Source organism: Nostoc sp. CCY 9925, assembly GCF_963920935.1.
GTDB lineage: Bacteria > Cyanobacteriota > Cyanobacteriia > Cyanobacteriales > Nostocaceae > Nostoc.
Genome location: NZ_CAWUDO010000027.1, coordinates 1 through 57,671, shown reverse-complemented (window position 1 = coordinate 57,671; position 57,671 = coordinate 1). Strand labels below are relative to the sequence as shown.

43 protein-coding genes and 1 pseudogene (1 of these 44 running past the window's edge) are annotated in these 57,671 nt (G+C 41.0%); 23 read left to right on the top strand and 21 right to left on the bottom strand.

The genetic code is table 11. The features are described 5' to 3' along the window. The 9 genes from ACM0OY_RS16135 to ACM0OY_RS16095 all read right to left on the bottom strand — a co-directional run. Positions 1–1,601, bottom strand: partial view of an iron uptake porin gene (locus tag ACM0OY_RS16135; protein ID WP_414569856.1) — the 5' portion only. The gene continues 307 nt to the left of window position 1, outside the view; 1,601 of the gene's 1,908 nt are visible here — the first part of the coding sequence; the start codon lies at positions 1,599–1,601; its stop codon lies beyond the left edge, outside the window. Positions 1,602–1,784: 183 nt separating this feature from the next. Then, entirely contained in the window at positions 1,785–2,261 is a 477-nt protein-coding gene (locus ACM0OY_RS16130) for a hypothetical protein (RefSeq protein WP_414569855.1), read from the bottom strand. A 285-nt stretch (positions 2,262–2,546) separates the two neighbouring features. Next, the gene (locus ACM0OY_RS16125; RefSeq protein WP_414569854.1) at positions 2,547–2,861 is read right to left on the bottom strand and encodes a hypothetical protein; all 315 of its coding nucleotides are present in this window, start codon (positions 2,859–2,861) and stop codon (positions 2,547–2,549) included. Positions 2,862–2,870: 9 nt separating this feature from the next. Continuing rightward, positions 2,871–3,227: a hypothetical protein gene (locus ACM0OY_RS16120; protein ID WP_414569853.1), complete on the bottom strand. Its 357-nt coding sequence runs from the start codon at positions 3,225–3,227 to the stop codon at positions 2,871–2,873. 8 nt (positions 3,228–3,235) lie between these two features. Then, positions 3,236–4,846: a protein kinase domain-containing protein gene (locus ACM0OY_RS16115; RefSeq protein WP_414569852.1), complete on the bottom strand. Its 1,611-nt coding sequence runs from the start codon at positions 4,844–4,846 to the stop codon at positions 3,236–3,238. Continuing rightward, positions 4,839–7,061 carry an FHA domain-containing protein gene (locus ACM0OY_RS16110; protein ID WP_414569851.1) on the bottom strand — a complete coding sequence of 741 codons (2,223 nt, stop codon included), beginning with the start codon at positions 7,059–7,061 and terminating at the stop codon, positions 4,839–4,841. Before ACM0OY_RS16110 ends, ACM0OY_RS16115 begins: the two co-directional genes overlap by 8 nt. Positions 7,062–7,570: 509 nt before the next feature. Continuing rightward, a complete protein-coding gene (locus ACM0OY_RS16105; RefSeq protein WP_414569850.1) occupies positions 7,571–8,335 on the bottom strand; it encodes an energy-coupling factor ABC transporter ATP-binding protein in 765 nt (254 codons plus the stop codon). A 59-nt stretch (positions 8,336–8,394) separates the two neighbouring features. After that, positions 8,395–9,048, bottom strand: a complete 654-nt coding sequence (locus tag ACM0OY_RS16100) for an energy-coupling factor transporter transmembrane component T family protein (RefSeq protein WP_414569849.1) — start codon at positions 9,046–9,048, stop codon at positions 8,395–8,397. Continuing rightward, a complete protein-coding gene (locus ACM0OY_RS16095; RefSeq protein ID WP_414569848.1) occupies positions 9,041–9,964 on the bottom strand; it encodes an energy-coupling factor ABC transporter permease in 924 nt (307 codons plus the stop codon). The genes ACM0OY_RS16100 and ACM0OY_RS16095 overlap by 8 nt, the downstream gene beginning before the upstream one ends. Positions 9,965–11,348: 1,384 nt before the next feature. On the opposite strand from ACM0OY_RS16095, the gene ACM0OY_RS16090 reads away from it, so the two are divergent. The 3 genes from ACM0OY_RS16090 (at position 11,349) to ACM0OY_RS16080 (ending at position 17,273) form a co-directional block, all read left to right on the top strand. After that, positions 11,349–12,593 carry a glycosyltransferase gene (locus ACM0OY_RS16090; protein WP_414569847.1) on the top strand — a complete coding sequence of 415 codons (1,245 nt, stop codon included), beginning with the start codon at positions 11,349–11,351 and terminating at the stop codon, positions 12,591–12,593. Between the two features lie 270 nt (positions 12,594–12,863). After that, the gene (locus tag ACM0OY_RS16085; RefSeq protein ID WP_414569888.1) at positions 12,864–14,531 is read left to right on the top strand and encodes a glycosyltransferase; all 1,668 of its coding nucleotides are present in this window, start codon (positions 12,864–12,866) and stop codon (positions 14,529–14,531) included. A 213-nt stretch (positions 14,532–14,744) separates the two neighbouring features. Next, positions 14,745–17,273 carry a sugar phosphate nucleotidyltransferase gene (locus ACM0OY_RS16080; protein ID WP_414569846.1) on the top strand — a complete coding sequence of 843 codons (2,529 nt, stop codon included), beginning with the start codon at positions 14,745–14,747 and terminating at the stop codon, positions 17,271–17,273. A gap of 231 nt (positions 17,274–17,504) precedes the next feature. Here ACM0OY_RS16080 and ACM0OY_RS16075 read toward each other — a convergent pair whose 3' ends face one another. Both ACM0OY_RS16075 and ACM0OY_RS16070 read right to left on the bottom strand, forming a co-directional pair. Then, complete coding sequence (locus ACM0OY_RS16075; protein WP_414569845.1) at positions 17,505–18,677, bottom strand: MbnH family di-heme enzyme; 1,173 nt, start codon at positions 18,675–18,677, stop codon at positions 17,505–17,507. 5 nt (positions 18,678–18,682) lie between these two features. After that, a complete protein-coding gene (locus ACM0OY_RS16070; protein ID WP_414569844.1) occupies positions 18,683–19,597 on the bottom strand; it encodes an MbnP family copper-binding protein in 915 nt (304 codons plus the stop codon). 231 nt (positions 19,598–19,828) lie between these two features. On the opposite strand from ACM0OY_RS16070, the gene ACM0OY_RS16065 reads away from it, so the two are divergent. From ACM0OY_RS16065 to ACM0OY_RS16040, 6 genes are all read left to right on the top strand, one after another. Further along, positions 19,829–21,043 (top strand): TonB-dependent receptor plug domain-containing protein, encoded by a 1,215-nt coding sequence (locus ACM0OY_RS16065; RefSeq protein WP_414569843.1) that lies wholly within the window; start codon positions 19,829–19,831, stop codon positions 21,041–21,043. Positions 21,044–21,070: 27 nt separating this feature from the next. Further along, positions 21,071–22,438 carry a TonB-dependent receptor gene (locus ACM0OY_RS16060; protein ID WP_414569842.1) on the top strand — a complete coding sequence of 456 codons (1,368 nt, stop codon included), beginning with the start codon at positions 21,071–21,073 and terminating at the stop codon, positions 22,436–22,438. A 1,223-nt stretch (positions 22,439–23,661) separates the two neighbouring features. After that, positions 23,662–24,174: a flavodoxin FldA gene (fldA, locus tag ACM0OY_RS16055; RefSeq protein WP_414569841.1), complete on the top strand. Its 513-nt coding sequence runs from the start codon at positions 23,662–23,664 to the stop codon at positions 24,172–24,174. Between the two features lie 178 nt (positions 24,175–24,352). After that, positions 24,353–25,105, top strand: coding sequence for an alpha/beta fold hydrolase (locus tag ACM0OY_RS16050; RefSeq protein WP_414569840.1), 753 nt, complete (start codon positions 24,353–24,355; stop codon positions 25,103–25,105). Positions 25,106–25,710: 605 nt separating this feature from the next. Continuing rightward, positions 25,711–26,745, top strand: coding sequence for a chlorophyll a/b binding light-harvesting protein (locus tag ACM0OY_RS16045; RefSeq protein ID WP_414569839.1), 1,035 nt, complete (start codon positions 25,711–25,713; stop codon positions 26,743–26,745). Positions 26,746–26,944: 199 nt separating this feature from the next. After that, positions 26,945–27,220: a hypothetical protein gene (locus ACM0OY_RS16040; RefSeq protein ID WP_414569838.1), complete on the top strand. Its 276-nt coding sequence runs from the start codon at positions 26,945–26,947 to the stop codon at positions 27,218–27,220. Between the two features lie 103 nt (positions 27,221–27,323). Here ACM0OY_RS16040 and ACM0OY_RS16035 read toward each other — a convergent pair whose 3' ends face one another. Beyond that, entirely contained in the window at positions 27,324–27,602 is a 279-nt protein-coding gene (locus ACM0OY_RS16035; RefSeq protein WP_414569837.1) for a DUF2442 domain-containing protein, read from the bottom strand. A 9-nt stretch (positions 27,603–27,611) separates the two neighbouring features. Continuing rightward, on the bottom strand, positions 27,612–28,949 hold the full coding sequence (locus ACM0OY_RS16030; protein ID WP_414569836.1) for an ABC transporter ATP-binding protein: 1,338 nt from the start codon (positions 28,947–28,949) through the stop codon (positions 27,612–27,614). Positions 28,950–29,148: 199 nt separating this feature from the next. On the opposite strand from ACM0OY_RS16030, the gene ACM0OY_RS16025 reads away from it, so the two are divergent. The 8 genes from ACM0OY_RS16025 to ACM0OY_RS15990 all read left to right on the top strand — a co-directional run bounded on the left by ACM0OY_RS16025 (position 29,149) and on the right by ACM0OY_RS15990 (position 40,008). Beyond that, positions 29,149–30,405 carry an FAD-dependent oxidoreductase gene (locus tag ACM0OY_RS16025; RefSeq protein ID WP_414569835.1) on the top strand — a complete coding sequence of 419 codons (1,257 nt, stop codon included), beginning with the start codon at positions 29,149–29,151 and terminating at the stop codon, positions 30,403–30,405. A 370-nt stretch (positions 30,406–30,775) separates the two neighbouring features. After that, positions 30,776–31,345, top strand: a complete 570-nt coding sequence (locus tag ACM0OY_RS16020; RefSeq protein WP_414569834.1) for a single-stranded DNA-binding protein — start codon at positions 30,776–30,778, stop codon at positions 31,343–31,345. Between the two features lie 538 nt (positions 31,346–31,883). Continuing rightward, positions 31,884–34,010 (top strand): glycogen debranching protein GlgX, encoded by a 2,127-nt coding sequence (gene glgX, locus ACM0OY_RS16015; protein ID WP_414569833.1) that lies wholly within the window; start codon positions 31,884–31,886, stop codon positions 34,008–34,010. A 566-nt stretch (positions 34,011–34,576) separates the two neighbouring features. Then, positions 34,577–36,463, top strand: a complete 1,887-nt coding sequence (locus ACM0OY_RS16010; protein WP_414569832.1) for an ABC transporter ATP-binding protein — start codon at positions 34,577–34,579, stop codon at positions 36,461–36,463. Positions 36,464–37,479: 1,016 nt separating this feature from the next. Then, positions 37,480–37,668 carry a hypothetical protein gene (locus tag ACM0OY_RS16005; RefSeq protein WP_414569831.1) on the top strand — a complete coding sequence of 63 codons (189 nt, stop codon included), beginning with the start codon at positions 37,480–37,482 and terminating at the stop codon, positions 37,666–37,668. A gap of 370 nt (positions 37,669–38,038) precedes the next feature. Further along, the gene (locus ACM0OY_RS16000) at positions 38,039–38,551 is read left to right on the top strand and encodes an inorganic diphosphatase (protein WP_414569830.1); all 513 of its coding nucleotides are present in this window, start codon (positions 38,039–38,041) and stop codon (positions 38,549–38,551) included. Positions 38,552–38,710: 159 nt separating this feature from the next. Next, a complete protein-coding gene (gene panD / locus ACM0OY_RS15995; RefSeq protein ID WP_414569829.1) occupies positions 38,711–39,094 on the top strand; it encodes an aspartate 1-decarboxylase in 384 nt (127 codons plus the stop codon). Positions 39,095–39,105: 11 nt separating this feature from the next. Next, on the top strand, positions 39,106–40,008 hold the full coding sequence (locus tag ACM0OY_RS15990; protein ID WP_414569828.1) for an MBL fold metallo-hydrolase: 903 nt from the start codon (positions 39,106–39,108) through the stop codon (positions 40,006–40,008). 97 nt (positions 40,009–40,105) lie between these two features. Here the strand turns inward: ACM0OY_RS15990 and ACM0OY_RS15985 are convergent, their stop codons facing one another. From ACM0OY_RS15985 to ACM0OY_RS15975, 3 genes are all read right to left on the bottom strand, one after another. Then, entirely contained in the window at positions 40,106–40,900 is a 795-nt protein-coding gene (locus tag ACM0OY_RS15985) for a class I SAM-dependent methyltransferase (RefSeq protein WP_414569827.1), read from the bottom strand. A 231-nt stretch (positions 40,901–41,131) separates the two neighbouring features. Beyond that, positions 41,132–42,349, bottom strand: a complete 1,218-nt coding sequence (locus ACM0OY_RS15980; protein ID WP_414569826.1) for an HhoA/HhoB/HtrA family serine endopeptidase — start codon at positions 42,347–42,349, stop codon at positions 41,132–41,134. Between the two features lie 282 nt (positions 42,350–42,631). Beyond that, positions 42,632–43,954 carry a D-alanyl-D-alanine carboxypeptidase gene (locus ACM0OY_RS15975; RefSeq protein ID WP_414569825.1) on the bottom strand — a complete coding sequence of 441 codons (1,323 nt, stop codon included), beginning with the start codon at positions 43,952–43,954 and terminating at the stop codon, positions 42,632–42,634. A 642-nt stretch (positions 43,955–44,596) separates the two neighbouring features. On the opposite strand from ACM0OY_RS15975, the gene ACM0OY_RS15970 reads away from it, so the two are divergent. Continuing rightward, the gene (locus tag ACM0OY_RS15970; RefSeq protein WP_414569824.1) at positions 44,597–45,211 is read left to right on the top strand and encodes a Uma2 family endonuclease; all 615 of its coding nucleotides are present in this window, start codon (positions 44,597–44,599) and stop codon (positions 45,209–45,211) included. Between the two features lie 77 nt (positions 45,212–45,288). On the opposite strand, the gene ACM0OY_RS15965 is transcribed toward ACM0OY_RS15970, so the two are convergent. Both ACM0OY_RS15965 and ACM0OY_RS15960 read right to left on the bottom strand, forming a co-directional pair. Beyond that, complete coding sequence (locus tag ACM0OY_RS15965) at positions 45,289–46,359, bottom strand: LOG family protein (RefSeq protein ID WP_414569823.1); 1,071 nt, start codon at positions 46,357–46,359, stop codon at positions 45,289–45,291. Between the two features lie 271 nt (positions 46,360–46,630). Next, positions 46,631–48,400, bottom strand: coding sequence for a pentapeptide repeat-containing protein (locus ACM0OY_RS15960; RefSeq protein ID WP_414569822.1), 1,770 nt, complete (start codon positions 48,398–48,400; stop codon positions 46,631–46,633). 500 nt (positions 48,401–48,900) lie between these two features. Between ACM0OY_RS15960 and ACM0OY_RS15955 the strand changes: the two genes are divergently transcribed. The 3 genes and pseudogenes from ACM0OY_RS15955 (at position 48,901) to ACM0OY_RS15945 (ending at position 52,737) form a co-directional block, all read left to right on the top strand. Then, positions 48,901–51,912 (top strand): zinc-dependent metalloprotease, encoded by a 3,012-nt coding sequence (locus ACM0OY_RS15955; RefSeq protein ID WP_414569821.1) that lies wholly within the window; start codon positions 48,901–48,903, stop codon positions 51,910–51,912. A 132-nt stretch (positions 51,913–52,044) separates the two neighbouring features. Further along, positions 52,045–52,131: pseudogene (locus ACM0OY_RS15950) on the top strand (element excision factor XisH family protein); the annotation flags it as partial. A 165-nt stretch (positions 52,132–52,296) separates the two neighbouring features. Further along, positions 52,297–52,737 (top strand): hypothetical protein, encoded by a 441-nt coding sequence (locus tag ACM0OY_RS15945; protein WP_414569820.1) that lies wholly within the window; start codon positions 52,297–52,299, stop codon positions 52,735–52,737. Positions 52,738–52,800: 63 nt separating this feature from the next. Here ACM0OY_RS15945 and ACM0OY_RS15940 read toward each other — a convergent pair whose 3' ends face one another. After that, positions 52,801–53,535 (bottom strand): DUF1995 family protein, encoded by a 735-nt coding sequence (locus ACM0OY_RS15940; RefSeq protein WP_414569819.1) that lies wholly within the window; start codon positions 53,533–53,535, stop codon positions 52,801–52,803. A gap of 136 nt (positions 53,536–53,671) precedes the next feature. Here ACM0OY_RS15940 and ACM0OY_RS15935 point away from each other — a divergent pair, with 136 nt between their 5' ends. Then, entirely contained in the window at positions 53,672–54,346 is a 675-nt protein-coding gene (locus ACM0OY_RS15935; protein WP_414569818.1) for a DUF1294 domain-containing protein, read from the top strand. 18 nt (positions 54,347–54,364) lie between these two features. Here the strand turns inward: ACM0OY_RS15935 and ACM0OY_RS15930 are convergent, their stop codons facing one another. Further along, positions 54,365–54,643 carry a hypothetical protein gene (locus ACM0OY_RS15930; RefSeq protein ID WP_414569817.1) on the bottom strand — a complete coding sequence of 93 codons (279 nt, stop codon included), beginning with the start codon at positions 54,641–54,643 and terminating at the stop codon, positions 54,365–54,367. Positions 54,644–54,807: 164 nt separating this feature from the next. Further along, positions 54,808–55,998: a cysteine desulfurase family protein gene (locus tag ACM0OY_RS15925; protein WP_414569816.1), complete on the bottom strand. Its 1,191-nt coding sequence runs from the start codon at positions 55,996–55,998 to the stop codon at positions 54,808–54,810. A 213-nt stretch (positions 55,999–56,211) separates the two neighbouring features. Between ACM0OY_RS15925 and ACM0OY_RS15920 the strand changes: the two genes are divergently transcribed. Beyond that, positions 56,212–57,642: a phospholipase D-like domain-containing protein gene (locus tag ACM0OY_RS15920; RefSeq protein ID WP_414569815.1), complete on the top strand. Its 1,431-nt coding sequence runs from the start codon at positions 56,212–56,214 to the stop codon at positions 57,640–57,642. The last annotated feature ends 29 nt before the right edge of the window (positions 57,643–57,671 follow it).

The following is a 57,671-nucleotide window of genomic DNA, read 5'->3' as shown; positions in this document are numbered from 1 at the left end:
TTAGTAGTTTCTACACTTCCAGAAAGATTGGATGGTTTGGAGGAAGTGAAGCCACCCCAACCACCCAACTGCAAGTTAGGGTTAATTCGCCAAGCAACAGTAGCGCCAACTGCTTGGGTATCGAAAGCTGTAGCATCCGCAAAAGGGGAAATCAGTTGAGCATCGCCGATACCAGTTCCCAGTAAGCCATCTGGAGAGTGGGAATAAAGATAATGTATGCCGACATCGATGTTATCGCTAGGTGCTAAACTTAACTGAGCGCCAGCCGTAAATCTACCACCAAATAATCCGCCTTGGTTGCTATTGACAGGAAAACTGGGAATTTCTGCACTATAAACGCCTTGCAAACTAATGCGATCGCTAATTTGCCAGTCAAAACCTATACCACCAGTGCCGTTACCAATCCCTAAAATCGGGTTACGCTGACCAAATAGAGAAATTGCACCGTCGCTAGAACCTTCTAATGGGCTAATACCGCGAAAGGTGTTGATGGGGTTGACTCCCGCCGTACCGACGACAATTCCCAAGTTCTTCGAGGCCAGAAATCGATAAGATAAGTCACTAATAACTAGATTGTTGGCTGTACTGGACTCAAAACCCAACCGCCCCATATTGGTAGATAGCAACGATGCATTAGAACCCAAATTACCAGCAGACAATCCTGTTAACAGCAAATCTCGTCCGGTAAATGAAGTTGCTAAGGTTAGTTGAGCGCTACTTGTGAAAGTCAGATTTGTTTTTCCCTGGCGTTCAGGTATTCCATCTCTGGGAAACAAATCTGCATCGGTGGTATTGGTTCCCTGAACGCTAAAAACGGCTTGACCAAATAATCTCGTAGTTGTGGAAAACTGATTGTTTTGTAATTCACTAGTCCGGTTTTCTAGAACCTCGATACGCTGCTGTAATTGTTGCAACTCTGTTTGGAATTCACCTTGTAACCTTTGCAGCAGGATTAAATCTTCATCATTAACAGTGTTAAGTTTATTATTAGCGTAGGCGTAGCCCGCCGCAGGCATCGCTTCGTTAATCTTCTCTAAACAAGCATTTAAACCAGCCGCAAATTCATAACGAGTAATACTACGATTGCCCAGATAAGTACCATCAGCATATCCCGCAATGCAACCGTAGCGTTCCACCAAAGACTGCAAAGCACCAAAAGCCCAATCAGAAGGTTGCACATCCTCAAGCTGTGATACCGAGTTGACTTGAGACATTGGGTTGTCTGAGTCTGGGGAATCAGAAGATGGGGAGAGGGGGAGAGGGGGAGATGGGGGGATGGGGGGATGGGGATAATTTTTGTCAGGTTCCTTTGTTAGAGGTTGGGTATTTTTTGATTCAGGCGAGTTAGAAGAATTGATAAATTGAATTTTTTCTCTACTTTTTTTCAGTATATTTTCGTATTTATTTTTTACAGATGCTGAGGTAGACATATCTGGCTGTACAAATTCAGGCGGTGTAATTTCAGCAGCTGGGATTACTTGAGATAAGTTTTCTTGTGCTGACTCCTGCACCAGATTATCTGCCTCAATTACAGGCTGTTCTGGTAAATTGAGCGCAGATATTGGCGCTGTTGCTAGCACACTCGCCATCAGTAGACTCATATCACTCCTGGTATTTCATTTGACTTGCACCAATATTTCTTTTGACAGACAAAGTTGGTGTGCATCAGGAATATTTATAAAAAAGAGTGATAAAAGTTACTCTAATGGGGGTGAATTAGGGAGGGGAGATGAGCGAGAATAACTCCTAACTCAGCACTCAGTATTCCCATGCTCCAAATTAGATTATTCTGGCTGGTTACAGTACTTATTCATTTCATCGACTAACTTATCTGACTGCTTGCCAATAGCTTCAGCGGCTGTCAGTGATGAATCAATTTCGGTTCTGGCTTTTTGAATTCTTTCCCTACCACTAGCCGAGGCTTCTGCTATTTTAGTCGAACCTAGCGCCCTACCTGCTTTGGCGATCGCTTGACTGAGATTCTGAAAAATCTTCACAAAACCGCTTTGATATTCTTTCAGCTTGGGGTCTGCTAAATTCAGTTCCTGAATTGATTTAGTAATAAACTCTAAATCTTTAGACAGCTGGATGCTGGTTATGACTTGCGTTCCTTTATTTTTATCAATCAGTGATGTTCCCTCATCGACAAGTTTAATCAATCGCTGGCATTGGGAGACTTTAGTTTCGCTGCAACTAGTAATGAACAAAGCAATGCTCAGGCTCACAGGAGCAAGAACAGTATATTTACGTAAAATAGACATTAACACCCCAAGAGTAATAAAACCGAGAATATAGTATCCAATATTACGAGTAAAGATAATAGCTCAGGTAGAGGGTATGGGGCAAAAGTTTAACAAATTAGTTAATCTGGTTGTCTTAGAACTTTATAAACTCAGATCTTGTACCAGTTGCAAAAATCGCTATGGGTCAGGGACTTCCAAATAAAAAAACATCCAATTTTTCTTGTAGAGTGGATATCTTCTTTGCCCGTAGGTAAGGGCGAGTGAAATCTGAGAATGGCTCTAAATAGCAGACTTACAAACAAATTAGCGCATTGTTGTATCATCGCTAATGGTGTAATCTGAGATAGGTGAACTTCCTTCTCTTCGAGCAAATGTGTTATTAAAAAGTTCAGCTTTTAGTAAAAGCATTTCTTTTTCTCGCTTTTCTTCTATGCTTCTATTAGGTAGTGCGGTAAGTAAATATAAAGAAGCTAAAGGTGCATACAAGAAAGAGGTAAAAAACCATAGTAAACCCGAATAGCCCATCTCTCTAGCACGTATGCCAATAAATATACAAATTATAATAGTCTGAAAAATCTGTAAATACATTTTATTAACAATTCCATCTATATTGAACAACTTAAATAATTAGTTACCAGAGAAACTACTAATAACTGTAAGGTACTCCTCTAATTTATTAGTAAAATAAATATCTTCTTCATCTCTTCCAGTAATATGAAATACAATCTCACCTTTTTTTCCATTTGGTAATCTATATATAATTTTATGAGAACCATTATACGGATATCTTGGCTTTTTGTACTTTAGGATAGTTGAATACGGAACTGTTCTAATTGTTTTAATCAAGAGTAATTGGTAAAAACTTTGTATAAAAGGTATAGTAAATTTTGTTTGACTTCCTTCAAAAACTAATGCTGTATCATACATGAAGACTGAGCCTTCACCAGAAAAAAACTTATTATCATAAATAACTTGGAATCGCATATTTCTGTTTATCCTTCAAGAAATTTTTCACACTTTTCTTTCATATCAGAAAATTCAAAACTGTAATTTGATACAGAAAGATAGCCATTACATACTTCTATACACTTCTCATATAAACCCACCTCAAAGTATCCATTGGCTAAAAAGAGAGTGGCAGCAAAATTATAAGGATCTACGTAAAGTGCAAGTTTTGATTCAACAATTGCTTCCTCAAATCGCTTATCTAAAAAAAGTAACTCAATATACTTTTGATGGACATTCATATTTCCCCAATGTATATCTACAAAATTTTTAATAAGATTAATTATTTTTTCTCTATTTTGTGAAAATTCTCGCAGCATTTTATGAAGAAGTAAATCTTCCTTTAAACGCCTTATCTTTATGAAATGATGTGTACTAGCAAGCGTAAATGGAAGACTTACGAGTAATTGAATCAATTGAATCATGCTATAGAGAGAAGCATTTTCCGCCTGATTAACATCAAGAATAATATTAAATATTTTTTCTTGCACATTAATAGATACTAATAAACCAGAAAATATGACAATTACACTACTTAAAGTGTAAAATTTTTTACGCTTTTCTTGCCCTATAAAAAAAAGGAATAATCCGCTAATAGAAATAATATCTCCTACTATAAAGTAAGGTACAGTAGCTAAAAAGACAAGTATCCAGAATTTCACCCAGTTTATTTGAATTTCTTTTAGGTTCTTTTGCTCCCACGTGTTAATATGAGTTACTGAATTTGGTTCATTAATTTTTTTCTTTGGAATTTTATGTTTAGTCGATAATCTAAATAATCTTTTTAACTCATTCAAAAGCTCGTTTGCACAAGTTATACGGTTAATCAATTGTTTTTCTAAGAGATGAAAAATAATATTTTCCAGTTCAGGCTCTATTGTTTCTATAATTTCACTAGGCGCTTGTGGAATGCTAAATAATATTTTATGAGAAAGTTCTTCTTCCAGCTTAGCTTCAAATGGCTTAATACCTGTAAGAAGAGTATAAGCACAAACACCCAAAGCCCACAAATCTGATTGTTCACAAGGGCGACCTCTGAGTTGTTCAGGCGCCATATAATAATAAGTACCAGCAATGCGCTTAACGGTTTGGATTCCCTCAGCCATACGACTGATACCAAAGTCTACTAATACAAATCTTAGATTTTTATTGTCATCTATAACTAAAATATTGCTTAATTTTATATCTCGGTGAATTATATTATTGGCATGAGCATTTACTAGTGCATCTGCCATTTGAGTAAGAAAATTTATAACTTCTGAAACTGTAAGTCTTCCTCGCTGTTCTAAATAAGATTGAAGATTAATACCATTAATATACTCTGTAACTATAACAAGCTTTCCTGCATGAATAAAGTAATCTTTTAGCCTGATGATATTCGGATGATTTAGTAGAGAAAGTAATTCTGGTTCAATTAAAAGTAAATCAAGATTTCCAGTATCTTCTATAATTTTTATGGCCAGAGGTTCATTGGGTTTCGTATCGTGATAACCTTGGTAAACTACTCCATGTCCACCGCGACCGATCTCATTTAATAAAATATATTGATTAATCCGGCTACCTCTGATTTTATTACTGTTTATTATCAAGTTATTCATAAGAAACCTCTGTAATTAAATCTCCTATTGATGCTTCAATTAAAAGACCATCTTGGATGGTATTATGGCAATCAATTCTAATTAGATTGCCTACCTTGGTTCCACTAATTTTGGTCTGAATAATAACTTCTAAAGTAAGTACATCAGCAATCAAAAGTCTATCGCCAGTTTGTAATCGAAAAGGGTCATTTTCTTTGAGGAATTTACCATTTAGCTTTGTATGTCCCCCACTTTTATCAATTACAAAATACTCAGTATCAATTCTTTTGATTTCTAAATGCCTTCGACTTATTCGGAGACTCTTTGAGTCTGCTCCCGGTACTCTGATAACTACATCGTTACCTGCATCGAGAGAAGTACCAGATTTTCGACGTTGCCGACCTATTGAAATATTTTCTAAGCCATACGGTGCTTGATATGCATAAGGAGTTCCTAAAACGCGGAGATACAATAAATTTGATGTATTTCCTGATTGAAAAACTTTTCCATTATTTTTATTAAATTGTGCAATTGCTATAGCTCCACCGCCTAATTCTACTTGAGCGAGTATCATCTTTTTCAAGTCAGTAACTTCATTGTAAACTGGCATGTCTATCGACACAGATTTTAATAAGCTATTAATAATTACAAGTGCTTGTGCTAATTCGCCAGATTGAGCTAATTTTCTTGCTTCTTCTAAACGGGATTTCGCCTCAAATATTTTCTTTGTTCGTTCCTTCTGAAAAATTTCGTATTGCTCTTGAAGTTGGTTCCTGTAACGTTGAATTTTCCAGTTACGAATTGAATAAGATAAACAAATAGTAAATAACAAAATTAAAATTGTATGCCAGTGTAAAAATTCTTTTTTATCCCATTCAAATGTAGATATGGATGAATTTAATCTAGACCCATCAGCAGACCAATAATCTATTTTTAAATATAAAATACCTAAAGAATCAAGGGCTATTATACTTATCCAAGGTGCATTAGGAGCTTTTTGTTTTTTTAATTGAATAAATTTTCCTTCGTTAAAATCGTTTAATGTAAAAATATCGTCATCACGTATTTCTTTTCCAGACAATCCTGACTCATTAATAAAGATTTTTGTTATATCAATGTTATTTGAAACTGGCTTTGTAGAAACAATATATACAACTGATTCTTTCGGCGGCCAAATAGACGATTTGCTACGCCAATGAGATTTTTGATGTTCAAATAAGTCTTTTACCAAAGATCTACTTTCTTTTCTGTTGAGCGATAGAACACATTCATTTATCCATTGCGAACTAATCTTAGCTTTGTCAGGCTTAAAGCAAATCAAATTAAAAATAATTCCAAACAAAAAAACAAACAAACCTAAAAAAATATTTATTTTCCACAGATTAGAAGGCGTTTCATAACCTGTTGGTTTAACTATTTGGCGATCGCCTTTTTTCTCTCCACTGCTCTCAGCTATAATTGTGTCATCATTAACTTGTTTTTGTACAACACTCGGTATAGTTATCCTGACTTTTAAGAAGTCAAGAGATAATTCAATGTTATGTTTTAATAACGTTTCTTGATTATCAACGCTGATAAAATAAAAACCATCTGTTTTTCTCTCAATACTCCCCAAAGAACGCTCATCTCTTAACTTAGGAAATCTCACAACCTCCTTTGGATTTGTTCCAACAAGTACCTTTCCTTTAGGAATCACTATATATCTTGCTATTTCTTCACCATTATGATCGTGCTGAATAAGCACTGCTGGAGATAAAGAATCATCTTTGTTATGTTGAAATACAAATGATAATGAAGTACCTAGCTTGATTTTTGCATTCCAAGCAAGTTGGGTAGGCTTTTCAATCTTGGCTTCATCAATATAAGTACCATTGGCTGAATTCAAGTCTTCAATCCAATACTCATTTTTATCTAAATTATAAAAAATACCAGCATGTAAATTACTTATTTGATGGTAATCATCATTGATAACAAAATCACATGTAGAGGCACGTCCAATAGTAGCTTGCTTGCTAAAGATGCAATAAACCTGATGATTACTACCGTTTAATTTTAAAATAATTCTATTCTTTTCCAGAGCTATTAACTTGCTTTCAAGTTCAACAAGCTCTTGTTCTGCATCTTTAATCTGCTGTTCTAATTTGAATTTACTGGAAATATCATTTTCAATGATAGAAGCTTTTTTTAACTGTTGGATTTTGTTGTGTAAAGTTTCATATTCAAAATCTGTATCCACTAGTTTCCTGCCCTCCTTTGCGATTTATTGGAGCTGCTATTCAATTTTATTGAACTTTAATTTCAGCAGATCTCAGTCATGCCAGAGCCGTAATCTCTCATTTTTTCCCAGACGCAGTGCTAAGGAATTTTTCGGATTTGCTGCCAAAACCAGAATTTTTTTTGACCAAGAAATTATCCTTCATAAGGACATAGGCGTTGTCTTACAAAAACTGGTAAAACTTAATAAAATTGTTGCAGAAAAATTTATTATTGGTATGATTTAAAATCAGTATTCATGAACTTAAAGTACCCATGAAAAATGTGCAATTCATAAATTTAGTAGCAATACTGTAACATACAAGCCTACTGTGCTACTTTTCGGATTTTTTAGGTTTATTTAAAATTTAGGGGACTAACAAAAAAAAGGGGCTTAAGCCCCTTGATAAAACCCACAGAGGTGGGTTTTATTTGTGTAGATGCGGTTTGTAACCGCCTATTTAGCATGAAGTTAACTCCCCTCACCTCAAATCACCAATCTACCGGTAAACCCAACTGGTCTAAAGTAGCACCATTTTGCAAAAGTGGTTGAATATCGCTGTCTATTTGAATGCGGCCACCAGATAGTACCAAAGCACGTTGAGTAACTCTACCTAACCAATGCAAGTCATGAGAGGCAATTAAGATCGCCTCCACTGGTAACCTGAATAATACTTGTGCCAAATGACGCCGCCACGCTGGATCGAGACCGTTAGTCGGCTCATCCAAAATCAGGATTGTTGGTTCTAGGGATAAAATCGAGGCTAGGGCAGCCAACCGCCTTTGTCCACCGGAGAGTTCGTGGGCAGAACGATTGGCGTAGGCTTCTAGACCAAAATCTGCTAATAACTGGCGGGCGCGATCGCTAGCTTCTGCTGCTGACATGCCATAGTTGCGTGGGCCGAAGGTGACATCTTCTAAAATGGTGGGCATAAATAGTTGGTCGTTGGCATCTTGGAAACTAAAACCGATTTGCCGACGTATTTGTGGTAAAGTTTTCGGTTCTACCGGGATGCCATTAATCCTAATTTTTCCAGATTGCGGTTCTTTTAAGCCAATTAGGTTTTCCAGCAAAGTGCTTTTTCCTGAACCGGTGGCTCCCATCAATGCCACGCGATCGCCTCTGTTCAAGCTAAAAGAAATTCCTTCCAATACTGGTTCTGGGCGGGAATATGCATACACCAAGTTCTCAACCTCGACTACAGCTGCGTGGGGTTTATGGGTTGATGATTGGGGGTTGGAAGTTAAAGATTTCAAAATTTACCTATGTAAGGGAGTTGGTAGAGACGCGATTCATCGCGTCTGCGGGGAGTGGGTTAAATTTTGTAGGAAGTTAAGGTGACGACACCAGCGATCGCCCAAGCTAATAACAAGGCAAAGCGCTCTTTTGGTCTGAGACTGGAATCTATGGGCAATTGTCCGTTGTAACCACGAGCTACCATTGCTGCGTAAACTCGTTCTGCTCTGTCTAAACTGCGGAGATACAAGGCTCCAATCATGGCAGCACTAGTGTAGCGCAGCCATGCGGCAGTTCCAGTCAGACCTCGTAATTGAGCGCTGCGCTGCATACGTGTGACTTCTGAGAGCAAAATCTCCATATATTGCCCAGCTAGGAGCAAGTTTTCTTTGATTGGTGCGGGTACGGGTAAGCTTTTGAGGGCGATGCCGAAACTGTGAGGCGGTAAGGTTAACAAAAAACTATTCATGGCAATCAGACAAACCAGGGAACGAACTAGCAAGAAACTAGCTTTTTCCCATCCCAAGGGTAATGTCAGCAATGACAAAAAAATCAACTCTGTACCCAATAATCCTCCCAGGCGGCGAATTGGTACGCGCAACAGCCAAGCCCACAAAAGTGCGATCGCGCTATACACACCCAGCCCATACCAAGCATGATGTTTTAATAAAGCTGCCCCCACCACAATCACTAGAGACAGTTGCAAACGTAGCGGCAAAGAAAGTTTAAGCATTGTTCGGTTTCACTATCTTGGCAATGCCAAAGGCAACAGCAAAGCAAATCGCAGCCCCCACAAGTCCAGCGATACTAGTGCCAATTGCTCCCAAACCCTCAATCCCATAGTCAGCTAGGGGAGTCGGTACAATTATCCGTACTTTGTTGGCTAAGTCGATGAAACCTAAGTTTTCAGCAACTTTCTCTAAACCATCAGGCCAGGCTGAGGCAAACAGTGATAATACTCCTGCAATTAAAAAAATGCTGACAATGGGTATCGACCATCCACGAAATTCGTGCTGTTCCCCTGGTAATAAATCTGGTCGGGCAGTAGCTAAATAAGTCAGCACACCCCCGGTAATCAGTCCTTCACCAACACCAATCAGGATATGTACACCAGTCATGGCTGGTAAAACTACGGCTACAGATGCAGTTCCAGAGAGGGCTAACTCAATGGCTGCTGCTACGGCAGCTACTACTACACTGACGCCAGCCGCAATGCCAGCAGCTAATGGTAAACGCCCTTTAGACCCTCCAAACAGCCGCTGCAAGGTTTGGGTCAAAATCCAGCCTACCCAAACACCAATTACCGCCATGTTCAAAATATTTGCGCCCAATGCTGTAATTCCACCATCAGCAAATAGCACGGCTTGAATAATTAAAACTGTGGCGATAGATAGCATCCCTGCCCAAGGACTGCCCAAAACGATCGCTGCTAAAGTTCCTCCTAACAGGTGACCACTAGTACCTCCTGCTACTGGAAAATTAATCATTTGAGCAGCAAAAATAAAGGCGGTGGTTAGCCCCAGCAAAGGAGCACGACGGACACCAAAAGCCTCTTGCGATCGCTTTAAGGCTATAAAAAGCGCTGCCACACTCGCTAAACTAGTAGCCCCTGCCACTGGTAGAGAAACAAATCCATCAGGAATATGCATAAGTTACCCTGTATTTTAGATGTTTTTTTTACTCTAAACAAGTAATAAAGTAACCATATTAAGTTAATAACAAACTAAATTTTTCTCCTTGTTGCAATGCCCTATTGGGGGATTTGATGGTGTTACTTTTGACAGATTTACATTACAATATTTAATCGATAATATATTGGATTTTTTGTTTTTATTAATTTTTGTTAATTTTATTTTTAGATATATTACCAAACGTTGATAAATTCTGGAAAAATTCCCAAGAATCTGACAAATACCTGCATCAATACCTCTGCCTAAAGTCGAAAAATAGCTATTAGTATATCAAAGGTTATTTATCAAGTAAAAATCAAATTATCTATCGTTAACTCTGCCATTGTAACTTTTAGGGCTTTTTCCTCCAAAGAATTTCTACTTTCTAATAGCTTGCGTTTTATTAGTTGCACATATCGAGATGATTTGTCAATATCAACATCAATACTTAGCGTCTAAAGTACCGTTGCCTTGCTTTTGCGTGATATTTAGGTCATAATATAGCGGCAGCAAATATCAACTTAAATGCTCCTCTTCCTGTCTGTATCACTTAAAATTTATTTCTGTAAACTTTATTTTCGCTCTCTCAAAATTTATCAAAATAGAATTGATTTTTTGGTAACAAAAGTTTTTTTATCTAAAAAGAATAATAGTCAATCTATCCCAGTTCTAAATCATTGATAACCAAATTATATATCAAAGGTTTTAAATAATTTGAAAATCTGAACATTGCGAATTTTCATGAATTAAATAGCCCTGCTATATTTATATTAATAAATAATAAAATGTTTGATATTCAATTATTGAACTAGAGCACGATTATCTAGGGTTAAGAATAAAAAAACTTTAGACTCTTGACTACCACAGCATCAAACACAGATATATAGGAATCGGGTTTGATTCAAAGAAATCACTTGTGTGGTGCGCGAATCGCAGCGCAAGCGTGATAGGCAAGCAATAGGCAATAGTAAAAAAGATAGGTCAACGTGTACTGACTTTTTTGAAAAATCAAATAGTAGTTTTGTATAATTTTATATAATAAGTAAATATATTTTTTATAAGATTTTTAAATAATACATTTGTCCACTTAGTGAAGTTAATGGTAGACTATACCTTGGTATAAATAGTTATGAGATAAACAAGCAAAAACTGCTAAAAAAATAGATAGTAATATATAAAATTTAGATGAAGTTAGTGAAAATACTGGAAAATGAAGTGCGTAAATTACTAAAATCTCAAAAGAGGAGACTGTAGCCAAAGCGATCGCCCAACGCGGAATGATTCAAATTGAATCAAGAAAGCCAGCAAATATACGGCTGTATTAACCCCAGGATGTACACACTATTTTTATGTTATTTGAAATATGAAAACAAACTCATCCACTTCACTGTTAACAGTTCCAACTGGTCCACTTAAGATTTCAGAATTACCGCCTAACGATGTAGCAACAAGTAGCGAATCTATCTATTTTTCTCTAGTAATTCCTACTTATAAAGAACGTGACAACATTAAAAATATAGTTAGTATACTGAGTCAGTTACTGGATGAATCAATTCCAGGAAAGTATGAGTTAATTGTGGTAGACGATGACAGTCCAGACCTGACCTGGGAAATAGCACAATCCTTGACAACGCAATACCCACAGTTGCGGGTAATGCGCCGCCAACAGGAGCGGGGGTTGTCTTCAGCAGTGATTCGTGGTTGGCAAGCAGCCACAGGAAACGTGTTGGGGGTGATTGATGGAGATTTGCAGCACCCACCAGAGGTGCTGATGCAGCTGTTACGTAATGTTGAGCAGGGAGCAGATTTAGCAGTAGCCAGCCGTCATGTGGAAGGAGGCGGCGTCAGTAGTTGGAGTGTTGTCAGGCGTTTGTTGTCCCGTGGCGCTCAGTTGTTAGGCTTGATTATCTTACCAGGGGTACTGGGGAGAGTTTCCGACCCCATGAGTGGTTATTTTATGGTGCGCCGGAGTGCGATCGCCAATGCAAGACTCAATCCAGTAGGATACAAAATTCTTCTAGAGGTAATTGGTCGGGGAAAGGTAAACCAAGTTGCCGAAGTTGGCTATGTATTTCGCGAACGCACAGAAGGTGAGAGTAAAGTCACATGGAAGCAATATATAGATTACATACACCACTTAGTGCGGTTGCGGCTTTCCACAGGAAGAGTAGGACGATTGAAGAGAAAAGTGAATTTTCCTGTTGGTCGATTCCTTCGCTTTGGTTTGGTTGGCTTGAGTGGGGTATTTGTGGATATGGCAGTGCTTTACTTATTAAGCGATCCGACTACCTTAGCTTGGCCATTGACACGCAGCAAAATTATTGCTGGTGAAATTGCAATTCTAAATAATTTCTTGTGGAATGATGCTTGGACATTTGCCGATGTTAGTGCTAGACAGCAAGAATGGAATCAACGCCTGAAACGGTTTGTCAAATTTAATGTCATTTGCCTTGCCGGATTGGTGTTAAATGTACTGATATTAAATTTAGTCTTCAATTTCCTAATTCCTAACCGTTATATTGCCAATCTAATCGCGATCGCAGTTGCTACTATTTGGAATTTCTGGGTGAACTTGAAACTCAGCTGGCGCGTCACTGATGTGAAATAATCACAACGATGGATTTGAGATTTTGATTTTTGTTTTTACATTTTAGAACGAACCTAAATGTAAAACGTCAAATCTATAAATCCATGAGTGTGAGGCCGGGCTATGAAAGTTATTTTTGGGGATACATCCCATTTTTGCAAAAAGATTATCTTGTTGTTGCCTGTTTACGCAGCCCAGATTCTGCCTCCGAGAGGTAAAAAGTCTGCCCCACAACAGATAGCTTGGCACAAGTGGTACGATCCCCTTTTTCCTAGCTGGTTTCATCCGTTGATGTGGTTCATTATCGGTTTTGGCTTGCGTCTAGCCAACTTGACTGCAAAGCCTCCTTGGACTGATGAATTTTCCACTTTAGTTTTTAGCTTGGGGAATAATTTTTTAGGAGTACCCCTAGATCGAGCGATCGCAGCTGATATCCTATTGCAACCGCTACAACCAAACCCAGCTGCTAGTATTGGTGATGTAATTCATAACTTAGTTACACAAGATACCCATCCACCACTGTATTTTGTCTTAGCTTATTTGTGGATGAAAGTATTTCCCAGCGAAGGAGGATTAGTATCGCTGGTTGCTGCGCGATCGCTACCAGCTTTCATCGGCGCTATCTCCATCCCTGGTGTTTACGTATTAGGTAGAGTAGCATTTCGTTCGCCATTAGTGGGAAACTTGGCTGCTGCCATCATGGCAGTATCACCCTACGCAATCTTTTTGTCACAAGAAGCACGCCATTATAGTTTAGCGGCCTTGTGGGTAATTGGTTCTCTCACCTGCTTAGTAATTGCCACACGTCATCTTCAAAACCGCACGCCATTACCGATGTGGTTAGCAATTGCTTGGGTAGAAATTAATGCTTTGGGTTTTGCTACCCATTACTTTTTCAGCCTTACCCTCTGCACTGAAGCTGTAGTTTTGATGGTTCTGGCTTGGCATCAAAAACAAACTAGCATAAAATTTTCTCTGCTGTTCTCTTCTAGTTGGCAACGCATCTATGCAGTTGCTATCGGTACTCTTGTCGCAAGTTTAATTTGGCTACCAATCTTTTTAGAAAATAGAAATCGCGATAATTTGACTGAGTGGATTCGAGGTGCGCGTGAGGGACTAGATTGGATCGGCCCAATTTTTCAAGCTTTAGGAACATTGATTACAATGATTTCCCTATTACCAGTTGAATCTGCACAACTATTGGTTGTGATTCCTTCGGGGCTGGTGATGCTGATTTTCTTTATTTGGGCAGTGCCAATTTTAGTGCGTGGGATTAAAGTTCAACTACAACAGCCAGAAAACCGGATGATGATTCAGGTGCTAGCTGGAGTTGCTATTAGTGCGATCGCTTTATTCTTCATCTTTACGTATTTTTTGGGTATTGACCTAACCAGGGGTGCTCGCTATCACTTTATTTATTTTCCCGCGATCATTGTTTTACTGGGCGCAAGTTTGGCAGTTTGTTGGCATCCCCCCAAAGAATTAATCAATAAAGGCATAGGTAGATGGGGAATCAATGGCAAAAAAGCTGCAATCTTAATTTGGTTAATGGCATTTATTAGTTCAATTACAGTATTGTGCAATCTCGGCTATCAAAAATATTATCGCCCTGACCTTTTTGTGCAATTACTTCAACAAATATCTCCAGTACCAACATTAATTGCCACCACTCATAAAACTCATGTACATACTGGGGAAATGATGGGGATAGCTAGAGAGATTAAACTTGGAAATTCACCTCAAAATACCCTATTTCTCCTTGCCCATCAAGACCAAGACCCGAATACTTCCAACATTGCTCTGGAAAATACTTTAAAGACACTACCACGACCTTTTGACTTGTGGTTAGTAAACTTTCATGCCCCCGTAGCAGCCGCCGTCAAAACATGTGTGATGTCTGATACTGCATCTTTACCAAATGTAGATGGCTACGAATATCAACTTTATCATTGCCAATAAGGAATGGGGAGATGAGGAAGTAGGGAGCAGAGGGAAAAGAAGTCATTTATTCATTCTCCCCCATGCCCCCCTGTCTTTTCCCCCTGCCCAATACAGATGCATCTTGTGGAAGTTCCTCAAATTTGAATATCCATAGGAGACTAGAGAAAGAAGAACAAAATATATCTGACACGTTTTTAAGCAGCAAAGGCTTTTTGTAGTTAAGGAGGATTTATGCGTGCAGTACTAATGGCAGGCGGTTCGGGAACGCGGCTTCGTCCGTTAACTTGCGATCTGCCCAAACCGATGGTGCCTATCCTAAATCGACCAATTGCCGAACATATTATCAATTTGCTCAGAAGACATCAAATCACAGAAGTTATTGCGACATTGCATTATTTACCTGATGTCTTGCGAGATTATTTTCAAGACGGCAGCGATTTTGGTGTCCAAATGACCTACGCTGTGGAAGAAGATCAGCCTCTGGGTACAGCTGGTTGTGTGAAAAATATTGCCGAACTTCTTGATGAAACTTTTTTAGTGATTAGCGGCGATAGCATAACAGATTTCGACCTCACAGCAGCGATCGCATTTCATAAACAAAAACAATCAAAAGCTACTTTGATTTTGACTAGAGTTCCCAACCCCATTGAATTTGGGGTGGTGATTAGCGATGAAGAAGCACGAATTCGCCGATTTTTAGAAAAACCCTCTAGTAGTGAAATTTTTTCCGATACCGTCAACACTGGCACTTACATTCTTGAACCAGAAGTTTTGGAATATCTGCCAGCCAATACTGAATGCGACTTTTCCAAAGACTTATTTCCTTTACTTTTAGCAAAAGATCAGCCAATGTATGGTTACATTGCTGAAGGTTACTGGTGCGATGTCGGTCACTTGGATGCCTATCGCGAAGCTCAGTATGATGCATTAGACCGGAAAGTGCAACTAGATTTCCCCTACAAAGAAGTTTCTTCTAAATTGTGGGTAGGTCAAAATACTTATATCGACCAAACCGCCGTAATTGAAACCCCAGCAGTGATTGGTGACAATTGCCGCATCGGCGCAAGAGTCCAGATTGAGGCAGGAACCGTAATTGGCGATAATGTCACTATTGGCGCTGATGCTAATCTCAAACGTCCCATTGTCTGGAATGGAGCAATCATCGGCGAAGAAGCACATCTTTCTGCCTGTGTGATTTCTCGTGGTACACGTGTAGACCGCCGCGCCCATGTATTAGAAGCTGCCGTTGTAGGTTCGCTTTCTACTGTGGGAGAAGAAGCTCAAATCAGCCCTGGTGTGCGTGTTTGGCCCAGTAAAAAAATTGAGTCAGGTGCTGTTTTAAACATCAACTTGATTTGGGGAAATATTGCCCAACGCAATTTATTTGGGCAACGTGGCGTCCAAGGATTAGCTAATATTGACATCACCCCAGAGTTCGCGGTGAAATTGGGAGCTGCTTACGGTTCTACTCTGAAACCTGGTTCTAAAGTAACGGTTTCCCGCGACCAGCGTAATATTTCTCGAATGGTGACGCGATCGCTGATTGCTGGTTTGATGTCAGTAGGTGTTGATATTCAAAACCTGGATGCCACAGCTATCCCTATAGCCCGCACAGTTATACCGATAATGGGGGTAGTTGGTGGTATCCATGTGCGCGTACACCCCGATCGCCCTGACTACATTTTGATTGAATTCATGGATGCTAAGGGTATTAATATCTCCAAAGCCCTGGAAAAGAAAATTGAAGGGGCTTACTTCAAGGAAGATATGCGGCGGGCCCTAATTCATGAAATTGGCGATGTCTCTTACCCCAGCCAAGTCATGGATAGTTACTGCACTGCTTTTGAAAAACTTTTGCATGTTCATACACTCCGCAATAGTCGGGCAAAAGTGGTAATTGATTATGTTTATGCCGTGTCTGGGGCAGTTCTACCCCAAATGTTAGATAAATTTGGCGCTGACGCAGTGGTATTGAATGCCAGTGTCAATAAAACGGCGATGTCGGTCACTGACCGCGAAGGACTGCTGACTCAATTAGGTCATGTGGTGGAAGCGCTGAAAGCTAACTTTGGCGTCCAAGTCTCGGCTAATGGCGAACAGCTGATTTTAGTTGATGAATCAGGCTACCCAATTCGTGGGGAAATGTTAACAGCACTGATGGTAGACATGATTTTAACTGCTAACCCCAGAGGCACAGTAGTAGTCCCGGTTCATGCTTCCAGTGCTATTGAACAAGTCGCCCGTCGCCATGATGGCAGAGTAATTCGCACCAAAGCCAATCCCACAGCTTTAATGGAAGCTTGTCAGAAAAATCCCAATGTGGTGCTAGGAGGTAGTGGAGAAACTGGTTTTATTTTCCCACAACTGCATCCGGGATTTGATTCCATGTTCTGCATTGCTAAAATCATCGAAATGTTGACCATACAAGAGCGATCGCTTGCGGCTGCGCGGTCAGAATTGCCCCGCGTAATTCACAAAACTTATACAGTACGCTGTCCTTGGACAGCCAAAGGTGCTTTAATGCGCTACTTGGTGGAAACTCACCCAGCCCAAAATCTAGAACTCATCGATGGCGTAAAAATTTGCCAACCCTACGATGACAGTTGGCTGTTAGTTTTACCAGATGCCAGCGAACCGCTCGTACACTTGTACGCAAATAGCAACGATCGCGATTGGGTAGACGAAACCGTAAGAAACTACCGCACCCGCGTCCAGGCTTTTGTGGAAAGACAACAAGAATATCAACCCGCAGAAGTGTAACAAAAAAGACCTCTCCCTCAAGCAAGGAGAGGTTTAAAAATTTGATTTTTTCGTTGTTTTTAAATGCAAAGGGGCGCAGAGTCAAGACAGAGGTACGCAGAGGTTTGCTCCTAATTATTTTGAGGCAAAGCGAATAAAATCTCCGCGCCGGCAGTCCCTCATGGGGAAACCCCCAAGACCGCGCTGCCTCACCTTTGCGCTAACCTTTGCGTACCTTTGCGTTGAAAAAAGCTATGATTTACGATACTTTGGATCGCCAAATATAGGATTGGTTATAAATTTTTCATCTGTCAAACTTTTTAAGAATTCAATTAAATCCTGTTTTTCTTGGGCACTCAACTTAAATCCAGAAATAAAATTACTTTTAAGCGGATTTTTGCTGCCAACACCAGCAAATTCACCGCTAGAAATAGTTCTTCCACCTGCTTCATAATGGTCGATCGCTTCTTCTAAAGTGGCAATGCTACCATCATGCATATAAGGTGCAGTTATGGCGATATTTCGTAAAGTTGGTGCTTTAAATTTACCCATATCTGCTGGTTGATGAGTAATTTCGTAGATGCCCGTATTATTACGTGGATATGCACCTTTAGCATCAATATTATAAAGTCCTGTGTTGTGAAAAGCTATTTCTGTAAATGCCAGTCGTTCGTGTTGAATAGAATCGCTAAAATTCAACCCTCCGTGGCAGTGAAAGCATTCTAAACGCTCACTACTAAATAAAGCTTCACCTCGTTTTGCTGCTGTAGAGATTGCATTTTTATCGCCACGATAACGATATCGATCGTAAGGTGAGTTAAAGGAAATTAAACTGCGTTGAAAGGATGCTAAGGCTTTGATTAAATTGTTGAGATTAATATAACTATTACCGCGACCAAATGCAGCTGTAAATAACTTTTGATACTTTTCATCTTCCTGCAATATTTTCAATATTTCTTTTTCTTTTCCTGACAAACCCATCTCCACAGGATGTTCAGAGAACATTGGTATTAAAGCTTGGGTTTCGAGTTTTTTCATTTCTGGATGTGCCCAAGTCAAAACAGAGTTATATGCTACATTAGCAAGACTCATGGAGTTTCGCGGGTGTTTTTCACCTGTTGCGCCAACTGCTACAAGTTTTCCATCTGTAAATGCTAAAGCTTGAATATGACAGGAAGCGCAGGAAAATTGACCATTTACAGAAAGACGTTTTTCATAAAATAAATGACGACCAAGTTCTACTTTTTCTGCCGTCATTGGGTTATCAATTGGTACTATTGGTTTGGGAATTCCAGGGGGAATATCCCAAACGTATGTATTATTAAGATTTGGTGCTGATAAAACCCGATTTAAACCAATGGATAAAACAAGTGCGATCGCAAAAATAATAGACAATATCAAACAGCGCTGCCATCGAAAAATCATTTGTTTCATTTAATACTGAAAAAACTTTGTTTTACGGTTGTTTGACCGCCAAAAGGAATACCAAAGCCTGCCATAATTCCAGTGCAATCTTTATCGTTGGCTTCTGACATACATCCTGGGGCTGTATTTGCCTGATTGCGGTTTAAATTGGTGTTTTCTAAAAGTTTAGCGATATCGATAACAATCGTGTTTTTGCTGGGATCGAAATTCTCAAGATTAATTTTCGCAATGTTGGGATATCTACATGTAGTTGTTGGCTTTTGGCTGGATGTTTCGGCTTGACAACCTGTGCTACCTAAATGAATGAAAAAAGCATTACCCGCTTCTTTTTCACCATTTTTATATAAGTGTGTAGCTGTTGATTGAGTTTTTTCTAAATGTGCAAAATCAATCCGAGCAAACTTATATCCAAATTGCCAATTCCACCACAGGGATGTCAAATTTAAAGGTGAAGGTGCCAGAGTCGAGTCCTCGTGGTTGAGATTTTCAGGTACACCTAAAGTAAATTTAATGGCTTTATATTTGCCTTGGGGAACTTGACCGATAACAACATCACGAGTTTCCACTGTACCATTCGCACAAGCACCAGTTTTATCTTCAAAATCGATTAATGCGACATTCTGATATTGCCATTTTCCATCTTGGGTAAGTACGAGAGGAATAGTTTTATTATTGTTATCAACAAGACTAATATCAGAAATATAAAAACGAAAATCCAATGGTGTAACCCTTGTTTGGGATTTCCCTAACTGATAATTACTGCCACAGCGAAAAGGTTGATTCCCGACTTTAGCTGCAAATTTAACTGTGATATCTTGGGTTTGAGCAGCATTTGTCTGTAGTAAGTAATACTGATTAATCAGTAATAGACTACCAATAGTTGATAAGGAGATGGCAACAGATTTCATTATCTTTGTCATGACATTTTTTACTTGATGCGGTTTTGTTGCGATCGTCTATCATTTTTATTTTCAAGTCAAAAGACATACTGTCAAAATACGTTAATATGACAGGCTGTCTTTTGACACACTGAATAATTTAAGTAAAGAATTATTCCTATATTCACTGAGTACAACATTATTATCATTTATATTGTTGCACTCAGAATTTTTCTATTAGATGTGATTCTGAAGTGTGTAGGAGAGAATAGGTTGAATTTCAACGCTTTGGTATATCTTTGTATACGTATTGGTATTGTTGGCACAGTATACTCGATCGCATCCACAAATGTATTCGCACAAACCACTTCCAATTTATCTGAAGAAATAATTAAGGATAATACGACTTTAAATTTTATTGGTGATACAAAGAAAGCCATACCTGCGGCGGTAAACTACGCAATTAAAGCGAATACCCAAACACCAGCTGCCAATATCCACCAATTAAGTGATATTCAGCTTCCTAGCACAACAGCAAAGGATTTGTTGGTGCAGTCAGAACAAACACAACCAAGTAATCCCGAAAGTATTAAAGTCACAAGTGTAAAACTCAAGCCAACATCCGATGGTTTAGAAATCATTTTAGAAACTCCAAACGGTACACTACAAATCGCCGATACCTTCAATGATGGTGATATATATATTGCAGATATCGCAAATGCAGTTTTAGCCTTACCTGAAGCAAAAGAATTTCGTGCTGACAACCCAGCACAGGGAATTACTGCAATTACAGTTACTCAATTTGAATCAAACAACATCCGAGTCACGGTGACAGGAAGCTTTGGTTCGCCAAATGTAAAAGTAGTCAACACAACCAATGGTTTAACCCTAAGTCTGTCTCCACTTGAAGATGATATTGAACTTCTCGTTGTCGCCCAAAAACGACCGGAAGATGCACAAAATGTACCCTTGAGTTTAACGGTAATTCCGCGCCAAGAACTTGAAGACTCTCAAGTAGATTCCTTGATTGACATCGCCAATCAAACACCTAACTTTAACTTTTATCCCACATCTGCCGGTGGTACAGAGTTCAGCTACTACAGTATCCGGGGTTTGAATAACCAAAATTTCCTTACTGCTCAAGATAGTGTAGCCTTTTATATCGATGATGTGCCGGTTGACTACAACGGTTTTCTAGACTTAGCTTTGACAGATTTGGAAAGAGTAGAAGTATTGCGAGGCCCCCAAAGCACACTTTACGGCCGCAGTAGTTCTGGTGGGGTAGTAAATATTATCTCCCGTGAAGCAACTCCTGAACCAGAAGTGAAATTTGCCGTTGGTTACGGTAAATATAATAGCCGCGAGTTGCAATTTTCTCTCAACGATGCTTTGGTTGACGATAAACTCGCATTGTGGATTGCTGGATTTCAGAAATCACAGGACGGGTTTATTGAAAACCTCGCTACGGGTAATACAATTGGGGAGTGATCGCGAATTGCTGCGCGAGCGCAACTTTTGTGGACACCATCATCTGATTGGAAGATTAGTTTCAACAGTTACAATAGTTTTACAGACGATGGTAATCCTACTTATAACCGAAGAGATGCGCCTGACCCATTCAAAGTAAATTTACAGCGAGAAGGGTTTAATAATCTCAGTACAAATACACAAGCTTTAAAAATTAACTATAACAGTGATGCTTTGCGCGTAACATCTATTACCGCACGTCGGTTCACTACTCAAGACAATGTTGTTCCCGGAGATACAGGTATACAGGTGATTGACAATATCAGTTCAACCCTGTGGACGCAGGAATTACGTTTGCAATCACCAGACACCGCCGACCGTTTTCAATGGTTATTAGGAGCTTATTACGAGTCCCGCGATTTTATTGTTGATGACGCTCAAACCGAATTTTTTGGATTCGGGACATTCCGACGTACTGGAAACGATAATCGTCAAACCTATGCAGTATTTGGACAAGTAGATTATAAAGCGATCGCTCCCTTAACATTATTTGCTGGTTTGCGCTACGAATCTAGTACAGCGTATTCTGATAGCACCTATGAGTCAGTAAACGCCAACGGTAGCTTAACTCCACTGCGTCCAGCATTTCAAGATGAAAAAGTTAGTAGCGATGAACTTATTCCTCGCTTCGGATTGAAATATGAATTTAATCCCAACTTAATGGCTTATGCGACTATTGCTAAAGGTTACAGACCAGGTGGTTTGAATTATCGCGCTAACAGTGCAGCAGAACTTCGATTTGGAGAAGAAAAAACCTGGAGTTATGAAGTAGGTTTGAAATCTACTTGGCTAGACAATCGTTTGCTTGCCAACTTATCAGTCTTTTACAACGATGTAAATAACTATCAAGTTTTACAATTTGATGAAAGCGGTTTTTTTGGACAGATTAATAATGTTGACCTCAAAGCAACTGGAGTTGAATTTGAACTGAACGCAAAACCCACAAAAGGACTCGATTTAATTGCCTCAATTGGTTATGTAGATAGTAGATATAAAAATTACTTGAATATTGACACAGGTATTAACCTCAGCGATAATCGAGTTCCCCTTGCACCGCAATTTACCTATAATTTAGCAGTTCAATATCGCAGTTCTGGAGGTATATTTGCACGCGCAGAATTACGCGGTTATGGTATAACTTATTTTGACGATAACAACCAAATCAAGCAAGACCCCTACGCGGTTGTGAATGCCAGAATCGGTTATGAAAGCGGGAAATACGGTATTTATTTATATGCCAATAACTTGTTTGATACTCGTTATATTACGTCTGGATTTTTGTTTCCACCCCCAATTCAAACCGTAGGATTTGGTGACCCAGTGACCTATGGAGTACAAATTAGGGGAAGTTTGTAAGGAAAGAGCACGTCTTGGTAAAAAATTAAGTATTACTACGCGGCAATAGGAGTAATAGCAATCTTAAATCATTCCTGGAAAGTTAGATCCCCGACTTCTTGAAGAAGTCGGGGATCTGAACACCACGAATTTAAACCAAAAATTACTATCGCTAACCTTCTAAACGCTTTGAAAGCGGTTCAAAATTCTCATCGAGGGCATTCTGGTAAACTTCTCTCGGCGTAATTGCAATCAAAATAAATTAGAGCTTCCCTACTAGAATCAAATTCTCCAGTTGTGGTGTCTGGACTACTTGTTGGACTTGCTTCAACTGACCAAATTTTTAAGTAGTAACTGCTATTATCATCGCTAGACCATAATTCATAGCGTGAAGATATTGTAATATCATGTCCGCATAATTAGTTATGCTAACCACAGTCATTACACCCCACCCCCAACCCCTCCCCGCAGGCGGGGAGGGGAGACAAAGCGTAGCTTTGGCTCTTTGGGGTTCTTCGGGTTTAATAAGCAATCAAGCGGACATGATATAAGATGCCAATTTCAAACAATCTTTTGGCATCAGACCGAATTTCGTAGTATTCCAACTATGCTCTTGCACAGTCGGGTAGTTACTCTTAAAATAAAACTACGGCAAGTCAATAAAATTACCGTAGTTTTATTTTGCAAAAGGAGATGATTATAAAACTCCCTCCAAAATCAAGCCCAAAATCTCTTTGCTGAAATACTTTACAAAAATTTACAGCTAGTAAATGAAAAAACTTTTCAATAAGTCTGGTAGTATATCCTTGGGCTTATTGATATAGATATTCATTAAGCTGGTTATATATTTCAGCTAGTTGCAAACTTTATCAGGAGATAAGACCATGACAAGCGTGACTGCTCAAACACTAAAGTCGATTACCTGGCGGGCAACTTCTCAGGAAGACTTTTAGGCACTGATGTTGCTCATGCTAGGTTCATTGTCTTCTAGGTGAGGAGCAATCAGAGCAATGACTTTCTTTTAATCGCCAAATACGACTTTGCACCAGCAATGTATAAGCAGGGATGCCTGGTTTGGCAACCTTGGGATTTGGTGTTGGCGACGTTTAGATTCGAGATTTAGGATTGAGAATTTTTCTCTTAAAGATTTCGATAAGTCTAGCTGTCGCCATCGTGTTTCAAATTGGCATTAGCGATCGCTGCGGAAATTATTGTGTTCGCAAAACTTTATATCAGGTGTCAACATGTCGAAAAAAATAGGTCTGTTCTACGGGACTCAAACCGGTAACACTGAATCTGCTGCCGAACAAATTCGAGATGAGTTTGGTGGTGATGTTGTAACACTACATCCAATATACGAGGCGGATACTTCTACTTTTGATGAATATGAATTGCTGATTATTGGCTCTCCCACTTGGGATATTGGTCAACTTCAAAGCGATTGGGATAGCTTTTTGCCCGATCTTGATGAAATCGATTTTAGTGGTAAGTTGGTTGCCTATTTTGGTGATGGAGACCAATTTGGTTATGCAGATAACTTTCAGGATGCCATCGGAATTTTGGAAGAAAAAATTTCTCAACGAGGTGGAAAAACTGTTGGTTATTGGTCAACAGATGGATATGACTTTAATGAATCTAAAGCTTTGAGAAATGGCAAGTTTGTTGGCTTGGCGCTTGATAACGGTAGCCAATCTGATTTAACAGAAGAGCGAATTAAAACTTGGGTTGCTCAGTTAAAGACAGAATTTGGTTTGTAGAAATTAGGGGCGTACAACTGTACGCAATACTTGTCGGGTTTTGGGGAAAAGGGAAAGAAAAAACCTTTACCCTTTACCCTTTTCCCCAAACCAAATTCCGAGTTCAAAATACTTAACCGAAGAGTATTGCAACTCTACGCCCTCAGTGAAATTGATAATTGAGAAATTATAGGTATTTATGTCTGATTCATTTGATGTTTTGTGGTTAAGTGCCAGTTCTGTTTTACAGCGTTTCGACCAACCATTAGTTCGATATTTATCTAGGCATATGAGAATTGCCCATTGGGAATACCAGCAAAGTAAAGATGAAGGTAGTTCCATAGACCAAGCTGTAGAGTTGTTGTACGAATTTTTAGAATACTGCGATCGCTCTGTGCATTTAGCAGGACACGGTATGGGTGGTACGGTAGCTTTAAGCTTTGCTCGGCGGTATCCTCAAAAAGTGCGATCGCTAGCTCTACTGGCGGTAGCATCTCAACCCGCCAACACTTGGCACGCTCACTATTACTTTCAACGACAACTTTTTAGCATCAGCCGCGAACAAATTTTGGCAAGCAGCGCTCGCAGTCTTTTTGGAAATCAACCACCTCAAACTGCTAAAAAGTTAGTAGCTGCCTTAGATAAAGATTTAGAACAATCTCCCACACCACACTCTTTGTTTAAGTTAGTTTATTTGCCTAAAGGTGGAGTTTCTATGCCAATGATGATATGTGGTTCTAAGACAGATCCAATTGTTAACTCACCTGCATTGCATGACTGGATGAATTGGTTAAAACCAGAAGATAAACTCTGGGAATGCCCACAAGGCTATCATTTCTTTCACTACTTTTATCCCCAAGCGGTTGGTGAACAAATTTTGAGTTTTTGGGAACGCCACGATTTGCATTTAGTAGAAGCATCTGCACTATCTTTTAGCGCTTCCAAAAGTTAGTTTTTAAGAAGAATTTAGATAAGATATTCATCTCTGTCATTTGAACGCCAATTTATACTAGATTCTGAGCGGAGCAAAAGAAACGTCTCCGGCTCAGCTTCTGAATTCATAATTATGCTGTAAGTTTTCAAAAAAAACTGCTATATGGCAATCCTATCGCAGTTGTGAAAGATGCTTTTTTAACGAACCACGGAGGCGCAGAGAACGCAGAGAGGTTAAGAAGAGATATTTTGACAAATTATTTAGGACTGCTATGGCAAAAACTTATATTTGCTAGTAGTTCAGGCGTTAGTAATTAATACTAACGCCCTATTTGTGCTGCTTAATTTTTTCTTTATTTTAATAATTAAGTTTTGTAAAGAGAATTAGCTAATAGAAAATATTTTCAATAAACTAAATTTGTAATCTCAATTATTGCGAATAAGTTCAATAAGATTGATGCCTGATGACATGCAATTGACTTGGAAGAAGCTCTCCAAACAGATTAAAAGGCTTCATCTCCAAGCTGATGGCAGGTGGTTTGCTCCACTAACAGGAGATTTCACTTCTGAAATCAGAACCAAATAATTGAGTATTATTAGCAACAACTACGAGCTAGCTTAACAATGCAGACATACGGCAATCCCAACGTCGAATTTGATTGGTGGAATGGTAACGCCCGCTTCGCCAACCTTTCTGGCTTATTTATCGGCGCTCATGTGGCACAAGCAGCGCTGACGACACTCTGGGCTGGGGCATTTACATGGTTTGAAATCTCTCGCTACAACCCTGATGTCCCGATGGGGGAACAGGGACTAATTTTGCTACCCCACTTAGCCACTTTGGGTTTTGGTGTGGGTGCAGGTGGTCAGGTAATCGATACCTACACCTATTTTGTTATCGGCGCTTTGCACTTAATTTCTTCAGCAGTGCTTGGCGCAGGGGCACTTTTCCACACCTTCAAAGCTCCAAAAAACTTAAAAGACGCCAGTGGTAACGCTCGGAAATTTCATTTTACATGGGACGACCCGAAAAAACTTGGCATTATCTTAGGACATCACTTAATTTTCTTAGGAATAGGTGCTTTACTCTTGGTAGGAAAAGCGATGTTTTGGGGAGGAATATACGACTCCACAATTCATGATGTCCGAGTTGTCACTGAACCTACTCTTAACCCCTTCGTTATCTATGGCTATCAAACCCACTTTGTGAACGTTAACAACTTAGAAGATTTAGTTGGCGGTCATATATATGTAGGTTTATTACTCATTGGCGGTGGTATTTGGCACATCCTCATAGAACCTTTACCTTGGGCGAAAAAGCTTTTAATCTTCTCCGGCGAAGCGATTCTTTCTTATTCTTTAGGTGGTATTGCCTTAGCGGGATTTGTTGCAGCTTATTTTTGTGCAGTGAATACCTTAGCTTATCCCGTAGAGTTTTATGGGTCTCCTTTAGAAGTAAAACTCGGAGTTAGTCCTTATTTTGCCGACACAATTAAGTTACCTAACGGTGGTCATACTGCCAGAGCATGGTTAGCAAATGCCCATTTCTTCTTAGCTTTCTTCTTCCTGCAAGGTCATTTGTGGCACGCACTACGAGCAATTGGCGTTGACTTTAGCCGAATTGAAAAGGCCTTAAATACCATAGGTAGTGAGCCGTGAAATAATTTTGGATTTTGGATTGTGTAGTGCTTTAGAAAATCCAACTAACTGTAGTGTCTTCGAGAGACAGATTGACTAGGCAAATCATTCTGAATTCTTCCATTAACTTTCGCTCAACCCTAGCTAAATAAACTCCTATGCCTGCGGTGGAAACCAGTAGACTGCGGGCATTTTTTTGAAATTTTTATGAGGATAACTAATGTTAGCTATGATTTTGTGTGCCTTTTGTACTTGGACAATTATAATTCTATTTGTTTCGAGTGTTTGGTTAACTTTGAATAAAGGGATAATTCATTTAAAAAGACTGCATCAAATTCCGTGTTCTAGTTGTGATTATTTCACCAATAATTACCGCCTCAAATGTACTGTACACCCGGTAAAAGCTTGTTCTGAACAAGCGATTGGTTGTATCGATTTTGAACCAAAAACTTCTGCCTGTAATGCTTGCCAAAAGGGACGGCGAAAGCTTTGTTGAATAGTTTAGCAATATATTGAAGGGGCGCGATCGCACTTATGAAATTGAGGTGTGATGGGGTGCGTAGCTTGCCGCCGTAGGCATCGCTAATAATTTTTTCCTCTCAGGCACTACGACTTAACTTATAGTTAGGAATAGGCTGATTGCTAATCACTGCATAGAGAACATCTGGATCGAGGTCGGCTCCCAATCGCCATTGTATTGTTCCTACTTCATGGTTTAGTTCAACCTGAGCAAAATATTTGGGATCTTGCAAAGGTGCAAAAACACCCGTAAATTTAGTTAGCTTACTTATATCAACTATTCCTTCCACCTCGTCTTCAAAATGGATATATATTTGATAGTTTTCTCTGCGTTCCACTGCAATAATATCTTTTAACATAGGATAGTTTTAAGGAAATATTGCCAACTCAGTTTCCGGGTCGAAAAAGTGAATTTTCTCTGGAGTTAGCGATAACCAAAGTTGCTCGCCAACTTGTACAAATCGGTCTGGTGGGATTCGCACTTGTAGATAATTGGCTGTAGTGGCAGGTTTAGATCCCGGTTCGGCAATCTTAACAGCGAGAAAGGAATCGTTACCCAAATTCTCTACCAAATCCACTTGCACTGGTAGATTTTTAGTAGCAGGCATACTCAAGTTTAAGTGTTCGGGACGAATCCCTAAAATTAAAGTTTTCCCATCATATTTTTGTAAAGCATTTGCCCAAACTTCTGGAAGTGTGAAACGAAACTGGGCATGAGTAATCAACTGCGGGGCATGAAATTCTACAGGAATAAAATTCATCGGTGGCGAACCAATAAACTCTGCAACAAAAAGGTTAGCAGGACGATTGTAAAGTTCTAATGGAGAAGCAACTTGCTGAATTTTACCCTCAGACATAATCGCAATACGATCGCCCATCGTCATCGCTTCGGTTTGGTCGTGGGTAACGTAAATCGTAGTTGTCCCCAATTGACGCTGCAATTTCACAATTTGGGCGCGGGTTTCCGCCCGCAATTTAGCATCTAAGTTAGAAAGCGGTTCATCCATTAAGAATACTTGGGGGTCACGCGCGATCGCTCTTCCTAATGCAACTCGTTGTCTTTGTCCCCCAGATAGCTGTTTAGGTAAGCGATTCAGCAATGTTTCAATTTGCAACAGTTGAGCAACACTACGCACCTGTTCATCTACTGCCCGTTCTTTGTCAGAAACATAACGCAATCCTTTAGGTAACTTTCTTGTCGCCCCCACGAGGAGATTTTCAGCAAAGCTGGGGAGTGCGTAGAGACGCGATTCATCGCGTCTGTGGGGAGTGGGGAGTGGGGAATGCTGATTTTCCGCATTCCCTAATTGCCGGCGTCGTAGACCAAAAGCAATGTTGTCATACACCGTCATGTGGGGATAGAGGGCGTAATTTTGAAACACCATTGCGATGTCGCGTTCCTTGGGTGGTAAATCATTAATCAACCGATCGCCTACCCAAATATTACCTCCAGTCATTACCTCTAACCCGGCGATTAACCGCAGCAAGGTACTTTTGCCACAACCAGAAGGGCCTACCAGCACCATAAATTCCCCATCTGCGATCGTCAAGTTAATCCGCCGCAAAACATTGACGCTTTCTGCACGTTCTCGCGCCGCATCAGTTTTTTCCCCAGGTTGGAGTGGGGATTGAGCTTGTGAAGTCACACTTTCCCCCTGACGCGGGGAAAAACTTTTATAAACGTTTTCTAAAACAACTTCGGCCACAGCTAATTATTTGATTAAGAATGGGGCATTGGGCATGGGGCATGGGGCATGGGGCATTTACAAATGACTAATGACTAATGACCAATGACTAATTAGCGCCCATAATACACGTTCTATCTAAATACGAAAAGTTAAAAAAACAGCTTACACCATAAAAAGCAAACTACCCTGAGTTTGAGGGCTGTTAAGAGGTGTTGTTATGACTACCCATATACCCGCTAATTCTTCTCAAGACCCAAACGTTAACCCTGCTCATGACATTGTAGACGTACAAACTACGGATTGCTGCATTGTGGGTGGAGGCCCAGCCGGGGCTGTATTAGCCTTGTTGTTAGCGCGTCAAGGCATTTCTGTGATGCTATTAGAAACACATAAAGACTTCGATCGCGATTTTCGTGGCGATACAATTCATCCATCGGTGATGGAAATTATGGAAGAATTGGGACTAAGCGATCGCTTGTTAGAACTCCCCCATACCAAAATCCGCCGTCTGAGTATTCAAACTCCTGAAGATTCTGTCACATTAGCTGATTTTAGTCATTTAAAAACCCGCTACCCCTACATTACGATGCTTCCTCAGGTGAAATTCCTAGAGTTCATTACCCAAGAAGCCAAAAAATATCCTAGTTTCCATCTGGTGATGGGTGCGAATGTCCAGGAATTAATTACGGAAAATGCTGTGATTCAAGGTGTCCGCTATCGTGGAGGCGGTGGCTGGCATGAAGTCCGGGCAATCCTCACGGTTGGTGCAGATGGTCGTCACTCCCGTTTACGAAACTTGGGTGAGTTTGAGTCCATTGAAACTTCGCCGCCAATGGATGTTCTCTGGTTCCGCTTACCCCGTCAGCCAGGAGACCCTGAAGGCGGAATGGGGCGCTTTGGTCAAGGCCACATAATTGCTATGCTTGACCGTGGCGATGAGTGGCAAGTTGCCTATGTTATTCCTAAAGGCGGCTATCAAAAACTACGGGTTGCGGGTTTGGAGGAATTAAAAAAATCTATTGTTGAAGTGGTACCGGAATTCCAGCAACGTATTGCAAATTTACATGATTGGTCACAAGTAGCCTTTCTCTCAGTCGAGTCCAGTCGCGTTAAACGCTGGTATCATCCAGGATTGTTACTCATCGGTGATGCTGCCCATGTGATGTCTCCAGTTGGTGGAGTTGGCATTAACTACGCAATTCAAGATGCTGTAGTGGCGGCGAATGTACTCAGCAAACCACTCAAGAACCGACAAGTCCAACTGAATGACCTCGCAAAAGTACAGGGTCAACGGGAGTTGCCCACACGCATCATTCAAGCATTTCAAACTTTTGTCCAAAAGCGGGTATTTGCTCCCGTTCTCACCTCAAATCGCACCTTTGTACCACCTGCGTTTTTGCGCTTACCTGTCTTGCGCGACCTCCCAGGAAGGCTGATTGGCTTGGGTGTTTTCCCAGTTCACGTGAAAACTTAATTTTTGCTGAGAATTTTTGATATGTTAGCAATGGGTGGTACAATTATACTACTAAAATGCAGAATTCAATGCTCATCCCAGTCAGGCGGAAGTGGCGAACAGCATACTTAATGCCGTTCAAAGCGATCGCTTGGCTTTTATGCTAAAAATGGAAGTCAGAATTCTGTGTTCTTCTTCAAACATATCTAGATATTAATTGGCACTATATAGAAAAACCCCTCTTTTTAATCGCGACTTTTTGCAGTCAGTTATTTATGGGTAAATCTCACACAAAACTCAACAAAATGCATCTTACCCACTTTGTACAAACGCGATTAATCGCGTCTCTACCGATTCCCCACTCCCTATTTTCAAGTCAGGAGAAATTTTAATGAACAGCTGCGTTTTAATGGCAGAAATTATTAACGAGCCACAACTGCGCTACACAGCAGATAATCTGGGAGTCACGGAAATGTTAGTACAATTTCCCAATTCCCAGAAACCAGAAGATCCGCCAGCAACTCTAAAAGTTGTTGGTTGGGGGAACTTAGCAACAGAAATTCAGCAAAACTATCACCAAGGCGATCGCGTTATTTTGGTAGGACGTTTAAGTATGAATACTGTTGATCGTCAAGAAGGTTTTAAAGAAAAACGCGCTGAATTAACAGTACAACAAATTCAATCTGTTGCAAGTAGTTTTAATACTACATCCTTCTCGTCAACGGTAACTCCATCATTTACTGAAACTTCCCCGCGACAACCATCACCATCTCGTCCGGTAGAGACAAATATTCCCACTTATGAGTCGCAACGTCCAGCACCCACGCCAATTCCAAGTCCGGTTGGCGTTACTCCCCCAGCGACAAGTTATGAACCCGTACCCCAACCTGCAAATTACGAGCGAACCACTTATCCAGCAGTAAAACAAGAAGAACCAGATCCAGATGATATTCCCTTCTAAAGTTGGCAGTTCAATTTGCTAAATAACATTAAGATTAGACAATTTCTACAAATAGCCATCCTTTTGGATGTGCTTTTTTTTGTCTGCATTAACGCTTTGTTTCTTGTCGTGAGATATCGTTTAGCTTGATATAGGACTAGTATTTGATTTTTGAAATTACTCGTAGAGGCAGAGAACAGGCAATAGTGAAGAAGGGGATTAGAAGTGTACGGATTTTTTTCAGAAATCAAACCGGATTCCTATATAAAAACTGATAACAGAGATGCACAAAGGAGGTTTTAAGTAAATCTCTACAATGAGTGAGTTAATTTTCCTCACTATGGTGGATGTAACAGTTTGCCGTCGCGAGTTAATTTTTTAACTCTAAAGGCTTCAATAAATAAACTTGTGAGACAATTTTTCAACCTTATAATATGGGGACTTTTTTTAAGTAATTTTATTGGTATTAATGTTTAAATAAATACATTTAAACTAATAACTTAAAATACATTGAAGGTTTGTTAATTAACACCAAAAACTAGTTATTGGTACTTTACTTATGTATATAGCTGTATGGCCAGGGAATGTATATCCTTTAGGTGCTACTTGGGATGGAAAAGGCACAAACTTTGCTGTATTTTCAGAGAATGCAACAGGTGTAGAACTTTGTTTATTTGATGCCGATGATAATGAGATCCGGGTATCTTTGACAGAAAAAAACAATTTCGTTTGGCACGCTTATCTACCAGGAGTAGGGCCAGGTCAACGTTATGGCTTTAGAGTACATGGAGCTTGGGCACCAGAAGTAGGTCATCGCTTTAACCCTAATAAACTACTAATTGACCCCTATGCCAAAGCAATTGATGGTGAAATTAATGATACTTCAGCTATCTTTGGCTACTCTTTGGATGCTCCTGAAAAAGACCTAGCTTTTTCCGATTCAGATAGTGCCCAAATTATGCCCAAGTGCATTGTTATCGATGAATCCTTTGATTGGGGAAATGATGAATTGCTGCGTAGACCGTGGCACGAAACCATTATTTATGAAACTCACGTTAAAGGCTTTACCAAGTTACACCCAGAGATTCCAGAAGAATTACGCGGTACTTATGCTGGGCTGGCACATCCAGCGGCAATTCAATATCTCCAGCAACTAGGAATCACAGCTGTGGAATTGATGCCTGTACATCAGTTTTTATCTTCTCCAGGATTTTTGGTAGATAAAGGACTCAAAAACTATTGGGGTTACGATTCCATCAATTATTTCACACCCTACTCCGGTTATAGTGCCAGTGGAACTCAAGGGCAACAAGTAACTGAGTTCAAGCAGATGGTCAAAGATTTGCACTTTGCTGGAATTGAGGTGATTTTAGATGTAGTCTACAACCACACTGGTGAAGGCAATCATTTAGGCCCGACACTTTCGTTGCGAGGCATTGACAATGCTGTGTATTACCGCTTGGTCAAAGATGATCCCCGCTACTACATGGACTTTACAGGCTGCGGTAATTCTCTGAATGTGAGTCATGCCCAGGTTCTAAAATTAATCATGGATAGCCTGCGCTACTGGGTCATAGAAATGCATGTTGATGGCTTCCGCTTTGATTTGGCTTCAGCATTGGCGCGAGAACTATATGAGGTAGATAGCCTAGCAGCTTTCTTTGACATTATTCATCAAGACCCAGTACTAGCAGATGTCAAGCTAATTGCTGAACCTTGGGATTTGGGAGAAGGAGGCTATCAAGTAGGGAATTTTCCTTTACGCTGGTCTGAATGGAATGGCAGGTATCGTGATACTGCACGGGATTTTTGGCGTGGTGAAGATAATAGTCTCGGACAATTTGCTTACTGTTTTACTGGTAGCCCCGACTTGTATCAAACAAATGGACGCAATCCCAATGCAAGTATTAATTTCGTGACTGCTCACGATGGCTTTACCCTCAACGATTTGGTCAGCTACAACCAAAAGCATAACGAGGCTAACGGAGAAGATAGCCGAGATGGAGAAAGCCATAACAGATGTTGGAATTGCGGCGTAGAAGGGGAAACTGATGACTTAGAAGTAATCCGCTTGCGGGAGCGCCAACGACGGAACTTTTTAGCAACTCTCATGCTGTCTCAGGGTATACCCATGTTGCTAGGAGGGGATGAAATTGGGTGTACTCAGAAGGGCAACAATAATGCCTACTGCCAAGACAATGAAATTTCCTGGCGTGACTGGGGCTTACAAAAGTCAAATGCAGAGCTATTAGACTTTACTCGCGAACTGATTAATTTCCGTCATCAGCATCCAGTATTCAGACGGCGTAAGTGGTTTCAAGGTCGGCCTATTCACGGTTTTGGTATCAGCGATATCGGTTGGTTTAATGCCGATGGTACTGAGATGACCGAAAAGCAATGGCTAATTAGTTATGCCAAAGTGATGGGAATCTTCTTAAATGGCGAGGGGATTGTCACTCCCGGTTCCCGTGGCGAACGTATTATTGATGAGAGTTTTCTGCTATTTTTTAACGCTCACTACGAGATGATTGAGTTTACCTTACCCGATGTTTTCAACGATAGAAAATGGGAAATGGTGATTAACACAGACGAACCTCGCTTTGTCAGACCAGGGAAGTTTATTACAAGTTATCAAACTGTGCCAGTTATAGAGCGATCGCTTATGGTCTTACGCCGTGTAATTTAGTAACATAAAACTTACACATTCCTTAGGGAATAACGTAGACGCAAAGCAGCTTGCTGTAGGTGTGTTAGCCGTATATTCCCAGATGGTTTGTCACAAAAAATTTCATCAAACCGCCTAACGCACCGTGTATATTGTGGTGCGTTAGGCTAAAGCCGTAACACAATGGCAGTTAGGAGCCTACGGTGTACACACAAGTCAAATCCAGTTTTATTCCAATACGCTTGGGATAAGCCAGAAAGCCCTCATGTAAAGACGCGATTTATCGCGTCTAAAAGACTGACACGTTACACAGACGCCATAAATCGCCGTCTCTACAGAGAATTTACTCGTCAATTATTCGTTCACAGACTACTATTTCCGATTTGTGTGTACACCGTAGCCTTAAAAAGGGGGGCTAGGGGGAATCGGTAAGTGCAAAGATACTAGCCAACCACTTTTCAAACAACCTCTAAGATTTACTTTATAAATAGCCTCTAAGGAATGCAAAAGCTAAGATTACTCACATACACATCAAAAGTACTGTTAAAATCCAAATAATTTTCAGTTAAAATTCCTACCCGACTCCTATGAGAGAAACTGTCCTAGAGGTTCGCAATCTACAAGTTGAATTTCCCGGTGATGGCAATATCGTCAGAGCTTTGGATGGTATTTCCTTTGAATTGCGTCGAGGTGAGACTCTAGGAATAGTAGGAGAGTCAGGAAGCGGAAAATCAGTCACATCCTTAGCAGTGATGGGTTTGTTGCAGACTCCCGGTAGAGTGGCTGGTGGTGAAATCTGGTTTCGTCCTCAGGAGAACGCCAACCCCATAGATTTAGTAAAGTTACCGCCTGAGGAAATGCAGCTACACCGTGGCGGCGACATTGCCATGATTTTCCAAGAACCGATGAGTTCGCTCAATCCGGTTTATAATATTGGGTTTCAGCTAACAGAAGCGATTATGCGGCATCAAAATGTCTCAGCTGCCGAAGCAAAACAAATTGCGATCGCAGGTCTGCAAGAGGTAAAACTTTTACCTAGCGATGAAGATATCCAACAGCAGTATATCGAAACTTGGCACCAAACCAATGCCAATTCATCCAAGCCAGATACACCAAAGTTGGCACAGTTGGTTAAAGAACATAAAGAAGCCATGCTGGAACGCTACCCGCATGAACTTTCTGGAGGTCAGTTGCAACGGGTGATGATTGCAATGGCAATTTCTTGCAACCCATTAATATTAATCGCCGATGAACCAACCACAGCTTTGGACGTAACGGTGCAAGCAACAATTTTGGAGTTGTTGCGAGAATTGCAGCAAAGCCGTGACATGGCGATGATTTTCATCACCCACGACTTGGGGCTAATTTCCGAAATTGCCGACCAAGTAGCGGTAATGTATAAAGGCAAAGTTGTCGAATCTGGTGCTTCTAACCAAATTTTTAGCAATCCCCAGCATCCATACACTAAAGGCTTGATAGCCTGTCGCCCCACACTTGAGCGCCGTCCCCAAAAATTACTCACTGTTTCCGACTACATGAGTGCAGAAGAAACACCTACGGGACAACTAGTAATTCAGGCGAAAGAACCCGCACAACCTCTACAAGTCACCAGCCAAGAGATTGCTGCAAGATTGGCAAATCTCGATGAAAAGCAACCTCTGTTGGAAATTCGCAACTTAAAAGTAGGTTTTCCAGTACGTGGGGTATTTGGTGGTACAAAACGCTACAGTATGGCAGTTAATGGCGTTTCCTTTGATGTCAAACCAGGGGAAACAGTGGGATTAGTGGGAGAATCTGGTTGTGGCAAAACGACCCTTGGTAGAACTTTGCTGCGATTAATCGAACCAATGAGTGGTCAGATTATCTTTGACAAACAAGATATTACTAGCCTCAAAGGACAACCGTTACAAAAACTGCGCCGGGAAATGCAAATAGTTTTCCAAAATCCTTTTAGTTCCCTTGACCCACGGATGAAAGTTGGAGAGGCGGTGATGGAACCGTTGTTAATTCACTCTGTTGGTAAGACAAAACAACAACGACGCGAACGCGTGGCCGAACTTTTAGAACGGGTGGGTTTGAGTGCAGATGCAATGAACCGCTATCCTCATCAATTTTCTGGCGGTCAACGCCAGCGGATTTGTATTGCGCGTTCTTTGGCATTAAATCCCAAATTTATTATTTGCGATGAATCAGTTTCAGCGCTGGATGTTTCAGTGCAAGCGCAGGTGTTAAATCTGCTTAAAGAATTACAGTCAGATTTTCAGCTGACTTATATTTTTATTTCTCATGATTTGAGTGTAGTCAAATTCATGAGCGATCGCATTTTAGTTATGAATCGCGGTCAAATTGTCGAACAAGGCACAGCCGAGAGCATTTACCAGGAACCGAAAGAAGAATACACACAAAAATTAATTGCTGCAATTCCTACCGGGAGTCCCGAACGCGTGCGAAATCGCCAACTAAGGGCGTTATAGAAAGTACTTAGAGGCTGCTTGAAAAGTATTGGGTCAATAAGTCCATTTCTGAACTAAGGATTTGTCTGAGCTTCCGCCCAAATCGCGTTCTGAGATTGCTTATAAATTAACCTTGTAATAATAATTACTAAATATTACAGAAGTCAGACTTCGTTTTCATTGAAGTCTGACTTCGAGTTTTGATGTATGAAGTGAGTAAGAGGTAGCGTTACAGACCTCATGAGAGATAGTTATAACTTAGGATAAGGCTAAAAAACAGATACAAAAAGCATTCCAGCAGTTCAGATATGAGCCAATATGCCTGGGTTAGAGACAAAACCTTAACCTAAATTAACCTAAATCTAAGTCTATTGTTTATCATTTATACCTATATATAGATTGACAAATTTGTTGCAATCGTAGATGTATTTGGCAATTTAAATTAGCAAATATCGATTTAGTGATATCACTGAATATATCCTGCATCAGACAGATGATATACCTGTATTTATTCGGTAATTATGGATAATATTAAAAATTATTTGCTACCGTTTTTTCTCTAGTGTCAAATATTTTTGTGTGTAACTAATATAGAACAATCGAAAACTACGAATGTCTATCACTGTTTTTGCAGTTTTGTATTCCATATCACAAATTATCAATTACATCAAGATAATCGGGCTAAAGGCTTTGGAGGGTGTTATAATTACGAAGTATCTAATAGATACGTTATTCTAATTAATCTTTAAGCAGCGAAAAAATGTAATCTATAATTCTGCTTTTAAAGACTATGCTTATGCAATTAATTAGATAGTACAGTAAAGAATTGAAAATCTCGATCGCCAAATCTAAGATGATATATTTTGGGGTAACTTTGTATTAAAAATGAAATGTATAAAAACGGTATTATGACAGTTACAAAAGTGGTTTAGCTACTTTAATGCTACACATCTTACAATTTAAAACTAGCTAAAATAGCATCAAAACTCTTTTAGTAGAGTAGACCTACACAACGATCCGAATAACTTCAATATTGTATGAATTCAAATAGTCCGTCTGCCAGTTCTGCCGACACATACTCACATAGGTTGGCAGACATTGTGGGAACTGCGATCGCTCTGTTGACTCTTACCTTACCCGTATTTGTCATCGCGCACTATTCTTCAAATGATGTTCAAAATAACCAGCAACCCGCGATCCAAAACCTGCAAGAAGCTAAAGATTAACCAACAAGATGCAGCACTAAACAATGGGCGCTAATTTTTAACACTGTTTGACTCAGGCTCACTTTGTCTGAGTGCTGTAGAGGGCAGATCCATACTACCCTCTTGGAAAAAGCGTTGCGAGGAAACTTCGCAACGCTTTTTCTATTGTTGGGATAATTGAGGGGAGTGAGGAGGTAGGGAGCAGGAAGCAGGGAGCAGGGGACAAAGAAGTCATTTTTCATTCTCCCCCTTGCCCCCCGCCCCCTGCCTTTTCCTCATGCCCAATGCCCAACACCCAATCTCTTGGGAAGAGATCCATATTGCCCTAAAATTCTACACGGGGAGCGAAGCTGAGTGCCCCCACGATCTACCGTTATCAGAGGAGTTTTTTGTGGACTTATCTCGTATTCCTGCTCAACCAAAGCCAGGCCTAATCAACGTTCTGATTGAAATTACAGGTGGGAGTCAAAATAAATACGAATATGACAAGGATCTGGAAGCTTTTGCTCTAGACCGAGTACTTTATTCGTCGGTAAAATATCCCTATGACTACGGTTTTGTACCGAATACTTTGGCTGATGATGGCGATCCCTTAGATGGGATGGTGATCATTGATGAGCCAACATTTCCAGGCTGTATTATTGCCGCACGGCCAATTGGCTTTTTGGAGATGATTGACGGAGGCGATCGCGACGAAAAAATTCTTTGTGTTCCAGACAAAGATCCACGCTACGCTCAAGTAAAATCCCTCAGAGACATAGCGCCACACCGTTTGGATGAAATTGCTGAATTTTTCCGTAGTTATAAAAATTTGGAAAAAAAAGTGACTGAAATTCTCGGTTGGCAAGATGTAGATAAGGTTGCAGCTTTAGTAGAAAAATCCGTCAAAGCTTATAAAGCATAATAGAAGAGTTATAAGTTAAGAGTAGAGACGCGATTAACCGCGTCTCTACAAGAGTTAGGAGTTAAGAGTTATGAATTTTTATTCCTAACTTCTAACTCCTAACTTTTGATAACTTTTGCTTGTTAAAGCTCCCCAAACTGCCACCAACCCCAAACCAAAATGCAGCGGACTCTCCTTTTGGCAAAAATTCATAACTGCACCCTCACTGGGGCGAATATCAACTATGTGGGTAGTATCAGTATTGATCGCATCCTTCTAGAAAAAGCTGGCATCTTACCCTATGAGCAAGTGCAAGTAGTGAATAATGCCAATGGACAGCGCTTTATTACTTATGCAATCCCGGCTCCAGACCATTCAGGAGTGATTGAATTAAATGGGGCTGCGGCACGTCTAGGCATTATTGGCGATCGCTTGATTATAATGACTTACGGGCAGTTCACTCCAGAGGAGTTAAAAAGCTACTCACCTACAGTAGTCATTGTGGACGAAAACAACAGGCTCTTAGAAGTGCGGCGCTATGATGACCTGCTCAGTAAGGTCTAATTTCAAAAAAAATGTCTAATTTTGAGTTGTCGGGTTCCCAGAGTTATATACCTCAAAGGTCAACTACCCTGCTCAGTAGTCCAGCAGGTCAGTTTCTAGTGAAATTCTGGGGTGTAAGGGGTTTGATTCCCACTCCCAGCGATAACACCAGTCGTTATGGTGGTAATACCCCTTGTGTAGAAATGCATGTAGCCGGAAAACGCTTGATTTTTGATGGCGGTACCGGCTTACGCATACTCGGTAAAACTTGGCAAGAAGTACAAGAACCACTAGAAGCCCATTTATTTTTTACCAATTCTCAATCTAACCGTATTCAAGGATTTCCCTTTTTTGCGCCGGCTTTTATTCCCGAAAATTGCTTTCATCTTTACGGCACAGCTGCCTCAAATAGTGCCTCAATTAAACAATGTCTGTATGACCAGATGCTCCAGCCGCACTTTCCTTACCCTTTACAGCTAATGCAGTCGGAATTACAGTTTTACAATCTCACTCCAGAAAGTGATGTAAAGCTAGATGATGTCATTATTACAACTGCATTAATCAATCAAACTCAGCGGTCAGTCGGCTATCGAGTTACTTGGCAGGAATATAGTGTTGCCTACGTCACAGATTTGCACCAAAATGCAGAGCAAGTGGAACGAGAGCGGATTTTACAGTTCGTTGAAGGTGTTGACTTGTTGATTGCCAATGCCACTTACACTCCTCCAACATCTCACGACCATGACTCTGCTGATTTACTTTGGCAAGTTGCAGTAAATGTGGCTCTGAGTGCTGGCGTTGGACGATTAGTCATTTCTCATCACCACCCAGATGACCATGATGATTTTCTTGACAAAGTTCAAGCCGATGTCAAATCTGCCTTTCCTGAAGCATTACTAGCTCATGAAGGTCTAGTATTGGTTGTTGGGCACTAGTGATTGGGCATGGGGCACTTGTACTGAGCTAACGCGAGTGCGTCTCGTAGAAAAGTCAAAGTATGGGGTATTGGTACTAATGACTAATGACTAATGACTACTTAATACATCGGATGATTCCATAAAGTCCGTGAGCTTCTACCTGCACACAGTCTGAATTGAAGCCTGCTGTGAGTAAAATATGCCGCAGTTCGTCTACAGAAAAAAACCGAAAAACAATGCTCGGAAATGGTTTGAGAAAAGTAGTTGCAAACAATTTGCCACCGCTACGCAACACTCGATAAATGTTGCGAATTCCTTCTTCGGCATTAGGCCAGCAATGCATAGCGGCTCCAGCATAAATCTCATCTATAGAATCTGATGCCAAGGGTAGTGCTTCAACATCGCCACGAATGATTATTATTTCAGACGGTGAGATGCCATCTAGTTTCATTTGTTGTTCTAACTGTAACAGCATTGACTCCGAATAATCTACAGCAATGAGCTGCTTGTACTTACCCAGCAGTGCCAAGCGTCGTGCCATAATGCCTGTACCACAGCTAATATCTGCTACGATTTCAGGGTTTTCACCAAAGAATTCTGTACATTGGGCGAACTCTACATCAATACCACCAAGGTTACGTAGTCCTGCTGCCCAAATTGGCGGTAGGATGCGTTCATAGAAAAAAGAAATTACAGGAAAACGGAATAATTCTGTGCGTAAAGGTTTTGTTTGAATGGCATTGCCTTCTATCTGTTTATATGCCGCTTCAGGGGTTAAATCCATCAACGATGAAGGTGCTTTTTGGAGTTCGTTTCGGAAGTAATTGTGGCAGGTATCACACTGCTGTGGTGTTTCGGCTAAAGGTTGATGACAAAGAGGACAAGCGATCGCCTCTTGTAAAATGAACATAATTTTCTTAACTTAAATTTGATACAAAGCACTGTAGGGGCAGCTGTGCATTGGTGTCAACTTAACGCGAAACGGGCGGTTAGAAACCGCGTCTACACAAACAAAACCCACCTGCGTGGGTTTCAAAACCTTGATTTGACCTTAGTCTGCGTAGGCGGACTTTGCCTGTGTAGCCGCGAATTCTATTCGCTGGGCTTAAGTTGACTTTAATTGAAATTGATTATCTTTGGCTTAAGAAGCGTTTTGCAATTCACCTGTGCGTACTGAAATTTGCTGTGTCTGATTACCCCGTTGCACTTTCACCTGTAACACTTGACCAAGGCGACTGTCTTCCACAAGATTTTGCAATTGTTCAGCACTAGTAATCGGTTTACCGTCAACTTGAACAATTACATCCCCGCGCCGGATACCCGCAGATGCGGCTGGAGAATTGGGAACAACTTGCATAACAAAAACACCATTAATTTCTGGTATCTGAATAGGAGAATTGGGATCGGTGTTATTTTGCTTGGCAAGTTCGGGCGTCAAGGTTACCATTTGCACGCCTAAATAAGGGTGAGCAACTTTGCCATCTCGTTGCAGTGCAGATGCGATCGCTTTGGCTTTATCAATGGGAATGGCAAACCCAATACCCATTGCATCAGGACGAATTGCTGTGTTGATCCCAATTACTTCACCTCGTCCATTTAACAGTGGCCCGCCAGAGTTACCTGGGTTAATGGCAGCGTCTGTTTGAATAAAGTCCAAACGTTTGTCACTAATACCGACTTGGGCACTGGAACGTTTGAGGGTACTGACAATTCCTAAGGTAACGGTGTTATCAAATCCCAAAGGATTACCAACTGCGATCGCCCAGTCTCCTACCTGCACATTACTGGAAGAACCCAAAGGCGCCACTGGTAAATCGTTACCAGCGTTAATCTTGACTACTGCCAAATCTGTAACTTCATCAATCCCTTGGACTTTGCCTTCAAAGGTGCGCCCATCTTTGAGCCGGACTGTTACCTTATCAGCTTTATCCACCACATGAGCATTAGTCAAAACTAACCCGCTTTTGTCAATAATGAAACCTGAGCCTAAACCGCGCAATTGCTGTTCAGAAGGTATCTGTTGGGGATAACTATCGCCAAAAAATCTGCGGAAAAAGGGGTCTTGAAAAAATGGATCGATGCGGCGAGTAATTGTACGCTCAGTATCAATACGGACAACTGCTGTGCCCACACGATTTACTGCTGCTGTGACGAAGCTACTGCTACCGATGGCAGAAGTGGCTGGTGATTCTCGTTGGGCAATGATTTCTGAAGAATCTACAGCAGGTGCAATAGGGGCAGGTTCGGCTTGGGAGGGCAACACCTGTAGTGTGCTGATTGTCAGTACAATTCCTAGCGCGATCGCTAATACATGAGTGCTGAGTTGACGCATAGACCTGGGGAATTTGGGAAATCGCATAATCACAACCTAAACTTAGAAGCTTAATTGTTACTTAGTCGTGACAAATCTATTTACAATTATTTTTACAAATTTGACGTTGGCTTTTGGTTTTGCTTGCTCAGCCACTATTAGGTTTAGGGTATTTTGCAAGCTACCTTTAATCAACTTAATGGAAAATTTACCCCAAAAGCTATTATGGGGATTTACACTTTACAAGTTCGGTTCTTACCCAGATATGGGAATTGAGAGGTCAGAATTTAGGAGGCAGAATTTAGGAATCTGCCGTCAATTACAAATAAACTAACTTGGGAATAGAATTTCGTTGCGGGTGGCTGCGCCTAGCTGGGGTAAAGAGTTGATGGCTGAGTGGGGAGTGAGGGCAGTAGGAACAGTTGGAGGTACTTGTAATTGTTGGACAACACGTTGCAAGAGTTGGTCTTGTCCAGTACGTAAACCCCAGACATTTGTACCACGATTGATGATAGCAAACCAAACCAAACCGCGATCGCGGGTGGGCATGACTCCGGCTAAAGCGCTGACATCACGGAGAGTGCCTGTTTTAATTACGGTAGCAGAGGGGATGTGTCTAGCGTGCAGTGTTCCTCGGCGATCGAATCCAGACATGGGGAATAAGTCAGCTAGATTCAATTGATGGGCGCTTGCTTCCCCTTGAATAGCCATGAGCATAGAACAAGCGGCTCTGGGGGAAATACGATTTTCTGGCCCCAGTCCAGAACCATTAATTAACTGAATTTCCGATTGCGGTACTCTAGCAAGATAAGCAGCGGTCGATTGCACCACAGTGGCTCCTCCCACTGACTCTGCCAGCATCTCTGCCATTTCATTGTTGCTATAAACGTTCATTTCCTTGATCAGTTGCTTCAGGGGTAGCGAACGATGCCGCAATAACAAAGTTTGTCGGGGGTTTGGTTGTGCCTCAAATTTCACAGCACCGGCAATTACGACTTTCGGCTTGGGTGTTCCCTTAGGCATGATTGAGTATATGTAATTAGCGGGGCGACCCCAAGTTGCAGAATTGAGTGTTTGCTTGAGGATTAGACCCGCCAGCATTGGCTGACGTTGGAAATTCATGGCGAAATTGCCACTAATCACCAAATTTCCCTTTACTTGCTTGATACCCATTTTATTGAGAGTATTACCAAGGGCGATCGCTTCTTCCCAAACAAACATCGGATCGCCGCCACCAGTAATCACTAAATCACCTTGCACAACCCCATTTACCATTGGCCCGGTGACACTGACTAAAGTATCAAATTGGTGATCTGGCCCCCAGGTTTTCAAAGCAACTAATGAAGTCGCAATTTTAGTTAAAGAGGCAGCTGGTAGAGGTGTTGTGCCTTGGTGATTTGCCATCAGCATCGGCCCTGACTGCATCCAAATTCCTTGACTTTCAGCCAGATTTTGCCCTACTACCTTTGTTGTGATTAATTCCTTGAGATATACCTGCACCGTAGTTGCCCCGGCTGGATTTGGATCGGGGGCAAGAACCAAGCCGGGGCTACTTTGCCAAGCTAATGCATCTAAAGCATCTTGAGGCTTGATGTGTACCCCAGCCATTTCCAGCCAAAGTGACACCAAACCTGAACCCAGTATTTCCAGCATATTTTATTCCTCTATGTCTGTTTAGGATGTTATATATTATTTCCTGTGCTAATATACACGCTTTTTTATGGCGATCAGCATTGAGTCATAATAACTGGTGTTTTTCTCATGTGTAAGTAGGTTAAATTACCGTGTTTTTGTGACGTCTTTTACCAAAAAAGATGGACTCCAAGAGCCACCTCTCTTGAAAGCCAGTATAAAGGAGACAGAGCGAATTCGATTGCCATATTGCATAATTTTTTAGGTTTATTTTGACAATAATTTATCTATAGTTTTTTTTATAAGTGCGATCGCCATCAATGAGAACAAGCAGCACTAATTAAAAAGCTGTGTTAATGGTTGGGAATTTGTGGCGATCGCCTGCGCTGCAATTTAACTTTTCCCCATCTTATGAAAGTTAGGATATCCATGAGGATGGTTCCGCCATAAACTTACCAATTTCTTTCTTACACAAACGATTTATTAGGTAACTTTAACCCCTTTATTCAGCTACAAATCGTACATAATTAAATTGAATAATTATGAATTTTGACTCTAAATTCTGTTTTGGTAATGTTGCTATACTACAGTCAAAATTGATTGGATATCCCAACATAAATCATGAATATTTTGCTAAAATAAAACAGATATGGAGGTAAGATTATGACCCAAGCCTTGCCCAAATCACTCACGTTTGATGAATTTGTCGAATGGTATCCCAATGATGCCAAACGTTATGAATTGCACAATGGAGTAATTGTTGAAATGCCACCGCCAACCGGACAACATGAAAAAGTTGTAGGATTTATAGCCCGAAAGCTAACTGTAGAGTTTGATCGCCTGAGCCTTCCCTACACTATACCCAAAACAGCATTAGTCAAAACTCCTTGTGCCGAATCTGCTTATTCGCCTGATGTGTTGCTGTTAAATCTTGATAATCTCGACAATGAACCGCTTTTTCAAAAACAGTCAACTGTAAGCCTTGCAGCATCGGTTCCTTTGGTGGTTGAGGTTGTTTCAACTAACTGGCGAGATGATTATTACAATAAACTTGGGGATTATGAAGAAATGGGCATTCCCGAATATTGGATTGCTGATTATGCTGCACTAGGCGCAAGAAAGTTCCTCGGCAATCCCAAACAACCTACTATTTTTGTATGCGAATTAGTTGATGGTGAATATCAAATGAATTTGTTTCAAGGCAACACCCCGATTTCATCACGTACCTTTCCTCAATTAAATTTAACTGCACAGCAGATTTTTGATGCGGCTAACTAATTTATATCAACCTACCCAAATATATTTTTACGGCGTCAAAAATGTTGGGCGCGGGTGGAAAAATCCACCCATAAATACTACTTCCTTTCTGGATGTGCTGCATCTTCTGGTGAAGGAGTACCCATCTGGTTAATTGTGGCAATCATCTGATACAAGCGCCCTAAATCTCGTTGATTAAAGTACAAAATTAACCGGGGTAGTCCAAAAGTTTCATCTTGGGCTTCTTGGGGTAACGCCTGACTTTTTTCAATCCGTCCTTGAATAATAATGTCGTTAAACTCAGCATTAAGTTGGTCAACTTGGGCATCCGATAAATCTGTTTTGAGACGGATGACTAATTGATTCGCGACATAGCGGCTAGAATGATAAACCTGGTAAAAACCGGTGATGGCATCGCAAGCCACATCCAAATTGTCTGTCACCGTGTAAAGGCTAGGGTCATCAGGACTGACAAGACCTTTATGAACTAATTGCTTATCAATATATTCGCTCCAAGAGCGCCAGTAATCACCACCAGGGTGGTCAATTAAAACTAAAGGTACCGGGCCAAATTTACCAGTTTGGCTTAATGTCATACATTCAAAAGCTTCATCTTGGGTGCCAAAACCCCCAGGAAACAGGGCTACAGCATCACTTTCTTTAAGGAGAAACAGCTTGCGGGTAAAGAAGTATTTGAAGTGAATTAGCTTGGGGTCGCCGTCTATAAAAGGGTTGGCTTCCTGTTCAAAGGGTAACTGAATGTTTAAGCCAAAAGAATTTTCTCGCCCAGCACCTTCGTGACCCGCCTGCATGATTCCACCACCGCCGCCGGTCATCACCATAAATCCCAATTTAGTCACACAGCGAGCAAACTCCAGCGCCATTTGGTATTCTGGTGTATCTGTTGCGAGGCGAGCAGAACCAAAAATGGTGACTTTGCGGACGTGTCGGTAATTATAAAACAGTTGGAAACCGCGCTCCATATCTGCTAGCGCAGCCGACAAGATTTTCCAATCGAGACGCTCAATTTCGGTATCAGCAAGGCGAACAATAGTAGCAAGTGCTTGCTGAATAAGTTGCCGATTTTTTAATGTCGGTAGACGAACGATTAATTCAGCGATATCCGCCTGTAAAGACTCTAACGTGTCAAACGACGCAGATGAGGTCATGAGAACTGCCGGAACAATGGCACTATATTTTACGTGAACAACTTACACTCTAGCAAGCGGGATATAGCCCTCTGTTGTGCAGTTAGCATTTTCAGAACTGGTTTTGAGGTAGTATTGGTGATTACTCAAGCTCAGATGCCCATCTTTTGGGGTTGGAAGTAGAAAAATGGAGTTCGGAACTTGAAAATTCTTCTATTCAGAATAACGAACCGCAAAGGGCGCAAAGGACGCAAAGAGTAAAAACTTCCGCGCGTCTGTGTATCCCTGCGTCTCACTTCAACCCCAACTCTTGCTTCAGCGCCTCTGGCACATTAACTGCTGTCTCTAGTCCCCGCACACTTTCCCACTGCTGCTTTTTACCCCAGGTCATTTGTTCCATATTGGCGTCGCTGAGGTCGGCACCTCCAAGAATAGCGCTGCTGAGATTACTATGGCTGAGATTCGCGCCATTGAGAATCGCACCACTGAGGTTACTGCCGCTGAGGTTAGCACTATTGAGGTTGGCATAGCTGAGGTCTGTGCCGAAAAGTATGGCATCAGTGAGGTCTGCACCACTAAGGTCAGCGTCGTTGAGAATTACGCCGCTGAGGTCGGCTTCGTTGAGAGTCACTCGACTCAGGTCTACGCCACTGAGGTCAGCGCCTAAGAACATGGCACCGTCGAGTCTGGCGTTGTTCAGCTTGGCACCATTGAGTTTGGCGTAACTGAGGTCGGCGGCGATGAGGATGGCGCCCTTCAGGTTGGTACTAAAAAGTATTGTGTCGCTGAGGTTCGTACCGTTGAGGATGGCGTGACTCAAGTCAGCACCGCTGAGGTCGCCACGGCAAAGGTCGGCATGGTTAAAGTTGGTGCTGCTGAGGTTGGCGTCACTTAAATTGGCACCGAAAAGGATGGCGTTGCTGAGGTCGGCACAGTTCAAGTTGGTGCTGCTGAGGTCGGCGCGGTTGAGGTCGGCGCAGCTAAGGTTGGCACGGTTAAGCTTGGCACTACTAAGGTCAGCGCGGCTGAGGTTGGCGCGGTTAAGGTTGGCGCTGCTGAGGTTGGCACCGCTGAGGTTGGCGCTGCTGAGGTCGGCACCGCTGAGGTTGGCACCGCTCAGGTTGGCACCGCTGAGGTTGGCATCACCAAGGTTAGCAGCGCTAAGGTTAGCACCGCTGAAGTTGACTCCTGTTAAGTTTGCATCGCCAAGATAAGCACCGCTGAGGTTGGCGTGGCTAAAGTCTACCCCAGTTAGGTTAGCATCGCCGAGATAAGCACCGATAAAGTTGCCGCCTTTGAGAAATTGCCCGATTATACTGCTAAAGTTGCCAATTTCCAGGGCATCGCTATAGTTAACGATCCGCAGTAGTTGGGATGTGAAAAAATTGTCTGTGTCTGGTTGAGCAGATGGATAGAAAATGATTTTTTCTTTGAGTCGATCTTGTTCTTGGGCGTAGCGGTGTAACTCTAATAGTAAAATCAGCACGTTTAGCCCTGTATATATATCTATCTGTCTGAGTGCGATCGCAATATTTTTTCGTGCCAACTGTAACATTTTTTTCTGAGGTAGGTTATCCTCTGGTGTGGCATCGATAAATTCTCCCTGACACCAGCAATGATAAAAATCTTCTAGCCGCCAGAAAAGTATTTCTAGGTTAATTTTTTGATCTGTAACCACGAATTCCATCAGTTCGTTGACTATTTCGGGTTTCAGCGCCCCGTTACCTAGTAAATCGTAAATCTCTTCATGCATCTGGCGATCGCACACTCTAAAGCATAACCCAGCAGCTTGCCTACCCAATGTCTTTTCGTCTATCTTAGAATTCCAACTGCTCCCTGTTAATGTCCATTTTTCTAAACTTTTTTGTAGTTTTTCACACAATAAATATTCCGACAAATTATTTTGAGCAAATTTAACACTTTCGTCTGGTTCTTTAATACTTTTTCCTAGAGGCAAAACTGCTTCGGTTTCCATAGATGTCGTTTTTGACATCTCTTGCAACCTTGTACCCCTCACATAATTTGTCAGCAGCTTCCAGACTTGAGATAAATATGTTGACATTTCTGTGCCCGTTGATACATTTAAAGTAATTGTTTTGATAATCCGGAACTAAAATTTTTTCTCAGTTAGTTTGCTTTCTATGATTAAAATACAAGTATAAATACATACTATTTATTTGGACGTACTGGTAATGGTATTTGTCAAAAGCATTGGTATAAGGCGCTTTGAGCCTAAAATTAATACTGATGATGTAAATAAATTGTCAACGGAAAAATTATTTCAAAAATGACATAATTTTGCTGCATTGGCGAATTCGTTATATTTTTTTCCCACGATATTTACTACTCTGATGTAAAAATAATACTTACTCTTTGTGAGAGACGCAATTGTTAGGAAAAATCCTACTGTAAAACAACACAAAAAACCGTAAAAATGGCAATTAAAATTGAAGTCAAAGTTTGCTGCTTGATATAAAGCAGGTAATGAATCAATACAGGACAGGCTGCATAGCTTTGCAAAAGTTAAAACTCAACGAAAGATAGTTATTGGGGATGAATGCGATGAACAGATTAAGCTTTTATATGATTTTGTTACACGGTTTGTTTTTAGGAATAGCAACAGCTAGCGCCAAGTCATTGGCTGTTAATGGAGTTAATCCAGAGTTGTCTACCAACCATCAGACAGTGGTAGCCACAGCCACAAGTAAACAAAAGTCTAATAGTCCCTCAACGACAAAAACTTCTTCAACCGAAACCTCAACCTTATCGCCAAAAGATATCAACAACCGCCCTCAGCAGAGACTAGCAGCAGGGCAAGTTTGGGTAGTTAATCAAAATAAACAGGCACAGCCTCAACCGTTTATTTGGGTAGTCAAAGATCCGAAAAAAGCACCACAGCAACCATTTTTGCAAGTAGCTAAACCGCCACAAAAACCGAATTCTAAACCGAATTCTACTGCTAAACCAGAAGCAAAGGATGATTTAGAGGCGTTTGATGAAGTAGTTAAAGACACTGCCAAGCAGGGTGGATTGTTCACGCTTTATCGCAATAAAGAAAAGAATAAAATTTATTTAGAAATAAAACCAGAGCAACTAAATAAAAATTTTCTCGCTGCGGCAACGTTGGAATCAGGCATTGGCGAAAGAGGTATTTACAGCGGTATGCCTTTGCAAGATTTTTTATTCTATTTCCGACGGGTGGATAATAATTTACACTTTGTGATCCGCAATGTCAATTTCCGGACTCGTGAGGGAGATCCGCAAGTGCGATCGCTTGCCCGTTCTTTTAGTGACTCTGTTCTCTACAATATTTCCATTAAAAGCATTCATCCGCAACGCAAAACCCTTCTCATTGACTTGGGAGATTTGCTATTGACAGACTTAGCAGGGTTATCTCTGAGTTTAGGTGTTCCAGGAGCGACAGACCAGTCATATTTTGGTACTTCTAAAGCTTTTCCCCATAATGTAGAAATTCAGTCAGTTTTAAATTTCTCTGGTGGCGGTGGTCGAGACAGTGAAGTACCAAGCTTTGCCTCGTTACCTGACAACCGTGGTTTTACCTTACGCGTCCACTACAGCCTCTCCGAACTACCCGATAAAAATTATCGCCCCCGCATTGCCGACGATCGCATCGGCTATTTCATCACCGCCTACCAAGATTTATCCAAAGACGATCGCGGCGATTCTTTTGTCCGTTACATTAATCGCTGGGACTTGGAAAAACAAGACCCAAAAGCAGCAATTTCTCGTCCCAAAAAACCAATTGTCTTTTGGATTGATAACGCTGTGCCCTTAGAATACCGCGATGCTATCAAAGAAGGCATTCTGATGTGGAACAAAGCCTTTCTCAAAGCCGGATTCAAGGATGCCATTGAAGCCCGACAAATGCCAGATGACGCTACTTGGGACCCAGCAGATATTCGTTACAACACCATTCGCTGGATTAATACAGTAGATGGATACTTTGCAATGGGGCCATCCCGCGTTAACCCTTTGACTGGAGAAATTTTGGATGCAGATATTCTTGTAGATGCTAGCTTTGTGCGGGCACTCAAGAACGAATATCGCAAAATCGTCCAACCTAACCAAGCACAAAATACTACAACTTTATCTGCATTGATGCAAAATCGTTTACTTTGCGCCAATGGGTTAAATGCCAAAGACAAGAATATGCCTCAGGAAACGCAAGGTTTTTTGAATCGTTTATCTAAAATGGCAGGCGAGTACGATTTGTGCTACGGGATGGAAGCAGCGAATCAGTTTGCCTTGGGTTCTGTGGCAATGTCATTGTTGGGAGACAATATACCCAGTCAAGAGAAAGTGAAAGAATATATTAATCAATATTTACGCTTAATCATCGCCCACGAAGTTGGTCATACCCTTGGTTTACGCCATAACTTCCGTGGTAGTACGCTGCTACCACCAGAAGAAATGAATAATACGGAAATTACCAAAGCTAAAGGTTTGACAACTTCCGTGATGGACTACATTCCGCCAAATATTGCCCCCCAAGGTACAAAACAGGGAGATTATTTTCCCAGCATGGTGGGGGTTTATGATGAATGGGCGATTAAGTACGGTTACATCCCAATTCAGACATCAACTCCTGTAGCGGAAAAGCCAATTTTAGAGGAAATTGCTGGGGAATCCTCCAAACCTGAGTTGAGTTATTCCACTGACGAAGATGTGTATGACCTTGACCCCACAGCCGATGCTTGGGATAACAGCGGCAATGTGCTGCTTTATTCTCAGTGGCAGCTGAATAATTCCCGTGTGATGTGGGAACGTCTTGATAAACGTTTCCCAATGGATGGAGAGAGTTACAGCGATGTCAGTGAACGTTTTAGCACAGTATTGGGTAATTATTTCCAGCAAATATATTACACGACAAAATACATCGGCGGGCAGTCCTTCTATCGCGTCCGTGCTAGCGAAATTCCTTCGCAGAATGTCTCTGAAGTCGGCCAACGCCGATTACCATTTGAACCGGTACCAGTTGCACAACAACGTCAGGCTTTAGAAACACTGCAAAAATACCTCTTTGCCGAAGATGCCCTCAGCTTTTCACCAGAATTACTGAATAAATTAGCACCTTCTCGTTGGCGTCATTGGGGTAGTTATCCGCAAGTTGGCCGTTTGGATTATCCAATTCACGATTTGGTGCTACTGTTGCAGGGTTCCGTGTTGCGGGATTTACTCTCAGGCGATCGCCTTTCGCGTCTCAAGGATATCGAACTGAAAACTAAGCCAGAAAATGCGCTGACTATTCCGGAATTATTTGACACATTACAGTCAGGTATTTGGACGGAAGTCATCAAACCAAAAGGCAAACCAATGAAGATTGCGAGTTTGCGGCGGGGCTTGCAGCGGCAATACTTAGACATTTTATCTAGCATGGTGCTGCGAAAAGAATATGTCCCAGAAGATGCTCGCACTTTGGCATGGTATAAACTCAAACAATTGGATGATAAGCTCAAAGATGTTAATTCTGATGATGAATATACCAAAGCGCACATCCTAGAAACACGCGATCGCATTGAGAAAATCTTGAATGCGCCGTTGCAAGGGAATTAAAAAAGTAGAGACGCGATGAATCGCGTCTGTACAAGAGTTAGGAGTTAATAGTAAAATTCCTAACTCTTATTGTTTGCCGAGAATTTTGGCAAAATATATATAGAATGCCGATATAGGCTGAGAAAAAAGTTTATGTCAGCTAGAGATAAATTTCACGATGTTGTGAAATCGGCATTACAAAAAGACGGGTGGCGAATTACCCATGACCCTTTGCTAATTCTGCTCACTCTACCCATTTGAATTGCTCACCTATCCAGCCAGTGTCTTTTTCGCATTTTTTTCGATAATTTTTTCTTAACTGTCTTAACTGTCTTAACTGTCCTTGCGTCACTTTCTCCATCGTGTTAGGTTACTCGCAACATTTGTACCTACAGAGGGAAAATAATGATTGCGATCGCAAGAAAATTAATCCGTCGAGTACTAGCTGTGTTGGCTGGTGTAGCTATCCTTGCTATGGGTTTTAGTTCACCATCATACGCCGCTACACCTGCAAGATTTGTATTTGAATATCCACCCCGTCCTGCTCAATTTGTTGTGGAACTTACTGATGAGAGTAAAATTCAACAAGCGAGGGATATACTCAGTGGAAAAGAACAAAATACAACCCATATATACGGAAGAATCATAAAAAGACCAGCCGCCTACAATCCAAATTGGAGTTACCAATTAGACCCAGCGTCTATCAATTTCTTTCAAGTGGCGATAGAAGTTTGTGATGCTTCAATTGAATACACCGAAGACCATTTAGATGAGGCAGGCGGCGCATTTTTACCAGGTGGCATCTGGTGTCCTTGGAATTCGCGGCTAGTTAAGGAAATTTCATAGTAATAGAAAATTGAAAATGAGGCAGCAGGCGATTAATTTTTCTCCTGCTACCTCTACTTTCTCCTAACTACTCAAAGCCTTTAAGAACCGTTGCAAACTCTTAAACACATTGGGCTTTCTCCCAGGTACGGCGTTGGTTGTTGTTTGCGGTTGTCCCTTCATGAGGATGAGATCCAACTCATCACCCGATGGTTTTGTAGGTAATTCGGCAATTTTTTGATAATCACCCCCATTTTCTACCCAAATTTCCCACTGTCCTGGGTAGCAGCGATATAAGGCAGTTTGATCGTCTACCGGACGTAAGTAATAGCAGCATTCAATGGTATTGATAAAGCGATCGCGGATTTTTCTAGCTGCATAACCAATCCCTACAGTTCCCGAATCTTCAAGGCGGGGATTTAAAAATACTAAAGGGCGATCGCCAATTGCGTCACATAACTTTTCTAACTGCGGTACTTCCACGGAAGTGGGGGAGATGAATAAGAAAATTTCATCCTCTGACTGAATTTTTGTCTGCAAGGAAGCAGCCCTGCCCGTTCCGATATCCAAAATTTGAAATGGCGCATCAGCCCAATCGCGGCGGGCTAAGGCCGCAGCCCCAGCATCTGCAAAGAAAATTTTCAAACGAGAATCGTATTCAGCAAACAGTGGCACAAATTGTTCCGCCACGGGCATCAGTTTGAGTTCTGGGAATAGGAACTCGACTTGTAGGCGATTACAGCCATCTGCAAGGGCGGCTTGGACAGCGGTTTGAGATTGGGCGATCGCATCTTCAAGACTATTGGGAAGTTCACTCATGATTTATTATCTTGGTTTAGCATTACTTCTATTGTTCCAGTATTAGCTCTGATTTTGGCGTTGCTAAATTGGAATATGAATCATTTGATATCGATCTGGGAACATTAAAAATGAAGTATTGATATCAGGATCTTTCATGAAACCTGTTTTTCATAAAGGTAAATTAACAAGATGGAAGGATGACAAAGGTTTTGGCTTCATCCGTTCCAGTGGAAGTAGTCAAGATATTTTTATTCATATCACTGCACTCAAAAAAAACAATCATCGTCCACAAGTGGGTGATGTGATTTGCTATCAGCTAAAGGTTGATAAAGACGGAAAAACTTGTGCTTGCAACGCCTTCATTGAGGGAGTTGTATCTAAATCTATCCCGAAAACCTCATCCTCTAGAATAGAGAAAGAAACATTCAAGCCCAAAGCCAAATCTTCTTTAATATTCGAGGTGTTGCTCTTATGCTTATTGCCAGGTTTAGGAGCATTACATTTTGCATTGACAACTTTCAACGCAATTCCTTTGATTCTCTATCCTTTAATGAGTTTTCTGACCTTTGTACTGTATGCGAATGATAAATCTCGTGCAAAACAGGGGCGTTGGAGAGTACCAGAAAACACATTACATTTGTGTGAATTTATGGGTGGATGGTTGGGAGCATTCATCGCCCAAAAAACATTACGCCACAAAAGTAGTAAGGCTTCATACCAAGCTGTATTTTGGGTAATAGTAGTTATTCATATTATATTTTGGTCGGATTGGCTTTTCTTTGGTAAAAGACTGGTAGGTTTACTTCTCAGCAGTGTTTTTAGAGGATAAGAAAGTCAAGTTTAGAAACTATCTAGTATAAATGAGTGGTTGATCTCTAGTAGTCATAAAATCATCAGAAAAATTGTCTAGACTATCGATGAGGGATTGCCAGGGATTATCTTTGGCAATAAATTCAGCGTCAGAAGAACAGCTACTTCTTTGATTACAAATGCGTTCTTCTCTCAATTCATTTATGAAGGTATTCAAATCCAAGTTTTCTGGTAATTCGGCATCTACAACCAAAATCCTTTCTTTTCGATAGACTTTTGCTTGGCTAGAATACACTACATTGGTTGTAGATGCCATTTGCTGAGTCAGTGCATTAATTTTTTTGGCAACTGCTTGTAAAACAAACTCCTCAATCGAAATTCCTTCATTACTTGCTCATTTTTCAATTTTCTGTTGGACTTGGGGAGGAAAGTTCATAGGAGTAAACATAAAAGTACTTCACATCCTGATTTTAGGTGCGTTCAACGCTTAACTAAAGATAAATCTGGTGTCAGCCTCTCTAAAACTTGCTTCAACACCATCACCACCCAATCTATATCAGCTTCAGTAGTATCATGCCCCAATGTGATGCGAATTCCACCCAAGGCAGCTTTTTCGGAATAACCCATTGCTAACAATATCGGGCTTGGGCTGAGTTTCCCACTATGGCAAGCAGCACCAGCACTAATACCGATGCCGGCAAGATTTAGTTGTCTTACTAAGGTTTTACCGCTGAGTTTTTCACCATCGGCGTATTCTAAGCACATACTTACATGGTGAGGTAAACGATCGCAGCTATCCCCTGTAGGAATTAAACCAGGAATGTCAGCTAATTGAGCAAAGGCGCGATCGCGTAACTGAATCAACCGTGGCGTTTCTATAGCCAATTCCTCTGCTGCTAGTTCTGCGGCGACACCAAACCCAGCAATTACGGGTACTGCTTGTGTACCAGAACGCAATCCCATTTCTTGTCCACCACCACCTAGTAAAGGCATCAATTCCACACCAGGACGCACATACAACGCCCCTGCACCTTGTGGGCCATAGATTTTATGGCTGGAAAGGCTAAGTAAGTCTACGGGCAGTTGTTGTACATCTATCGCTAAGCGTCCGGCAGCTTGCACTGCATCTGTATGGAACAAAGCACCATGCGATGGCTCCGCCCGCCGCAGGCATCGCACGATTTTTCCCAATTCAGCAATTGGTTGCACAGTCCCAACTTCACTTTGACCGTAAATTACGGAAACCAAAACTGTATTGTGCCGCAACGCCGCCTTTAAATCCAGGGGGTTAACTCTGCCTTTGATATCTACATCTAAGCGCGTAACTTCCCAACCCCATATCTCTAACAACCGCACTGTCTCGGAAATTGCGGAATGCTCGACGCTGGAGATAATTATGTGTTGAGGAACAGTATACAACCGAGCCACGCCCATAATCGCTAGATTATTTGCTTCAGTACCGCCAGAGGTAAAAACAATCGATTCAGGAGTGGCGGCGTTAATTAATCCAGCAACTTGAACTCTGGCTTGTTCCACAACCGTTGCAGCCCGTTGTCCCCATTCATGTAAGCTGGAAGGATTACCCCACTGTTGTGTGAGGACTGTTTGCATAAGTGCGATCGCTTCTTTGCGAGTGGGAGTAGTCGCGCTGTAATCTAGATAAATTTGCATATAACCGATAATGGTGAGAACACACGCTGGTATAGGCTGCTGATTTTTTTAGCACATACACTTGAGGTGGACAAATCTGACAAAATCTCTGTAATTGTGCATGTATGAGTGGGTTTTTTTGCCTGGGAAAGCTATTTTTCTACTTCATCTCAGAACCCAAAATTTTGGGAATGATAAATATGTCCCCTCTCAATCCACTTTTAACAGATTACAGTGCAACTTTTATCTAGACAAAGGTTTTTTTTATATATCTTTTTACTGATCTTTCCCCTCGCTGCTTGTCAACGAGTTCAGTCATCCAATCAGCTTCTAGCAGAGTTACCACAAGATCCCTTAGTTAGAGTTTACTTTAATCATTCTCAATCTTCAGAATACAAAGAACCTTACCGTCAGCAAACTCGCTTGGGGGATGACTTAGAAAAACAGATTGTTGATACTATTTCTCAAGCTAAATCTACAGTAGATGTGGCGGTGCAAGAATTACGTTTACCCAAAGTAGCCGAAGCACTGGTTGAGAGGCAAAAAGCTGGGGTAAAAGTCAGGTTGATTTTAGAAAATACTTATAGCCGACCTTGGAGTAGTTTTACACCTGAAGAAGTAGGTAAATTAGATAAAAGAGAACGAGAACGCTATCAGGAATTTCGCCAATTTATTGATATTAACAACGATAATCAACTGACTCCCACAGAAATTAATCAAAGGGATGCTTTAATAATTTTGCAAAATGCGAAAATTCCCTGGCTAGACGATGCAGCCGATGGTTCAGCAGGTAGCAGTTTGATGCACCATAAGTTCGTCATTGTAGATAATCGCATTGTAATTATCACTTCGGCGAATTTTACTCTGAGCGACACTTTTGGTGATTATACAAATCCTAGCACTTTAGGTAATGCCAATAACTTCTTACAAATTGACAGTCCAGAATTAGCATCTTTGTTTACAGAAGAGTTTAACATTATGTGGGGTGACGGCCCAGGAGGTAAACCAGATAGCCGATTTGGTCTACAAAAACCGCTGCGTTTGCCTCAACAAATCACATTAAATAAAACTAAAATTACTGTCCAGTTTTCACCTACTTCTCCAACTAAACCCTGGAGTAATAGTAGTAATGGTTTAATTGGTAAAACTTTAGATTCAGCAACGGGATCTATTGATTTGGCTTTATTTGTCTTTTCCGAACAGCGTCTTGCTAATATTTTGGAAACTCGACATCAACAAAATGTCCCAATTCGCGCTTTAATTGAACCACAATTTGCCTATCGTCCTTATAGTGAAGCATTAGATATGATGGGAGTTGCTCTCAGTAATAAATGTAAATATGAAGTCGATAATCATCCTTGGCAAAACCCAATTACGACTGTAGGTGTACCTACATTACCCAAGGGTGATTTATTACATCATAAATTTGCCGTTATTGATAACCAAACAGTAATTACAGGTTCTCATAATTGGTCAGATGCAGCGAATAATGGTAACGACGAGACTGTTGTAGTGATTGAAAGTCCTATAGTAGCTGCTCATTATGTACGAGAATTTGCTCGTCTTTATGCCAAAGTTAAACCTGGCTTACCACCAGGCATCCAACAAAAAATTAAAGTCCAACAAACACAATGCCCACAGTTAACAATTCAAAATTCAAAATGACGCTCGCGGACACGGCTTAGCTGCGCTAA

Bases quoted from the DNA above. Each gene is read 5' to 3' on its own strand.
- ACM0OY_RS16020 (WP_414569834.1), top strand. From the start codon at position 30,776: ATGAACAGCTGCGTTTTAATGGCAGAAATTATTAACGAGCCACAACTG.
- ACM0OY_RS15945 (WP_414569820.1), top strand. From the start codon at position 52,297: ATGATTGCGATCGCAAGAAAATTAATCCGTCGAGTACTAGCTGTGTTG.
- fldA (WP_414569841.1), top strand. From the start codon at position 23,662: ATGTCGAAAAAAATAGGTCTGTTCTACGGGACTCAAACCGGTAACACT.
- ACM0OY_RS15965 (WP_414569823.1), bottom strand. From the start codon at position 46,359: ATGACCTCATCTGCGTCGTTTGACACGTTAGAGTCTTTACAGGCGGAT.
- ACM0OY_RS15925 (WP_414569816.1), bottom strand. From the start codon at position 55,998: ATGCAAATTTATCTAGATTACAGCGCGACTACTCCCACTCGCAAAGAA.
- ACM0OY_RS16080 (WP_414569846.1), top strand. From the start codon at position 14,745: ATGCGTGCAGTACTAATGGCAGGCGGTTCGGGAACGCGGCTTCGTCCG.
- ACM0OY_RS16095 (WP_414569848.1), bottom strand. From the start codon at position 9,964: ATGCATATTCCTGATGGATTTGTTTCTCTACCAGTGGCAGGGGCTACT.
- ACM0OY_RS16035 (WP_414569837.1), bottom strand. From the start codon at position 27,602: ATGTTAAAAGATATTATTGCAGTGGAACGCAGAGAAAACTATCAAATA.
- ACM0OY_RS16025 (WP_414569835.1), top strand. From the start codon at position 29,149: ATGACTACCCATATACCCGCTAATTCTTCTCAAGACCCAAACGTTAAC.
- ACM0OY_RS15955 (WP_414569821.1), top strand. From the start codon at position 48,901: ATGAACAGATTAAGCTTTTATATGATTTTGTTACACGGTTTGTTTTTA.
- ACM0OY_RS16130 (WP_414569855.1), bottom strand. From the start codon at position 2,261: ATGTCTATTTTACGTAAATATACTGTTCTTGCTCCTGTGAGCCTGAGC.
- ACM0OY_RS16120 (WP_414569853.1), bottom strand. From the start codon at position 3,227: ATGCGATTCCAAGTTATTTATGATAATAAGTTTTTTTCTGGTGAAGGC.
- ACM0OY_RS15980 (WP_414569826.1), bottom strand. From the start codon at position 42,349: ATGCGATTTCCCAAATTCCCCAGGTCTATGCGTCAACTCAGCACTCAT.
- ACM0OY_RS15990 (WP_414569828.1), top strand. From the start codon at position 39,106: ATGTCTAATTTTGAGTTGTCGGGTTCCCAGAGTTATATACCTCAAAGG.
- ACM0OY_RS15985 (WP_414569827.1), bottom strand. From the start codon at position 40,900: ATGTTCATTTTACAAGAGGCGATCGCTTGTCCTCTTTGTCATCAACCT.
- ACM0OY_RS15940 (WP_414569819.1), bottom strand. From the start codon at position 53,535: ATGAGTGAACTTCCCAATAGTCTTGAAGATGCGATCGCCCAATCTCAA.
- ACM0OY_RS16090 (WP_414569847.1), top strand. From the start codon at position 11,349: ATGAAAACAAACTCATCCACTTCACTGTTAACAGTTCCAACTGGTCCA.
- glgX (WP_414569833.1), top strand. From the start codon at position 31,884: ATGTATATAGCTGTATGGCCAGGGAATGTATATCCTTTAGGTGCTACT.
- ACM0OY_RS15935 (WP_414569818.1), top strand. From the start codon at position 53,672: ATGAAACCTGTTTTTCATAAAGGTAAATTAACAAGATGGAAGGATGAC.
- ACM0OY_RS16085 (WP_414569888.1), top strand. From the start codon at position 12,864: ATGTGGTTCATTATCGGTTTTGGCTTGCGTCTAGCCAACTTGACTGCA.
- ACM0OY_RS16070 (WP_414569844.1), bottom strand. From the start codon at position 19,597: ATGACAAAGATAATGAAATCTGTTGCCATCTCCTTATCAACTATTGGT.
- ACM0OY_RS15970 (WP_414569824.1), top strand. From the start codon at position 44,597: ATGACCCAAGCCTTGCCCAAATCACTCACGTTTGATGAATTTGTCGAA.
- ACM0OY_RS16005 (WP_414569831.1), top strand. From the start codon at position 37,480: ATGAATTCAAATAGTCCGTCTGCCAGTTCTGCCGACACATACTCACAT.
- ACM0OY_RS16010 (WP_414569832.1), top strand. From the start codon at position 34,577: ATGAGAGAAACTGTCCTAGAGGTTCGCAATCTACAAGTTGAATTTCCC.
- ACM0OY_RS16050 (WP_414569840.1), top strand. From the start codon at position 24,353: ATGTCTGATTCATTTGATGTTTTGTGGTTAAGTGCCAGTTCTGTTTTA.
- panD (WP_414569829.1), top strand. From the start codon at position 38,711: ATGCAGCGGACTCTCCTTTTGGCAAAAATTCATAACTGCACCCTCACT.
- ACM0OY_RS15930 (WP_414569817.1), bottom strand. From the start codon at position 54,643: ATGGCATCTACAACCAATGTAGTGTATTCTAGCCAAGCAAAAGTCTAT.
- ACM0OY_RS16100 (WP_414569849.1), bottom strand. From the start codon at position 9,048: ATGCTTAAACTTTCTTTGCCGCTACGTTTGCAACTGTCTCTAGTGATT.
- ACM0OY_RS16115 (WP_414569852.1), bottom strand. From the start codon at position 4,846: ATGAATAACTTGATAATAAACAGTAATAAAATCAGAGGTAGCCGGATT.
- ACM0OY_RS16075 (WP_414569845.1), bottom strand. From the start codon at position 18,677: ATGATTTTTCGATGGCAGCGCTGTTTGATATTGTCTATTATTTTTGCG.
- ACM0OY_RS15960 (WP_414569822.1), bottom strand. From the start codon at position 48,400: ATGTCAACATATTTATCTCAAGTCTGGAAGCTGCTGACAAATTATGTG.
- ACM0OY_RS16045 (WP_414569839.1), top strand. From the start codon at position 25,711: ATGCAGACATACGGCAATCCCAACGTCGAATTTGATTGGTGGAATGGT.
- ACM0OY_RS16040 (WP_414569838.1), top strand. From the start codon at position 26,945: ATGTTAGCTATGATTTTGTGTGCCTTTTGTACTTGGACAATTATAATT.
- ACM0OY_RS15975 (WP_414569825.1), bottom strand. From the start codon at position 43,954: ATGCTGGAAATACTGGGTTCAGGTTTGGTGTCACTTTGGCTGGAAATG.